The organism is Actinomycetospora sp. (assembly GCF_036497585.1).
Classification (GTDB): Bacteria; Actinomycetota; Actinomycetes; order Mycobacteriales; family Pseudonocardiaceae; genus Actinomycetospora.
Map to the genome: position 1 here is coordinate 1 of NZ_DASXJD010000224.1, position 57479 is coordinate 57479.

Annotated in this window: 52 protein-coding genes and 1 pseudogene (1 of these 53 running past the window's edge); 39 read left to right on the forward strand and 14 right to left on the reverse strand. The window is 74.6% G+C overall.

The annotated features are described in order from the left end of the window. Positions 1-83: 83 nt before the first annotated feature. The gene (locus tag VGH76_RS23135; RefSeq protein ID WP_331559087.1) at positions 84-944 is read right to left on the reverse strand and encodes an ABC transporter permease; all 861 of its coding nucleotides are present in this window, start codon (positions 942-944) and stop codon (positions 84-86) included. Further along, positions 941-3880, reverse strand: a pseudogene (locus VGH76_RS23140) (alpha/beta fold hydrolase). The gene VGH76_RS23135 and the pseudogene VGH76_RS23140 overlap by 4 nt, the downstream one beginning before the upstream one ends. A gap of 299 nt (positions 3881-4179) precedes the next feature. Here VGH76_RS23140 and VGH76_RS23145 point away from each other — a divergent pair. From VGH76_RS23145 to VGH76_RS23165, 5 genes are all read left to right on the forward strand, one after another. Next, positions 4180-5196 (forward strand): TerC/Alx family metal homeostasis membrane protein, encoded by a 1017-nt coding sequence (locus tag VGH76_RS23145; RefSeq protein WP_331559089.1) that lies wholly within the window; start codon positions 4180-4182, stop codon positions 5194-5196. Between the two features lie 106 nt (positions 5197-5302). Continuing rightward, positions 5303-6514, forward strand: a complete 1212-nt coding sequence (locus VGH76_RS23150; protein ID WP_331559090.1) for a hypothetical protein — start codon at positions 5303-5305, stop codon at positions 6512-6514. Beyond that, positions 6511-7575, forward strand: coding sequence for an ABC transporter ATP-binding protein (locus tag VGH76_RS23155; RefSeq protein ID WP_331559091.1), 1065 nt, complete (start codon positions 6511-6513; stop codon positions 7573-7575). The genes VGH76_RS23150 and VGH76_RS23155 overlap by 4 nt, the downstream gene beginning before the upstream one ends. Beyond that, positions 7572-8585, forward strand: a complete 1014-nt coding sequence (locus tag VGH76_RS23160; protein WP_331559092.1) for an ABC transporter permease — start codon at positions 7572-7574, stop codon at positions 8583-8585. Before VGH76_RS23155 ends, VGH76_RS23160 begins: the two co-directional genes overlap by 4 nt. Before the next feature lie 9 nt (positions 8586-8594). After that, positions 8595-9485, forward strand: coding sequence for a Dyp-type peroxidase (locus VGH76_RS23165; RefSeq protein ID WP_331559093.1), 891 nt, complete (start codon positions 8595-8597; stop codon positions 9483-9485). On the opposite strand, the gene VGH76_RS23170 is transcribed toward VGH76_RS23165, so the two are convergent. Together VGH76_RS23170 and VGH76_RS23175 are read right to left on the reverse strand one after the other, a co-directional pair. Further along, a complete protein-coding gene (locus VGH76_RS23170; RefSeq protein ID WP_331559094.1) occupies positions 9431-11188 on the reverse strand; it encodes a chloride channel protein in 1758 nt (585 codons plus the stop codon). The genes VGH76_RS23165 and VGH76_RS23170 overlap by 55 nt on opposite strands. Further along, on the reverse strand, positions 11185-11646 hold the full coding sequence (locus tag VGH76_RS23175) for a MarR family winged helix-turn-helix transcriptional regulator (RefSeq protein ID WP_331559095.1): 462 nt from the start codon (positions 11644-11646) through the stop codon (positions 11185-11187). The genes VGH76_RS23170 and VGH76_RS23175 overlap by 4 nt, the downstream gene beginning before the upstream one ends. 80 nt (positions 11647-11726) lie before the next feature. On the opposite strand from VGH76_RS23175, the gene VGH76_RS23180 reads away from it, so the two are divergent. Continuing rightward, the gene (locus tag VGH76_RS23180) at positions 11727-12176 is read left to right on the forward strand and encodes a hypothetical protein (RefSeq protein WP_331559096.1); all 450 of its coding nucleotides are present in this window, start codon (positions 11727-11729) and stop codon (positions 12174-12176) included. A 26-nt stretch (positions 12177-12202) separates the two neighbouring features. On the opposite strand, the gene VGH76_RS23185 is transcribed toward VGH76_RS23180, so the two are convergent. Beyond that, positions 12203-13066 carry an esterase/lipase family protein gene (locus VGH76_RS23185; RefSeq protein ID WP_331559097.1) on the reverse strand — a complete coding sequence of 288 codons (864 nt, stop codon included), beginning with the start codon at positions 13064-13066 and terminating at the stop codon, positions 12203-12205. Positions 13067-13115: 49 nt separating this feature from the next. Here VGH76_RS23185 and VGH76_RS23190 point away from each other — a divergent pair, with 49 nt between their 5' ends. Further along, positions 13116-13988 (forward strand): SCO6745 family protein, encoded by an 873-nt coding sequence (locus tag VGH76_RS23190; protein WP_331559098.1) that lies wholly within the window; start codon positions 13116-13118, stop codon positions 13986-13988. Positions 13989-14156: 168 nt separating this feature from the next. On the opposite strand, the gene VGH76_RS23195 is transcribed toward VGH76_RS23190, so the two are convergent. Then, complete coding sequence (locus VGH76_RS23195) at positions 14157-14399, reverse strand: hypothetical protein (protein WP_331559099.1); 243 nt, start codon at positions 14397-14399, stop codon at positions 14157-14159. A 36-nt stretch (positions 14400-14435) separates the two neighbouring features. Between VGH76_RS23195 and VGH76_RS23200 the strand changes: the two genes are divergently transcribed. After that, a complete protein-coding gene (locus VGH76_RS23200; RefSeq protein WP_331559100.1) occupies positions 14436-15419 on the forward strand; it encodes an FAD-binding oxidoreductase in 984 nt (327 codons plus the stop codon). A 98-nt stretch (positions 15420-15517) separates the two neighbouring features. Further along, positions 15518-17440 carry a translational GTPase TypA gene (gene typA, locus VGH76_RS23205; protein WP_331559101.1) on the forward strand — a complete coding sequence of 641 codons (1923 nt, stop codon included), beginning with the start codon at positions 15518-15520 and terminating at the stop codon, positions 17438-17440. Between the two features lie 4 nt (positions 17441-17444). Here the strand turns inward: typA and VGH76_RS23210 are convergent, their stop codons facing one another. Further along, a complete protein-coding gene (locus VGH76_RS23210; protein ID WP_331559102.1) occupies positions 17445-18029 on the reverse strand; it encodes a hypothetical protein in 585 nt (194 codons plus the stop codon). Continuing rightward, positions 18026-18934, reverse strand: a complete 909-nt coding sequence (locus VGH76_RS23215; protein WP_331559103.1) for a cation diffusion facilitator family transporter — start codon at positions 18932-18934, stop codon at positions 18026-18028. Before VGH76_RS23215 ends, VGH76_RS23210 begins: the two co-directional genes overlap by 4 nt. Positions 18935-19059: 125 nt before the next feature. Here VGH76_RS23215 and VGH76_RS23220 point away from each other — a divergent pair, with 125 nt between their 5' ends. Next, positions 19060-19767: a hypothetical protein gene (locus VGH76_RS23220; protein ID WP_331559104.1), complete on the forward strand. Its 708-nt coding sequence runs from the start codon at positions 19060-19062 to the stop codon at positions 19765-19767. Between the two features lie 70 nt (positions 19768-19837). Here the strand turns inward: VGH76_RS23220 and gndA are convergent, their stop codons facing one another. After that, positions 19838-21277 (reverse strand): NADP-dependent phosphogluconate dehydrogenase, encoded by a 1440-nt coding sequence (gene gndA / locus VGH76_RS23225; protein ID WP_331559105.1) that lies wholly within the window; start codon positions 21275-21277, stop codon positions 19838-19840. Positions 21278-21428: 151 nt separating this feature from the next. Here gndA and VGH76_RS23230 point away from each other — a divergent pair, with 151 nt between their 5' ends. Then, positions 21429-22283, forward strand: coding sequence for a GH12 family glycosyl hydrolase domain-containing protein (locus VGH76_RS23230; protein WP_331559106.1), 855 nt, complete (start codon positions 21429-21431; stop codon positions 22281-22283). Between the two features lie 59 nt (positions 22284-22342). On the opposite strand, the gene VGH76_RS23235 is transcribed toward VGH76_RS23230, so the two are convergent. Next, complete coding sequence (locus VGH76_RS23235) at positions 22343-22933, reverse strand: NAD(P)H-dependent oxidoreductase (RefSeq protein ID WP_331559107.1); 591 nt, start codon at positions 22931-22933, stop codon at positions 22343-22345. Between the two features lie 113 nt (positions 22934-23046). Here VGH76_RS23235 and hisD point away from each other — a divergent pair, with 113 nt between their 5' ends. Next, the gene (gene hisD / locus VGH76_RS23240; protein ID WP_331559221.1) at positions 23047-24390 is read left to right on the forward strand and encodes a histidinol dehydrogenase; all 1344 of its coding nucleotides are present in this window, start codon (positions 23047-23049) and stop codon (positions 24388-24390) included. Continuing rightward, positions 24387-25526 carry a histidinol-phosphate transaminase gene (locus VGH76_RS23245; protein WP_331559108.1) on the forward strand — a complete coding sequence of 380 codons (1140 nt, stop codon included), beginning with the start codon at positions 24387-24389 and terminating at the stop codon, positions 25524-25526. The genes hisD and VGH76_RS23245 overlap by 4 nt, the downstream gene beginning before the upstream one ends. On the opposite strand, the gene VGH76_RS23250 is transcribed toward VGH76_RS23245, so the two are convergent. Beyond that, entirely contained in the window at positions 25523-26101 is a 579-nt protein-coding gene (locus VGH76_RS23250; protein ID WP_331559109.1) for an XRE family transcriptional regulator, read from the reverse strand. The two genes, VGH76_RS23245 and VGH76_RS23250, sit on opposite strands and share 4 nt — an antisense overlap. A gap of 58 nt (positions 26102-26159) precedes the next feature. On the opposite strand from VGH76_RS23250, the gene VGH76_RS23255 reads away from it, so the two are divergent. From VGH76_RS23255 to VGH76_RS23310, 12 genes are all read left to right on the forward strand, one after another. After that, the gene (locus VGH76_RS23255; RefSeq protein ID WP_331559110.1) at positions 26160-27713 is read left to right on the forward strand and encodes a bifunctional NAD(P)/FAD-dependent oxidoreductase/class I SAM-dependent methyltransferase; all 1554 of its coding nucleotides are present in this window, start codon (positions 26160-26162) and stop codon (positions 27711-27713) included. Positions 27714-27776: 63 nt separating this feature from the next. Next, entirely contained in the window at positions 27777-28385 is a 609-nt protein-coding gene (gene hisB / locus VGH76_RS23260) for an imidazoleglycerol-phosphate dehydratase HisB (RefSeq protein ID WP_331559111.1), read from the forward strand. Continuing rightward, a complete protein-coding gene (locus VGH76_RS23265; protein ID WP_331559112.1) occupies positions 28382-28549 on the forward strand; it encodes a hypothetical protein in 168 nt (55 codons plus the stop codon). The genes hisB and VGH76_RS23265 overlap by 4 nt, the downstream gene beginning before the upstream one ends. Before the next feature lie 79 nt (positions 28550-28628). Then, positions 28629-29288, forward strand: a complete 660-nt coding sequence (locus VGH76_RS23270) for a class I SAM-dependent methyltransferase (RefSeq protein ID WP_331559113.1) — start codon at positions 28629-28631, stop codon at positions 29286-29288. Between the two features lie 42 nt (positions 29289-29330). Continuing rightward, positions 29331-29969: an imidazole glycerol phosphate synthase subunit HisH gene (gene hisH / locus VGH76_RS23275; protein ID WP_331559114.1), complete on the forward strand. Its 639-nt coding sequence runs from the start codon at positions 29331-29333 to the stop codon at positions 29967-29969. Between the two features lie 98 nt (positions 29970-30067). Next, the gene (locus VGH76_RS23280) at positions 30068-30520 is read left to right on the forward strand and encodes a YciI family protein (protein ID WP_331559115.1); all 453 of its coding nucleotides are present in this window, start codon (positions 30068-30070) and stop codon (positions 30518-30520) included. A 29-nt stretch (positions 30521-30549) separates the two neighbouring features. Beyond that, a complete protein-coding gene (locus tag VGH76_RS23285; RefSeq protein ID WP_331559116.1) occupies positions 30550-30987 on the forward strand; it encodes a YciI family protein in 438 nt (145 codons plus the stop codon). An 8-nt stretch (positions 30988-30995) separates the two neighbouring features. Further along, positions 30996-32276, forward strand: coding sequence for an RNA polymerase sigma factor (locus VGH76_RS23290; RefSeq protein WP_331559117.1), 1281 nt, complete (start codon positions 30996-30998; stop codon positions 32274-32276). 189 nt (positions 32277-32465) lie between these two features. After that, positions 32466-33197: a bifunctional 1-(5-phosphoribosyl)-5-((5-phosphoribosylamino)methylideneamino)imidazole-4-carboxamide isomerase/phosphoribosylanthranilate isomerase PriA gene (gene priA / locus VGH76_RS23295; RefSeq protein ID WP_331559118.1), complete on the forward strand. Its 732-nt coding sequence runs from the start codon at positions 32466-32468 to the stop codon at positions 33195-33197. Between the two features lie 58 nt (positions 33198-33255). Continuing rightward, entirely contained in the window at positions 33256-34029 is a 774-nt protein-coding gene (hisF, locus tag VGH76_RS23300) for an imidazole glycerol phosphate synthase subunit HisF (RefSeq protein ID WP_331559119.1), read from the forward strand. Continuing rightward, a complete protein-coding gene (gene hisI, locus VGH76_RS23305) occupies positions 34026-34391 on the forward strand; it encodes a phosphoribosyl-AMP cyclohydrolase (protein ID WP_331559120.1) in 366 nt (121 codons plus the stop codon). Before hisF ends, hisI begins: the two co-directional genes overlap by 4 nt. 100 nt (positions 34392-34491) lie before the next feature. Beyond that, positions 34492-34698, forward strand: coding sequence for a DUF4177 domain-containing protein (locus VGH76_RS23310; RefSeq protein WP_331559121.1), 207 nt, complete (start codon positions 34492-34494; stop codon positions 34696-34698). Positions 34699-34737: 39 nt separating this feature from the next. Here the strand turns inward: VGH76_RS23310 and VGH76_RS23315 are convergent, their stop codons facing one another. After that, the gene (locus VGH76_RS23315; RefSeq protein WP_331559123.1) at positions 34738-35670 is read right to left on the reverse strand and encodes a LysR family transcriptional regulator; all 933 of its coding nucleotides are present in this window, start codon (positions 35668-35670) and stop codon (positions 34738-34740) included. 74 nt (positions 35671-35744) lie between these two features. On the opposite strand from VGH76_RS23315, the gene VGH76_RS23320 reads away from it, so the two are divergent. From VGH76_RS23320 to VGH76_RS23360, 9 genes are all read left to right on the forward strand, one after another. Beyond that, positions 35745-36707 carry a DMT family transporter gene (locus VGH76_RS23320; protein ID WP_331559125.1) on the forward strand — a complete coding sequence of 321 codons (963 nt, stop codon included), beginning with the start codon at positions 35745-35747 and terminating at the stop codon, positions 36705-36707. A gap of 38 nt (positions 36708-36745) precedes the next feature. Beyond that, positions 36746-38347 carry an anthranilate synthase component I gene (locus VGH76_RS23325; RefSeq protein WP_331559126.1) on the forward strand — a complete coding sequence of 534 codons (1602 nt, stop codon included), beginning with the start codon at positions 36746-36748 and terminating at the stop codon, positions 38345-38347. Beyond that, a complete protein-coding gene (locus tag VGH76_RS23330; protein WP_331559127.1) occupies positions 38344-39027 on the forward strand; it encodes a Trp biosynthesis-associated membrane protein in 684 nt (227 codons plus the stop codon). Before VGH76_RS23325 ends, VGH76_RS23330 begins: the two co-directional genes overlap by 4 nt. Before the next feature lie 93 nt (positions 39028-39120). Next, complete coding sequence (gene trpC / locus VGH76_RS23335) at positions 39121-39930, forward strand: indole-3-glycerol phosphate synthase TrpC (RefSeq protein ID WP_331559128.1); 810 nt, start codon at positions 39121-39123, stop codon at positions 39928-39930. A 28-nt stretch (positions 39931-39958) separates the two neighbouring features. Then, complete coding sequence (gene trpB, locus VGH76_RS23340; protein WP_331559129.1) at positions 39959-41266, forward strand: tryptophan synthase subunit beta; 1308 nt, start codon at positions 39959-39961, stop codon at positions 41264-41266. Beyond that, positions 41263-42093: a tryptophan synthase subunit alpha gene (gene trpA, locus VGH76_RS23345; protein WP_331559130.1), complete on the forward strand. Its 831-nt coding sequence runs from the start codon at positions 41263-41265 to the stop codon at positions 42091-42093. Before trpB ends, trpA begins: the two co-directional genes overlap by 4 nt. Before the next feature lie 251 nt (positions 42094-42344). Then, on the forward strand, positions 42345-43460 hold the full coding sequence (lgt, locus tag VGH76_RS23350; protein ID WP_331559222.1) for a prolipoprotein diacylglyceryl transferase: 1116 nt from the start codon (positions 42345-42347) through the stop codon (positions 43458-43460). 290 nt (positions 43461-43750) lie between these two features. Beyond that, positions 43751-48361: a glutamate synthase large subunit gene (gene gltB, locus VGH76_RS23355; RefSeq protein ID WP_331559131.1), complete on the forward strand. Its 4611-nt coding sequence runs from the start codon at positions 43751-43753 to the stop codon at positions 48359-48361. Beyond that, positions 48354-49889, forward strand: coding sequence for a glutamate synthase subunit beta (locus VGH76_RS23360; RefSeq protein WP_331559132.1), 1536 nt, complete (start codon positions 48354-48356; stop codon positions 49887-49889). The genes gltB and VGH76_RS23360 overlap by 8 nt, the downstream gene beginning before the upstream one ends. Positions 49890-49905: 16 nt before the next feature. Here VGH76_RS23360 and VGH76_RS23365 read toward each other — a convergent pair whose 3' ends face one another. Continuing rightward, positions 49906-50703, reverse strand: coding sequence for a peptidylprolyl isomerase (locus VGH76_RS23365; protein WP_331559133.1), 798 nt, complete (start codon positions 50701-50703; stop codon positions 49906-49908). 125 nt (positions 50704-50828) lie between these two features. Between VGH76_RS23365 and VGH76_RS23370 the strand changes: the two genes are divergently transcribed. Beyond that, positions 50829-51521, forward strand: coding sequence for an MBL fold metallo-hydrolase (locus VGH76_RS23370; RefSeq protein ID WP_331559134.1), 693 nt, complete (start codon positions 50829-50831; stop codon positions 51519-51521). 9 nt (positions 51522-51530) lie between these two features. Further along, the gene (gene hisS / locus VGH76_RS23375; RefSeq protein WP_331559136.1) at positions 51531-52799 is read left to right on the forward strand and encodes a histidine--tRNA ligase; all 1269 of its coding nucleotides are present in this window, start codon (positions 51531-51533) and stop codon (positions 52797-52799) included. Position 52800: 1 nt separating this feature from the next. Here hisS and VGH76_RS23380 read toward each other — a convergent pair whose 3' ends face one another. Then, a complete protein-coding gene (locus VGH76_RS23380; protein ID WP_331559137.1) occupies positions 52801-53673 on the reverse strand; it encodes a hypothetical protein in 873 nt (290 codons plus the stop codon). A gap of 252 nt (positions 53674-53925) precedes the next feature. Here VGH76_RS23380 and surE point away from each other — a divergent pair, with 252 nt between their 5' ends. The 3 genes from surE to VGH76_RS23395 all read left to right on the forward strand — a co-directional run. Further along, positions 53926-54822, forward strand: coding sequence for a 5'/3'-nucleotidase SurE (gene surE / locus VGH76_RS23385; RefSeq protein ID WP_331559139.1), 897 nt, complete (start codon positions 53926-53928; stop codon positions 54820-54822). A gap of 15 nt (positions 54823-54837) precedes the next feature. After that, entirely contained in the window at positions 54838-56469 is a 1632-nt protein-coding gene (locus VGH76_RS23390) for an NAD-dependent malic enzyme (RefSeq protein WP_331559140.1), read from the forward strand. A gap of 63 nt (positions 56470-56532) precedes the next feature. Beyond that, positions 56533-57479 carry the 5' portion of an ethanolamine ammonia-lyase subunit EutB gene (locus VGH76_RS23395; RefSeq protein WP_331559141.1) on the forward strand. It continues 451 nt past the right edge of the window, so 947 of the gene's 1398 nt are visible here — the first part of the coding sequence; its start codon is at positions 56533-56535; its stop codon lies off the right edge, out of view.

Consider the following 57479-nt stretch of genomic DNA (forward strand, 5'->3'; position numbering starts at 1 on the left):
GCGCCCGAGTGGCCGATGCACGGCTACCGTCGGCCGCCGCCTGACCCTTGCCCACATGCCAAAGCTCTAGCGACCAAGGATCGCTAGGACGTGATGTCCTTCCGCCGGAACCACCACACCGCCGTCGCCCCGAACGCCGTCGCCCACACCAGGCCCGCGAGGACCCCGCGGACGACGTCGGTCGCGTCCACGTCCGCTGTGAGCAGGTCCGACCAGGCGAACGCGTAGTGCGTGGGCAGCGCATCGCGGATCGAGCCGAGCGCGTCGATGGAGTCGAGGATCTGCGACAGGATCGAGATCAGCACCGCCCCGCCGACCGCCCCGAGCGGCGCGTCCGTCGACACCGAGAGCAGCGTCGAGACGCCCGCGACCCACGCCAGGTACAGCGCCAGGTACACCACGCAGAGCAGCAGCCGCAGCACCGCGGTGCCGTACGGCAGCGTCTCCCCGCTCGGCGAGTTGTACGGCCCGTCGCCGTAGACCAGCGTCCCCAGCGCGAGCGAGACCAGCGGGAGCACGACGAGCGCCGCCACCGACAGGATCCCGGCGACGACCACCTTCTGGCGCAGCAGCCGCACCCGCGGCACCGGGATCGCGAGCAGGTAGCGCAGCGAGGACCACGACGCCTCGCTCGCCACGGTGTCGCCGAAGAACAGCGCCACGAGCACCACGAACAGGAAGCTCGCCGAGGAGAACAGCGCGAACGCGGTGAAGTTCGGGCCCGAGGTCTGCGCCAGGTCGGTGAGCGACACCCCGGCCTGCCCCGGCGGCGACGACCGCCCCACCGAGAACGCGATCCAGAGGATGAACGGCAGCACGACGGCGAGCCCGAGCGTCACCTGGGTACGCCGTCGCCGCAGCTGGCGCAGCAGCTCGACCCGCACCGGCAGCGTCGAGCCCGCCGACGACGGCCGCGGCCCCAACCGGTGCTCCTGCAGACTCACGACGGGCCCCCTTCCTCCCCGATCAGCGCCAGGAACGCGTCCTCTAGCCGGCGCCGCGGCCCGACCCCGACGACGTCGATCCCGGCGTCCACCAGCGTCCGCACCACCGCCGCGTGCTCGGTCGGTCCGGCCTCGCGGCCCACGTCGACCACGACGACGTCGTCGCGCTCCCGGTCCGCCTCGGCCGCGTGCTCGCCGGCCGCGACGATCGCGACCGCGCGGTCCCGCTCGCTCGCCGGCACCGTGATCGCGAGCTGCCCGCCCGCGACCAGCTCGGCGACCTCCCCGGTGGCCACCACCTCGCCGCGGTGCATGACGACGACGTGGCTGCACGTCTGCTCGACCTCCGCGAGCAGGTGACTGGACACCAGCACCGTCCGACGGCGACCACCCTCCGGGCTCTCGCCGGCGTACCGGCGCAGCACGTCGCGCATCGCGTGGATCTGCGGCGGGTCGAGCCCGTTGGTGGGCTCGTCGAGCACGAGCAGGTCGGGCAGCCCGAGCATCGCCTGGGCGATCGCGAGGCGCTGCCGCATGCCATGTGAGTACGTCTTGACGACCCGGTCGATCGCCGTCCCCAGCCCGGCGATCTCCAGGGCCTAGTCCAAGCGGGCCTCGGGCAGCGGCCGCCCGGTCGCGGCCCAGTAGAGCTCCAGGTTCGAGCGCCCCGACAGGTGCGGCAGGAACCCAGGTCCCTCCACGAACGACCCGACCCGCTCCAGCACCGGAGCCCCCGGCACCACCCGCACCCCGAACACCCGCAGCTCACCGGCGGTCGGGCGCACCAGGCCCATGAGCATCCGCAGCGTCGTCGTCTTCCCCGCACCGTTCGGGCCGAGCAGCCCGAGGACCTGCCCCCGCTCCACGCGGAACCCGACGTCGCGCACCGCCACGAACCCGTTCCGATAGGTCTTCCCGAGGTCGGACACCACCAGCGGGACGTCGACGAGGTCCGCGTCGACGGCGAGGTCGCCGCCGGGTTCGAGGTCCCGACGACGACGGTGGGCGGCCACCACCCGCCCGACGAGCACCGCGACCACCACGCCGACCAGCAGCAGACCGATCGCGACGACGGGTCCGAGCGGCACGCTCGTCCCGCCGGTCTCGGTGCCCGTGACCTCGGGGACGGAGAGGACCGCGGGCACCGAGCGGTCCAGGTCGACGCGGTAGACGGCCGGGTCGGGCGGGGAGGCGAAGCCCTGGTCGGTGGTCGCGAGCGCCACCTCGAGCCGGTGGCCGGCCTGCACGGTGGCGACGACGCCGGGCAGCGTCACCGTCACCGGGACGGCGGACCCGTCGGCGGGCAGCACGGGCAGGCGCACCGGCGCGACGGCCGAGCCCAGCAGCACGCGGGTCGGCGGCGCACCGTTCTGGCCCGGCGCGACGTCGTAGACCTTGCCGAACAGGACCGGCGAGGTCGCGGGGCTCGTGACGCCGGGTCGCGCCGCGGCCGGGGGTGCCGCGACCGTCACCCGCACCTGCGGGGAGCCCGAGACGACGGTGCGCGCGGCCAGCGGGTCGGTGGTGAACGTGGCGGCCTGACCGGGCAGGTCGGAAGCGAGACGGCCGAGCAGGGCCGACGTTCCGCCGGCCGAGCCCGACGACCCGGAGCCGCCGGAACCCCCGGAACCGGATGCCCCGCTCGTCGTGCCGCCGGCCAGCGCCGTCAGCCCCGGGATGCTCGAGATCGACCCCGGCACCCCGCCGGCCGGGGAGACGACGGTCTGCGCGCCGCCGGCGAGCGCCAGCGACTCCCGCGGCCCGGGGGCGGCACCGGGCAGCCCCGGGTAGGCGGGCACCGTCACCAGCCGCTGGGTGGGTGTCGCGCGGCTGCGCACCCCGGAGGGCAGCACGTAGGTGAACGCGGTCGGCGGGGCTGACCCGACGCCTTGCAGGTAGTGGTCGAGCCACCCGGAGATGCGCGCGTTCGTGCGCTGGTCCGGGGACCCGCCGTCGTGCCCGCCGTTGAACCACGCGACGGCGACGGTGCCGCCCCCGGCGGCGATCTGGCGGGCCGTCGCGTCGGCCTGGTCGAGTCCGAAGAGGGTGTCGTTCTCGCCCTGCACCAGCAGCGTCGGGGCGGTGATCCGGGAGGCGACCGAGGCGGGAGAGACGCGGGCGAGGTAGGCGGCGAGCGCCGGCGGCTCGCGCCCGGTGCGCACCGCCTCGACGTAGCCCGCGCACACCTCGGGGGCGAAGCGGCCGCACACGTCCGGAGCCGCCGGCCCGGACGACCCCGGCGAGCGCTGCCCGATCCCGAAGAACAGCGACGCCCACGACCGCTTGAACACGCCGTCGGCCCCATCGGCTCCCGGCGCGGGCGTCCCGGAGGTCACCGGCGCCGCGGACCCGTCGTTCGGGAAGAGCGCCTGGCCGAGGTCGTTCCAGGTGATGAGCGGGACGGTCGCGTCGACGCGGTGGTCGTAGGCCGCGAGCAACAGCGAGAGCGCCCCGCCGTAGGACCCGCCCGTGACGCCGACCCGCGGGTCGCCGGGCCCGTCGAGGCGGACCTCGGGGCGGGTGGCGAGCCAGTCGACGAGCTGCGAGGCGTCGGCGACCTCGTGGTTCGGGTCGTCGAGCGCGATCTGCCCGGTGCTCGCCCCGAACCCCGTGGCCGACCACGCCAGCACCACGTACCCGCGGGCGGCCAGCGAGCGGGCCTCGTCGGCCACCGAGTCCTTGGTCTGCCCGAAGCCGTGAGCGAGCAGCACCGCGGGGGCCGGCGTGCGGGCCGGCAGGTAGAGGGTCGCGTCGAGGGACTGCGGCTGGGTGCGGCCCGGTCCGTCGCGCACCGCGATCCTCAGCGCCTGCTCGCGGGTCCCCGGCGACGTCGCGCCCTGCGCGGTCGCCGCCGGAGCGACCGGCACCCCGAGCGCCAGCAGTAGCGTCACGAGGACCGGCACCACGGCGGCCGCGAGGGCACGGGGGCGCGTCACCCGCGAAACCCTAGGTCGGCGCGGTGTGCTCGGCGTGCGGAGCACCGTGGTGGCCACGCTGGGCGTGGGATGTGACACCCGGAGTGAACCCCTGTGCGCGCTGTGCCATGCTCCGTGACGGAGGGGAGTATCCCCAGACGGCCTGCGGGCGCCTCGTCAGCACGACAGCGGAAAGATGTCCGGGGCGTCCAGACGCCGCCGACCCGAGCCCGGGTCGGGGCGCCGGGAGAGACCTCCGGTGTGGAAGAGAGCCACCCACCGGAGGAGAAGTGCGTCTCGTGCTCCCCACAGCGCCCCCCGTGCCCCCGCCCCTACCCGGCCCCCCGCCCGCGCTCCCGACGTCCGGCGGTGAGCCGCTCTGGGTGTGGGTCCTCACCCTCGTCGGCCTGCTCGCGATCTTCGCGGTCGATCTCTGGACGGGGCGGCGCCCCCGAGAGGTCACGATGCGCGACGCGTGGCGCGGGGTGGCGATCTACGTCGGGCTCGCGGTGCTCTTCGCGGCGGGGCTGATGGTGCTCGACGGGCGGCACGCGGCGACCGCGTTCATCGCGGGCTACGTCACCGAGTACTCGCTCTCGGTCGACAACCTCTTCGTCTTCCTGCTGATCATGACGGCGTTCGCGGTGCCGCGGGCGTCCCAGCACCGGGTGCTGCTGGTCGGCATCCTCGTGGCGCTCGTGATGCGCGGCGGGTTCATCCTCGCCGGCGCCGCGGTGGTGGCCCGCTTCTCCTGGGTGTTCTACGTCTTCGGCGCGTTCCTGCTGCTGACCGCGTGGCGCGTCCTGCGCGGCGACGACGACGCCGAGTACCGCGAGAACGTCCTGGTCCGGGCCGTGCGGCGGGTGCTGCCGGTGACCGACGACTTCCGCGGGGAGCGGCTCACCGTCGTCGAGCACGGGCGGCGGATGGTGACCCCGATGCTCATGGTGATGCTCGCGCTCGGGCTCACCGACCTGTTCTTCGCGCTCGACTCCATCCCCGCGATCCTCGGGCTCACCAAGGACGCCTACATCGTGTTCACCGCGAACGCCTTCGCCCTGCTGGGCCTGCGCCAGCTGTACTTCCTGCTCGACGGGCTGCTCTCCCGGCTGGTCTACCTGCAGTACGGCCTGGCGGTGATCCTGGGCTTCATCGGCGTGAAGCTCGTCCTCGAGGCCCTGCACACGAACACGGTGCCGTTCGTCAACGCCGGCCGGTCGGTGCCCGTCCCGCTCATCGGCATCGAGCTCTCCCTCGGGGTCATCGTCGGTGTGCTCGTCGTCACCGCCGTCGCGAGCCTGCTGCGCACACGTCTGCGGGGCGGCGCTCCCGTCTGAGTCCGCGCTGCCACACGGCGCGCTCACGGCGGTCCCGCGCCCGCGCTGGCACCCTCGTCGGGGGAGGTCCCGGGCAGGCGGGCCGAGCAGCACGAACGGAGCGCGGGTGGCAGCAGTCCTCGACCGGCCCCCGTCGGCCCCGCCCGAGGGGCGGGCGTCGATCACCGCCGTGCGCCGGCGCCGGTGGGCGGTCGCCGCGGCCGTGCTGGTGCTGGTGATCGCGATCCCCGCGATCGTCTCCGCACTGCCCGCCGACCCCGCGCCCGCCCTCACCCCGGCGCAGCTGCGCGACCGCGTCACCGCCTCCGCCGACGTCCCCTGGAGCGGTTACGCCGAGGCCTCCGGCGGGCTGAACCTGCCCGACGTCGCCCAGTTCTCCGACGTCACGACGCTGCTCTCGGGCACCTCGCGCCTGCGGGTCTGGTACGCGGCCCCGAACACCAGCCGGGTCGACCAGCTCTACCCGACCGGGGAGCGCAGCCGCTACGCCACCCCGACCGGCCAGGCGGTGTGGGACTACGGCGCCCAGCTGCTCACCTACGTGCGCCGCGACCCGACGGTGCGCCTGCCCCGCCCCGACGACCTGCCGCCGCCGCAGCTGGCCCGTCGGCTGCTCTCCGGGGCCGCGCCGACCGACGCGCTGACCCCGCTGCCCGCGCGCCGGCTCGCCGGGGTCGACGCCGCCGGGTTCCGGGAGACCGTCGCCAACCCGCGGACCAGCGTCGGCGCCCTGGACGTGTGGGCCGACCCGCAGAGCGGGCTGCCCGTGGCCGTCGAGGTCCGCACCAAGGACGCGGCCGGGCGCCTGGCCGCCGGACCCGTCGTCGTCAGCACGATGCAGGAGCTGGACCAGCAGACCCCGGACCCGTCGCTGTTCGTACCGCACGCCGGGCCAGGGGCGGGGGTCACCCGCAGCCCGACCTCCGACCTGTTCGGCATCCTCGGCCGCGGCAGTCCCGCCAGCGTCCCGGACCGGGTCGACGGCATCGACCGGGAACCGCCGGAGCGCCGTTTCTCCGCGATCGGGCAGTACGGAACCTCGCTGGCCCAGCTCGTCGTGGTGCCGCTGCCGCCGGACCTCGCGACCTCCCTGCTCTCCAACATCGGCCGCGCCGGCTCGGCGGGCCGGACGGTCCCCGTGCAGGCCCCGCCGGCGGGCTTCGGCCGGGCCACCAGCGCCCAGGCCGGGGCCCTGGTGTCCCCGCTGCTGCAGCTCGCCGTCCTCCGCGTCGGCGGCCGGGCCTGGGCGGTCGGCGGGCTCGTCCCCGACACCGTGCTCGACCGCGCCGTCACCGACCTCGCCGGGAGGGCCACGTGAGCGCCAACCGCGAGGCCGCGGCCGACGCGGGCACCGAGTCCGGTGTCGTCCAGCCGCTGCCCGCCCAGCGCGGCCCCCGCCGGGTCGCCGGACCGGTCGGCGCCCCCGCGACCGAGACCCCGCTGGTCATCGAGACCCACGGGCTGACCAAGCGGTTCGGGTCGCGGACCGCCGTCGACGACGTCGACCTGCACGTCGCGCGCGGCGACCGCTACGGCTTCCTCGGCCCCAACGGCTCGGGCAAGACGACGCTGGTGCGGATGCTGCTCGGGCTCGTCTTCGCCACCCGCGGCGAGATCCGCGTGCTCGGCCACGAGGTGCCCCGTGAGGTCCACGAGGTGCTGCCCGCGATCGGCGCGATGGTCGAGGGCCCGGCCGCGTACGGCCACGTCTCCGGGCGGGCCAACCTCGACCTGCTCGACGCCTCCGGCCCCGGCGGGCGCTCCGGGCGGCGGACGCGGGTGGGGGAGGCCCTCGAGCGGGTCGGGCTCGGCGGCATCGACCGCCGCCCGGTGCGCACCTACTCGCTGGGGATGCGCCAGCGGCTCGGCCTCGCGGGGGCGCTGCTCACCCGGCCGGAGCTGCTCGTCCTCGACGAGCCCACCAACGGCCTCGACCCGCACGGCATCCGCGAGATCCGCGAGCTGCTCGTCGAGCTGAACGAGGCCGGCACGACGGTCTTCCTCTCCAGTCACCTGCTCACCGAGATCGAGGCGTTCTGCACCCGGGTCGGGGTGGTCGACCACGGCCGGCTGGTGCTCGAGGAGCCGCTGGAGGCCGTGCGCCGCGCGACCGGCCGGATCGTCGTCACCACCCCCGACGTCGACCGTGCCCTCGCGGTGCTCGGGCGGGCCGTCGTGGACCGCACCGACGACGGCGGGCTCGTCGTCGTCCCCGCCGACGGGGACGGCCCCCGCGGGCTGGCCCGCCACCTCGTCACCCACGACGTCCGGCTCGACGCGCTGGAGCCCGAGCGGGTGAGCCTGGAGGACGTCGTCGTCGAGCTGACCGGGCCGGGCAACGACAGCGCGGCGGCCGGGAAGACCGGGAGCCGCCGGTGATCGCCGTCGAGCTCCGCAAGCTCTTCGGGCGCCCGCGCACCTGGGTGACGATCGGGCTGCTCTGCCTGCTGCCCGCGGTCGTCGCGGGGTTCCTCGCGTCCACCCGGATCGCGCCGCCGCCCGGACAGGGCGCGGCGTTCCTGTCCGCGGTGCTGCAGTCCGGGTCGCTCTACCCGGCGGCGGCGCTGGCGCTGGTGCTGCCGATCTTCCTGCCGGTCGCGGTCGCCGTGGTCGGGGGGGACGCGGTGGCGGGCGAGTCGACGGCCGGGACGCTGCGCTACCTGCTCGTGCGCCCGGTGCGCCGGACCGCGCTGCTGGGCGCCAAGCTCGTCTCGGTGATCGTCTTCGTGGTGGTCACGGTAGCGGCGGTGGCGGGCTCGTCGTACGTCGTCGGGGTGGCGCTGTTCGGGGCGGGCGACCCGGTGGCGGTGGTCAACGCCATCCCGCAGGTCGCCGGCCCCGGCGGGGGAGGCGGCGGCGACCAGGGCTCGTCGGGGTCGTCCGCGAACGGCCCCGCCGCGGCCGCGCCGGCGGCCCCGGGGGCGTCACCGCCCGCGGCCGGCACCCCCGGCACGGGCTCGACGACCACCAGCGACCCCACCGAGGCCCGCGACCGCGCCCAGGACTCGGTCTCCTCGCTGTCGGGGGCCCCGCTCTCGCCCGGCGACCTCGCGCTGCGGTTGCTCGGCGCGATGGGCTACATCACGATCTCGATGCTCGGCGTCGGTGCGATCGCGCTGTTCCTCTCGACGGTGACCGCGTCCTCGCTGGGCGCGACGCTCGGGGCGCTGGCCGCCCTGATCACCTCGCAGGTGCTGGTCACCCTCGACGCCGCCGCCTCGGTGACGCCGTACCTGCCGACGCGCTACTGGCTCGCGTGGATCGACTTCTTCCGCGACCCGATCTTCCTGCGCGACATCCGCTCCGGAGTGCTCGTGCAGCTCGCCTACGTCGTCGTGCTCATGGTCGCGGCCTGGGCGAACTTCACGACGAAGGACGTCGGCACCTAGGCTGCCGCGGTGGCCGTCGCGCAGTCCGGCATCCTCGCCCTCGGCACCTCATCGCACGCCTACCTCGAGTTCGACCGGGTCGCGGGTGCCACCGACGCCGCGCTCGTCGGTGCCGTCGCCGCGCTCGCGGCCACGGTGAAGACGACCGGCGCCACCGGCATCGTCGTCGGGGTACGCCCCGAGCTGTGGGCCGCCGTGGTGCCCGACCAGGCCCCCGAGGTGCACGGCTACGACGACGCCGTCGTCGGGCCGGACGGCTTCACGATGCCCGCCACCCAGCACGACCTCGGGCTCTGGGTGACCGGCGGCGGCCGCTCGATCGTCTTCGACGCCAGCACCCACGCCGTGTCCGCCCTCGCGGGCGTCGCCACCCTCGCCGACGAGACCGTCGGCTGGTCGCACCACCACGACCGCGACCTCACCGGCTTCGAGGACGGCACCGAGAACCCGCCCGCGGCCCAGGCCGTCTCCGTGGTCACCGTCCCGGACGGGCAGCCGGGCGCCGGCGGCTCGGTGCTGCTGCTGCAGAAGTGGGTGCACGACAGCGCGCAGTGGTACGCGCTGGACCGCGAGACGCAGGAGAACGTCATCGGGCGGACCAAGCCCGACAGCATCGAGCTCGACCCCAAGCCCGACGACGCCCATGCGGCCCGCACCGACCAGGACACCTACGGCCACGTCTTCCGGCGCAACACCGCCTGGGGCGACACCGCCTCGCACGGGACGATGTTCGTCGGGTTCTGCGCCGAGCAGGGGCCGCTGGCGGAGATGCTCGACGCGATGGCCGGCAAGGACGGTCCCCGCGACGCCCTGACCCGCTACACCCGGGCGCTCACCGGCTCCTACTACGTCGTGCCGCCCGCGGACGCTCTCGCCCGGCTCGCGCCCGCCGCCGACTGACGCCGGTCGAGGAGATCCTCGACGCTGACGACGCCGAGCGGCCGGCCGTCCTCGACGACCGGAGCCGCGGTGACGCCGGCCGCGGCGAGCCGGTCGCGCACCACGACGAGGGTGTCGTCGGGCCCGACGACGACGGGGTCCGCGTGCACGTGCTCGGCCCAGCCGGCGGGGTCCCGCCGCAGCGCGCCGCGACCGACCACACCGACCAGCACCCCGTCGTCGAGCACCGGGAAGAGGCGCTGGGCGACCCGCGCCGCCGTCGGTCCGGGCAGCTCCGGGAGGGGTTCACCGACGTGGACGACGACGGGCGCGGGATCCATCACCTCGTCGACGAACGCCGTCTCCAGCGGGTCGACGCCGTACTCCCGCGACAGGTGCCCGCCCCGGCGCGCGATCTTCTCGGTGAGCACCGAGCGCCCGAGGAGCAGCACCGACACCCCGTACGCGGCGGCCGACGCGATCAGCAACGGCAGCAGCGCCGGCCAGGCGTGGGTGAGCTCGAGGGTGAACACCACCCCGGTGAGCGGGGAGCGCATCACGCCGCCGACGGTCGCGGCGAGCCCGACGACCGCCCAGAACCCCGGCCCCGCGCTCGGCAGGACGAAGCCCTCGAGCGCGCCGAGCGCCGCGCCGATCATGAACGTCGGCGCGAGCACCCCGCCCGAGGTGCCCGAGCCCAGCGACACCCCCCAGATCAGGCTCTTCACGACGAGGATCCCGACGACGAGCGAGAGCGCCGAGCGGCCGGTGAGCAGGTCGCCGATGACGTCGTAGCCGACCCCCAGCGCCCGCGGCACCACCAGCCCGCCGAGCCCGATGACCAGCCCGCCGATCGCCGGCCACCACATCCAGTGGAGCCGCCCGCCGAGACGACCGAAGGCGTCCTCGGAGGCGTACACGAGCGCCGTGACGGCGACCGCGAGCAGACCGCCCAGCGCGCCGGCGAGCAGGCACAGCACGTCGGCGGTGGGCCCGACGTGCCAGGACGACACGTCGACCCCGAACAGCGGGCCCGTCCCGAGGATCGGCCCCCGGAGCAGGGTCGCGACGACGGCGGCGGTCACCACCGGCAGGAAGCTGCGTGGGCGCCACTCGAAGAGCAGCAGCTCCACGGCGAGCAGCACCGAGGCGAGCGGGGCGTTGAACGTGGCCGCCATCCCCGCCGCCGAGCCGGCGACCATCAGCGCCCGGCGCTCGTCGTCGGTGACGTGCAGCCGCTGCGCGAGCACCGAGCCCAGCGCGCCGCCGGTCATGATGATCGGGCCCTCGGCGCCGAACGGGCCGCCGGTGCCGATGCTGACCGCGGCCGACGTCGGCTTGAGGACGGCGACCTTCGGCTCGACGACGGCGCGCCGGAACAGGATCGCCTCGATGGCCTCGGGCATGCCGTGCCCGCGGATCTTCTCGGAGCCGTACCGGGCCATGACCCCGACGACGAGCCCGCCGGCCACCGGGGCGCCCAGCACCACCCACCACGGCGCGCCGAGGGTGCCGGGGTTGACCGTGTCGGTGGAGAGCGTCCCGGCGAAGACGAGGTGGGTGATCAGCCCGATGAGGCGCAGCAGGACCCAGGCCGCGCCCGCGCCGAGCGCGCCGACGGGGACCGCCCAGGCGACGATCACGAGCACGCGCGGGGTGAGGGTGAAGTCGCCCAGCGGGCTCGGCCGGCGGCGGGGAGCAGGCGTGGCCGCGGTGATGCTCACAGGGCGGTCAGCTCCACGGGGCCGGCGCCGAAGTCGGAGCCGGCCGCCTCGCGCAGGGCGTGCAGGGCGGCGATGAGGGTCGGTCGCTCGTCCGGTGGGACCCGCCCGACGACCTCCCGCAGCGCCTCGCGGCGTCGTCGGAGCACGGTGCGGACCACCTCGGTGCCGGCGGCGGTCGGCTCCAGCACGACCACGCTGCGGTTGGCCGGGTCCCGACGCCGGGCGAGGTGCCCGGAGGCCTCGAGCTGGTCGCCGAGCCGGGTGACCGAGGAGGCGGCCGTGCCCAGCCGTGCGGCCACGACGCCTCCCGGGGAGGGCCCAAGCTCGTCGAGCACGAGGAGCAACCGGAAGGCCGGGAGCGACACCTGTCCGCCCAGCCCCTCCATCGCGTGGCTGGCGACGCCCACCAGGACCCGCGTCGCCGTCATGAGCGCCTCGACCGCGTCGTCGTCGTTCATCACCTCGATCCTTGCGGCGAGCAAGGGTTGCAGTCTGCAAGACGTGGCCCGGGCCACGGAGATCGCGCGATACTCGACGGGTGGACACCGGGGGACCACCGCCGAGGCAGGCGCTGGTCGGGGCGGCGATCGCGGGGCTCTTCGCCGGGCTGTGGGTGGTGTGGGGAGGCGGCGGGCTCGACGGGGGCGGTCGGGTGGTCCTCTCCGTGGTCGGCATCCTGCTGGGACTCGCCGTCGCGGCGGCCGCCGTAGTGCTGGCGACACGGGCCCGGTCCGGAGACGGACAGGGCGGCTCGATGTTCGCGAGCCGGGCCTACCGACTGATCGTCGTGGCCGAGGTCGTGGCGCTCGTCGTCGGGAACGTGCTGCTGGGCCGGACCGGCCATCCGCAGTACGTCATCGCGTGGACGGCGTTCGTCGTCGGCGTGCACTTCCTCGCGTTCGGCCGCGCGTTCGACCGCGTCTTCACCGTGATCGGCGCGGGGGCCCGCACGGTGGGCTCCGCCTTATGCGTGCGTTTCCGTGCCTGAACACGGAAACGCACGCACAAGCGAAGCTAAGAGGTCCCGGTGAGCACCGGCCGCCCGACGCCCTCGGCCTGCAGCTTCGAGCAGTCGCCCGGCACCGGGACCGGGAGCGGCTTCGTCCCCAGCGCGCGCAGGGCGAGCCCGTCGGTGAGACCCGCCGTCGGGAGCTGGCCGTGGTTGATCAGGATGCCGCCGCAGACCGACTGGAGCCGGATCGAGCGCACGCCGGGCAGCGCGGCGGAGTCGGGCGGGGTGACGACGTCGTCCTGGTCGGTCCAGAGCGACAGCCACGGGATGTCCGGGCGTGGGCCGGCGTCGAGCCGGGTGAGCAGGGCGCTGCCCGGCGCGAGCTGCTGGCAGGCCCGGGGGCACGCACCGGGCACCAGCGCCCCACCGGCCGCGGCGATGTCGGCGCCCTGCAGCGGCGAGCCCATCGTGACCAGCCGCCGGATCGCCGGGGCGGTCGTCCCGGTCTGCAGGTACAGCCAGGACGCGACCCCGCCCGCGGAGTACCCGACGAGGTCGACGCTGCGGGCGCCGTCGTGGCGGATGAGGTCGCGCACGGTGTGGTCGATGGCGGCCGCCTGCCCGGAGAAGTCCCCGGTCCCGCCGTCGGGGAGGGAGACGACGACGGCGGGGCGCCCGATCACCCGCAGCCGCAGCGCGAGCGCCTGCAGCGCCGCGGTGTTCCCGCCGAAGCCGGGGACGAGGACGACGGGGCCCATGACGGCGGGGTCGGCCTTCGGGGGCACCGCGTACTCGCGGCCCACCGAGACCGCCACGAGCGCCGCGACCGCCAGCACGACCGCGGTCACGACGAGCACGAAGAGCCGACGGCGGGGGGCGAGGCCGCCGAGCGGGGCGCGGTCGGGCCAGGCGAGCCGGCGGGTCACACCCCCAGTGTGCCCGCCGCGGGCTCGGGGAGGCGTTAGCGTGCGCGGCGTGGAGCCCGCTGTTGTGTCCCGCCTCGCCCGCCGCCTCGAGCCCCTGCACTCGATGATCTACTTCGCGCCCGAGGTGGGATCCGAGCTCGGCGAGCTCGGGATCACCCACCCCCGCGCGCAGTACTTCGCGCAGCGCTCGGCGGCGATGGGGGCGGTCGGGCCGGGCGTCGTCGCGGCCACCTACTACAACTTCAACCCCGGGCTGATCGCCCGCTTCGTGCCCGGGGTGTGGGCCACGGCGTCACCCGCCGACGTGCTCAACGCGCGGCTGCGCGCCGCCGACGGGGCGCTGCGCCGGCTGTTGGGGAGCGCGGTGTCGTCCCGGGAGTGCGAGCGCACCTCGGTCCTGGCCCGCCGGGCGACCGAGGCGTGCCGGCCCGAGGACCGGGCGCTCTACGCCGCCCACGCCGACCTGCCCTGGCCCGACGAGCCGCACCTGGCGCTCTGGCACGCGGCCACGCTGCTGCGCGAGTACCGCGGGGACGCTCACCTGCACGCGCTGCTCGGCGCCGGGCTCACCGGGCTCGAGGCCCTGGTCCTGCACACGGCGACCGGGCGCGGGTTCCTCGTCGAGTTCGCCCAGGCGACCAGGGGCTGGTCGGCCGAGCAGTGGGGCGAGGCTTCGGCCGCGCTCCGCGAGCGGGGGCTCGTGACCGGGGACGGCGGGCTCACCGAGGAGGGCGCGGCCTTCCGGGAGGGCATCGAGACCGAGACCTCGCGCCTCTCGACGGCGCCCTACGCCTCGCTGGGCGACGACACGGACGAGCTCGCGGAGCTGGTCGCGGGCCTGACCCGCACGATCCTCGCGGCGGGCGCCTTCCCGGACGGCGTGTTCGCGTCGGGGTCGACTCGGACGCCGGCCTCGCGCTGAGCTCCCGCGGCGACGGTGCTCGTCGCGCAGAGGTCGCGCGTCCGTAGGCCGTTGATCATGGAAGCGTGCACATGCGATTGACGCCGGGGAGTCACTGCACAGTCGAACGGATCTCCGTGCGGCGTGCAGTGACTCCCTGATCACCCGGCGCCAGGCCCACCCACTCGCTCACCGGAGGCGCTGCGCCTCGTCGGAGGACCCCACCTCCCCGCGCGACCCGGCTCGCTTGGCGAGCCAGATGCCGCCGCCGATCACGAGAGCGCCCGCGATCAGCCAGCCGAGGGCGCCGAGCAGCCAGTGCACGAGCGGGAGCACGATCCCGCCCAGCACCACGAGCGCACCGATACCGACCAGGACCCACACCACGATCTTCATGACGTCGAGCCTGCTCGCGCTGCCGGCCCCCGACATCGGGGTGCACCCTGAACTCCGACTCAGGGAGGGTCCATGAAGGTCACCGTCGTCGGCGCCGGGATCGTCGGGCTCGCGGCGGCGGACGCCCTCGTCCGCCGCGGCCACACCGTCACGGTCCTCGAGGCCGATCGGCCGATGGGCGCCCGCAGCGTGGGGTCCTCCCGCGTGTTCCGGCTCGCGCACGCCGACCCCGCCCTGGTGGAGGCGGCGAGCCGGGCCCGCAGCCTCTGGGAGCGGTGGTCGCAGCGCGCCGGCCGACCGCTCGTGGGGACCGAGGGCACCGTCGTGTCCGGGCCCCGCGCTCCGCAGTGGGCCGAGGCGATGGCCGCCGCGGGGGCCGAGCACACCCTCGGCGACCCCCCGGCCGCGCTGCTCGGGAAGGCGGACGGCCCGGTGCTCGTCGACCCGGGCGGCGGCGCCCTCGACCTCGCCGGTGCGGGCCGCATGCTCACCGAGGCCCTGCGGTCGCACCTGCGCCCGGGCCGCGTCGTCGACCTCGACGAGATGATCGGCGACGCCGTCGTCGTGGCGGCCGGCGCCGGCACCGCCGAGCTCGTCGCGCCCCTCGGGGTCGACGTCCCGCACCGGCTCTGCCACCACGTGCGCTTCTCGTTCCGGTTGCGCACCACCGCCGCGTCGACGCCGCCGACCCACCTCGACGGCACCCCCGGCCCCGACCTCGCGTCGACCTACCAGCACCGCACCCCCGAGGGGGCCTGGGCGATCGGCGGCCACCTGCCCGACGAGCTCACCACCACCGACCACCCGTTCGACGAGGTCCGGCGCCGGTCCCACGACGCCGTCACCGCCCACGTCGCCCAGAGGCTGCCCGAGCTGGACCCGGAGCCGGTCGGGGAGCTGGCGTGCACCGCGATGGCGGGCGGCGGCAGCCAGCAGAAGGATCCGGGGAGCGTGCACACCGCCCGCGTCGGGAACGTGTACGTGCTGTGGGGCGAGAACCTCGCGAAGTTCGCACCGCTGCTCGGTGAACAGCTGGCCGACGCCGTGGAGATGTGAGCGGTCGAACGCGAGGCGGGGGACGCCTCCGGCACGGGGCGCGGATCACGGTCGGTAACCTGGAGGGGACCACTCCCTCGGCAGGAAGCACCCTCCACGTGACCACGACCGCACCCGAGCGGCCCGGGTCCGCCGATCGCACCCTGCGCACGGACCTGCGCAACATCGCGATCGTCGCCCACGTCGACCACGGCAAGACCACCCTCGTCGACGCCATGCTCCGTCAGTCGGGAGCCTTCTCCGCGCGCACCGAGCCCGTCGACCGGGTCATGGACTCCGGCGACCTCGAGCGCGAGAAGGGCATCACGATCCTCGCGAAGAACACGGCCGTGCGCCGCGGGGACGTCACCTTCAACATCATCGACACCCCCGGCCACGCCGACTTCGGGGGCGAGGTGGAGCGCGGGCTGTCGATGGTCGACGGTGTCGTCCTGCTCGTCGACGCGTCCGAGGGCCCGCTGCCGCAGACCCGGTTCGTGCTGCGCAAGGCGCTCGCCGCGCGCCTGCCGGTGATCCTCGCGGTCAACAAGACCGACCGGGCCGACGCCCGTTGCGCCGAGGTCGTCGACGAGTCGCTCGACCTGCTGCTCGAGCTCGCCACCGACCTCGAGATGGACGACGACGTCGTGACGCAGTTGCTCGAGCTGCCGGTCGTCTACGCCTCGGCGCGGGCCGGCAAGGCCTCGCTGGAGCGCCCCGCCGACGGCACCGTGCCCGACTCGGACAACCTCGACCCGCTGTTCGAGCTGCTGCTCTCCGAGGTCCCGGCCCCGGCCGACGACCCGGACGGCCCGCTGCAGGCCCACGTCACGAACCTGGACGCGTCGGCCTACCTCGGCCGCATCGCGCTGTGCCGGGTGCGCTCCGGGCGGATCCGGCGCGGCCAGCAGGTCGGGTGGTGCCGCGAGGACGGCAGCGTCACCCGCGTCAAGGTCACCGAGCTGCTGCGCACCGAGGGCCTCGAGCGGGTCTCGGCCGACCACGCCGACGCCGGCGACATCGTCGCCGTCGCGGGGATCGCCGAGGTCACCATCGGCGACACCCTCGCCGACCCCGACGACCCGCAGCCGCTCCCGCGGATCACCGTCGACGAGCCCGCGATCTCGATGACGATCGGGATCAACACCTCGCCCCTCGCGGGCCGGGACCCGAAGCCGGGCACCAAGCTCACCGCGCGGCTGCTCAAGAACCGGCTCGACGCCGAGCTGGTCGGCAACGTGTCGATGCGCGTGCTGCCCACCGAGCGCCCGGACACCTGGGAGGTCCAGGGCCGCGGCGAGCTGGCGCTGGCCGTCCTCGTCGAGACGATGCGCCGCGAGGGCTTCGAGCTCACCGTCGGCAAGCCCGAGGTGGTCACGAGGACGGTCGACGGCAAGCTCCACGAGCCGTTCGAGCGGCTCTCGGTCGACGTGCCCGAGGAGTACCTCGGGGCGGTGACCCAGCTCCTCGCCGCCCGCAAGGGCGAGATGCTGGAGATGAGCCACTCCGCGTCGTCGACCCACGTGCGCATGGAGTACCGGGTGCCTTCGCGGGGGCTCATCGGCTTCCGCACCGAGTTCCTCACCGAGACCCGCGGCACCGGGATCGCCAATCAGCTCTTCGACGGCTACGGGCCGTGGGTCGGGGAGCTGCGGGCGCGCCTGTCCGGGTCGCTGATCGCCGACCGCGACGGGGCGGTGACCGGCCACGCCGTCGGGCTGCTGGCCGACCGCGGGGACCTGTTCGTCGGGCCGACCACCACCGTCTACACGGGCATGGTCATCGGGGAGAACTCCCGCACGGAGGACATGGAGGTCAACATCGTCCGCGAGAAGAAGCTGACCAACATGCGCCAGTCCAGCCAGGACGTCCTCGAGCGGCTCACCCCGCCGCGGATCCTGTCCCTGGAGCAGGCCCTCGAGTTCTGCTCCGAGGACGAGTGCGTCGAGGTCACCCCGGGCGCGGTGCGCATCCGCAAGGTCGAGCTCGACTCGCACCTGCGCAACCGGCAGCGCATCCGGGCCAAGCAGGGCCGCGCCTGACGGTTCAGGGCCGCGGCCGGACCTCCACCGGCATCGTCGCCAGCACGTCCAGCGCCCGCATCTCCCGCTTGGCGGGGGAGCGGGCGAAGAACAGCAGGTCGAGCGGGTACCACAACCCGATCCAGGCGATGACGAGGAAGACGCCGTTGCCGAGGACGTCCTGCAGGAACTGCGGGACGTCGGGGTCGAGGAAGTTCGTCGAGAGCACCAGCCCGACGACGAACAACGCCACGCCCCCGCGCAGCGACCACAGGCCCTGCCGCCACAGCGACCGGCTCTCCCGCTCGACGCGCTCGGTGCGGGCGGCGCACCAGCGCCGCAGCCCCGTCTCCAGGCGGGCGGGGACGCCGTCGTCGCTCAGCGCGGCGAGCGGCAGCGTCAGCACCACGCGGCGCGGCCGGCGGATGCGGGGGCGGCCGAGGAGCTCGCCGAGCAGCTCGTCGACCCCCGGCATCCCGCGCACCTTCTCGCCCTGGGGCGCCTGCAGCGGGGCGAGCGGGTCGACCGCGAGGAGCTCCTCGGGTGCCCCGAGGTGCACCACGATCTCCTCGCGGGGACCGGTCGTGGTTGCGGTGTCGGTCGTGCTCATCGGGCCCACCTCGGATCGGTCGTGAAGGCGACGACGACGGAGCGCTCGTGCCCCAGCGCCGCGAGTCGCTCGTGCAGGTCGGCACGGACCTCGTCGCAGTCGGCGACGGTGTGCACCGTCGAGCCGTCGTCGACGAGGAAGTCGACCTCGACGTCGACCCGCGAGCCGACCTGCGAGGCCCGCAGGAGCCCTTCGCGCATCCGATAGCAGTCCTTGACGGCGTCGACGGCGGCCTGCAGCGCGCTGAGCGTCTCCTCGGGCGGCGACATCGCCAGCAGCTCCCGCATCCCGCGCGCGACCAGCCCGGCGGGCACCCGCAGGAAGAGCAGCGACACGAGCACGACCATGCCGGGGTCGACGTAGGCGGCGAGGTCGGCGCGCCCGGTCGCGACCAGCACCGCGGCGATGACGAAGCCGACGAGGACCCCGACCGAGAGCAGCGTGTCGCCCTGCCACTCGGCGGTCTCGGCGCGGACCAGTCCGCCCGTCCCGCGGCGCAGGACGAGGGTGACGACGACGCCGCCCGCCGTCGCGACCACCGCGTAGGCGAGCGCCCAGCCGGTGGCGACCTGCCGGCCGCCGGCGAGCAGGTCGGTGATCCCGCCGACGACGGCGTAGACCGACAGCGCCCCGAGGGCGAGGGCCTTGACGACGACGACGATGGGCTCCCACTCCTCGCGGCCCCAGGGGTGGGCGTCGTCGGGCCCGCGGCGGGACACCCGCAGCGCGGCCACCGCGAGCAGCGAGAGCCCGATCGAGGCGAACGAGTACAGGCCGTCGAAGACGATCATCGACGAGCCCGAGAACACCCCCCACACGCAGGAGATCACGGCGAACGCGGCGGAGGCCCACACCGAGACGAGCAGCAGCCGGTGATCACGCCGCGTGTCCTGGGTGTTCGGCACACCGGTGATCGTGGCGCTTCGTCGGGCGCAGGTCGAGAGCGATCAATCCGTGACCCGGCCCGACCTCGCGCTGCGGGCCCGCGTCGGTCACTGTTGGTGGTCGACGACGAGGAAGGACACCTCGGATGGACGTGAGCGTCGACCTGGGCCTGGACGACACGCGGATCACCGCGGCGTGGATGCTCGGGTCGTTCCTCGTGGTCTTCCTCGTGACGCGTGGGATCACCCGGCTGATCCGCTCCGGGAAGGGGCCGTTCAGGGACACCTCGATCGGCGGCGTGCACGTCCACCACCTCGTGCACGGCATCGTGCTCATGCTGGTCGCGGGCGCCGGCGAGTTCCTCTACCGGCCCGAGGGGGCGTGGCAGGTCGTCCTCGCCGTCGCCTTCGGCGCCGGGGCGGCGCTGACCCTCGACGAGTTCGCGCTGTGGCTGCACCTCGAGGACGTCTACTGGTCCGACCGGGGCCGGCTCTCCGTCGACGCGGTGCTCGTGGTGGCCGCGGTCGGCGCGCTGCTCGTGCTGGGCGCGAACCCGTTCGGCGCCGCGAGCGAGGACAACGCCCCCATGGTGATCGCCGCAGCGGTGATCACGTTGGCGTTCGCGGCGGTGTGCGCCTTCAAGGGCAAGCCGATCTTCGCGGTGCTCGGCGTGGTCCTCCTGCCGTTCGCGATGGTGGGGGCGATCCGGCTCGCCAAGCCGGGCTCGCCGTGGGCCAAGCGGCGCTACCGGGAAGGGTCGAGCAAGGACGTGCGCGCGCGGGCGCGGTTCCCCGAGGGTCGGCGGACCCGGTGGGACGCCGTGGTGGACGCGGTGGGTGGGGTGCCCCGATAGGTGGCCTCCGGCCCTGTGAGCACTTTCCGGGGCTATGACCCCGGAAAGTGCTCACGAGCGCGCAGCGCACCTACGCTTCCGACTCCGCCCGGTCCGCCGTCGCCCACGCGGTGTGGAAGGTGCCGGCCTTGTCGGTGCGCCGGTAGGTGTGCGCGCCGAAGAAGTCGCGCTGCCCCTGGACCAGGGCGGCGGGCAGACGCTCGGCGCGGATCCCGTCGTAGTAGGACAGCGCCGAGGAGAAGCCCGGCGTCGGGATTCCCAGCTGCGCCGACGACGCGACGACCCGCCGCCACGAGTCCTGCGCCCCACCGATGGCCTCGGAGAACGTCGGGTCGGTCAGCAGCGTCGTCAGGCCCGGCTCGCGCTGGTAGGCCGTGGTGATCTCGTTGAGGAACTTGGCGCGGATGATACAGCCGCCCCGCCAGATCTTCGCGACCTGGCCGAGGTCGATCGACCAGTCGTACTCGGTCGCGCCGGCCTGGATCTCGTTGAACCCCTGCGCGTAGGCGACGATCTTCGACGCGTAGAGCGCCTGCTCGATGTCCTCGACGAAGCCCTCGGCGGCCGCGCCCTCGAGCCTGGCGCGCGATACCCCGGGCAGGCCGCGGGCGGCGTCGCGCAGCGTGCGGTTGCCCGAGAGCGAGCGGGCGAAGGTCGCCTCGGCGATGCCCGTGACGGGGACGCCGAGGTCGAGCGCCGCCTGGACGGTCCAGCGGCCGGTGCCCTTCTGCTCGGCCTCGTCGGCCACGACGTCGACGAACGGCTTGCCCGTGGCGGCGTCGTTGTGGGCGAGCACCTGCGAGGTGATCTCGATGAGGTAGGAGTCCAGGCGGCCCTGGTTCCACGTCGTGAAGACGTCGGCGATGCCCGCCGGGTCCATGCCGAGCCCGGAGCGCAGCAGGTCGTAGGCCTCGGCGATGAGCTGCATGTCGGCGTACTCGATGCCGTTGTGGACCATCTTGACGAAGTGGCCCGCGCCGTCGGCGCCGATGTGGGTGCAGCACGGGGCGCCGTCGACGTGGGCCGAGATGTCCTCGAGCAGCGGGCCGAGGGATGCGTAGGCCTCGTCGGGGCCGCCGGGCATGATCGAGGGCCCGTTGAGGGCGCCCTCCTCGCCGCCCGAGACGCCCATGCCGACGAAGTTGAGCCCCTGGTCGCGCAGTGCCTTCTCCCGACGACGGGTGTCGGCGAAGTGGGCGTTGCCGGCGTCGATGATCACGTCACCCTGCTCGAGGAGCGGGGTGAACTCGTCGATGACGGCGTCGGTGGCCTTCCCGGCCGGGACCATCAGCACGATGCGCCGTGGACGCTCCAGCGAGCGCACGAACTCCTCGGCGGAATAGCCGGGCACGAACGTGCCCTCGTCGGAGAACTGGTCGACGAGGTCCTTCGTGCGCTTCTCCGACCGGTTGTGCAGCGCGACGGCGTGGCCGTGGCGCGCGAGGTTGCGTGCGAGGTTCCGACCCATCGTCGCGAGGCCGCTGACGCCGATCTCCGCTGTCTGACTCACGCGCACAGCATGCCCGACATCGGAGGGAGCACACGCTCGACGGAGTGACTTTCCGCCGGGCGCGGTAACGACTCCGTGACCCCCCACGAGAAGGGACCGAACCGCCGCGGCGCTCCGCCCCGGCGCAGGTCACGGGGGGAACGACGAGATCATGACGGACCAGACACGTGTCGTCGGGGGACGGGCCGCGGTGCGGCGGGCGGCCGCTCGCGCGACCCGCCGCGCGCGCTACCTGATCGCGGCCGGACTGGCGGCGACGGTCACACTGGGCACGGTGCTGGTGGGGAACGCGGTGGGCTCGGCGGCGACGGCTCCGGCCGCGGCGCCCGCGCAGATCTGCGACCAGTTCGGGTCGGCGCCCGTCGCGGGCGGCAAGTACCTCGTGCAGAACGACCGCTGGGGCGCCACCACGACGCAGTGCATCACGCCGTTCGACACCGGCTTCTCGGTCGACGTCGCCCAGCACGTGAACAACAAGGGCCCGGCCGCCTACCCGTCGATCCTGCGCGGCTGCAACTACGGCTACTGCACGGCCGCCTCGCCGTTCCCGGCCCAGGTCTCCTCGCTCGGCACCGTCCGGTCGTCCTGGTCGACGAAGGGCCCGACGGCGGGCGGCACCCAGCAGTACAACACCGCCTACGACATCTGGTTCGACCCGACGAAGACCAACACCGGCCGCAACACCGGCGCCGAGATGATGATCTGGCTCAACCGCACCTCGTGGGTCCAGCCCATCGGCAAGCCCTACTACGACGTGAACATCGGCGGGACCACCTGGACGGTCTGGTACGGCAAGACCGACCTCCCCGTCATCTCCTACGTCCGCAAGACCGCGACGACGTCGGTGAGCAACCTGCCGATCGAGCTCTTCACGCGGGACGCGATGCTGCGTGGCGTCGTCAAGTCCAGCTGGTACCTGACGAGCGTGCAGGCCGGGTTCGAGCCGTGGACGGGCGGCACCGGGCTGCGCACCAACTCGTTCTCGGTGACGCGGAACGGCGCTTAGGGCTACGCCCTCGTGCGTGCGTTTCCGTGTTCAGACACGGAAACGCACGCACACGCGCGTCAGCGCGAACCGCGCAGACCGAGGATCTCCAGCCACGAGGCGAGCCCGTCGAGCGCGGCCTTCGCGCCGGCCTCGGTCTCCGGAGCCGGATCGAACGTCCGTGCCTCGCCCTCGCCGGAGACGCGCTGGCCCGCGAAGGGGATCGGCACGGTGCCGGCGACCACCATCTGGAGCGCCACCAGCACCGGGAGCAGCGCCTCGGCGGCCCGGGCGCCCGCGGCGACGCCGCCGTAGCCGATCAGCGTCACCGGCTTGCGCGCCCACTCGGCGTTCAGGTGGTCGAGGGCGTTCTTCAGGGCGGCGTTGTAGCTGTGGTTGTACTCGGGGTGGACGATCGCGAAGGCGTCCGCGCGGGCGATCGTCGCGCTGAAGGCCTTCGTCGAGTCCAGCGAGTAGCGGCCGAACCGCGGGTGCTCCGGCTCCGCGAACATCGGCAGGTCGACCTCGGCGAGGTCGACGATCTCGACGTCGAAGGCCTCGTACTCGCGGGTGTACTCGCTGAACCACCGCGCGATCGGCTCGCCGACCCGTCCCGGTCGCGTGCTCGCGACGATGATCTGCAGCAGCGGGCGGCGTGCGGGCTCCGTCATGGGTTCCTCGGATCGCAGAGAACGGTTGTTGCCACAACCATCGTGCCCCCGCTCGGCGCCCTGCGCTGTCGGGGGGCCCGTTTAGGCTGGTTCCCGTGGCCGAGACGACACCCCTGCTCACGCGATCCGACCTGCGCGGCGGCGTCCCCGGACCCGCCGCGCTGCGCGCGATGCTGCCGCGCGCGGAGATGGACGTCGACGCGGTCGTCGAGAAGGTCCGGCCGATCCTCGACGCGGTGCGCGACCGCGGGGTCGAGGCGGTCCTGGAGTACGGCGAGCGCTTCGACGGCGTGCGCTCGGAGTCGGTCCGGGTGCCCACGACGGCGCTGCGCGAGGCCCTCGACGGCGTCGACCCCCAGGTGCGCGCCGCGCTGGAGACCGCGATCGAGCGCGCCCGCGCCGTGCACGCCGACCAGCGGCGCACCGACACCACCACGCAGGTGGTCCCGGGCGGCACCGTCACCGAGCGGTGGGTCCCGGTGTCCCGCGTCGGGCTGTACGCACCGGGCGGGCTGGCCGTCTACCCGTCCAGCGTGGTCATGAACGTGGTCCCGGCGCAGGCCGCCGGGGTCGAGGGGCTCGTCGTGTGCTCGCCCCCGCAGCGGGAGTTCGGCGGGCGGCCGCACCCGCTGGTCCTCGCGGCGGCCGCCTTGCTGGACGTCGACGAGGTGTGGGCCGTCGGCGGGGCACAGGCCGTCGCGCTGCTGGCGTACGGCGGCGTGGACACGGACGGCGCCGAGCTCGAGCCGGTCGACATGGTCACCGGCCCCGGCAACGTCTACGTCACCGCGGCCAAGCGCAGCCTGCGCGGGCGCATCGGCATCGACTCCGAGGCCGGCACCACCGAGATCGCCGTCCTCGCGGACGCCACGGCCGACCCGGTGCACGTCGCGGCCGACCTCGTCAGCCAGGCCGAACACGACCCGGCGGCCGCCTCGGTGCTGGTGACGACGAGCCCCGGGCTCGCCGACGCGGTCGACGCCGAACTGACCACCCAGGTCGGCACGACGAAGCACGACGAGCGGATCCGCACCGCGCTCGCGGGCCCGCAGTCCGGGACGATCCTGGTGGCCGACCTCGACGCCGGGGTGCGGGTGGTCGACGCCTACGCCGCCGAGCACCTGGAGATCCAGACGGCGGACGCGGCCGCGGTGGCGGCGCGGGTCCGCAACGCCGGCGCGATCTTCGTCGGGCCGCACAGCCCGGTGTCGCTCGGCGACTACTGCGCCGGGTCCAACCACGTGCTGCCCACGGGCGGGTGCGCCCGGCACTCCAGCGGGCTGTCGGTGCAGACGTTCCTGCGCGGCATCCACGTCGTCGACTACTCGGCCGACGCGCTGCGCGAGGTGGCCGACCGCGTCGTCGCGCTCGCCGAGGCCGAGGACCTGCCGGCGCACGGTCAGGCGGTCGCTGCCCGGTTCGGCACCCGGCGCACCTACCCGGGGACCGGCGCATGAGCGACGCCGCCGCCGGGCCGGCCCGGGCGTCGATCGGCGCGGGCGTCGCCCTCGACGACCTGCCGCTGCGCGACGACCTCCGCGGCCGCAGCCCCTACGGCGCGCCCCAGCTGCGGGTCCCGGTCGCGCTCAACACCAACGAGAACCCGTTCCCGCCGCCGCCCGCGCTGGTCGACGACGTCGCCGCCGCCACCCGCGAGGCCGCCGCGACGCTGCACCGCTACCCGGACCGCGACCACGTCGCGCTGCGCACGGCGCTGGCCGACTACCTCACCCGCGCCACCGGGGTGCCGCTCGCGGCGGAGAACCTGTGGGCGGCCAACGGGTCCAACGAGGTGCTCCAGCAGCTCCTGCAGGCCTTCGGCGGGCCCGGTCGGCTCGCGCTGGGCTTCGAGCCGAGCTACTCGATGCACCCGATCCTCGCCGCGGGCACCCGCACCGACTGGGTGCCGGCGCCCCGGCGCGACGACTTCTCGCTGGACGCCGCCGCCGCGGTCGACGTCGTCCGGGAGCGCCGCCCCGACGTCCTCTTCGTCACCACCCCGAACAACCCGACCGGCCAGTCGATCGAGCTCGCCGAGCTGGCCGCGATCGCCGACGCCGCACCGGGGCTCGTCGTCGTCGACGAGGCCTACGTGGAGTTCTCGTCGGGCCCCTCCGCGTGCGAGCTGCTCGAGACCCACGGCCACAAGCTGGTCGTGAGCCGCACGATGTCGAAGGCGTTCGCGTTCGCCGGCGGCCGGCTGGGCTACCTGGCGGCCGCGCCCGCCGTCGTCGACGCCCTCATGCTCGTGCGGCTGCCCTACCACCTCTCAGCGCTGACCCAGGCGGCCGCGCTGGCCGCGCTGCGCCACGCCGACGAGACGCTGGCCCTGGTCGACACGCTGTCCAAGGAGCGGGACCGCATCGCCGCGGCGCTCGACGGGATGGGCTACGCCGTCGTCCCGAGCACGGCGAACTTCCTGCTCTACGGCGGGTTCCCGGAGAGGTTCGCCGACGCGCACGCGGTGTGGCAGGCCTACCTCGACGAGGGCGTGCTCGTCCGCGACGTCGGGATCCCGGGGCACCTGCGGGCCACCGTCGGGACCCCCGAGGAGAACGACCGGTTCCTCGCGGTGTCGGCCGCGCTGCGCTAGGAGCCGGAGCGGGTCCGCACGTGGGCCCGCTCGCCCTGCGGGCCGAAGAGGTTGAGGATCTCGGCGGGCTCGTGGAAGGGATTGGTGACCGCGTGGGGCAGGTGGGTGTCGAACTCCACCACCTCGCCGGGCAGCAGGACGGTCTCCTGGTCGCCGAGGCGCAGCCGGACCTTCCCGGAGAGCACGTACATCCACTCGTAGCCCTCGTGGGTCTGCGGCTCGACCTCCCGCTGCGGGTAGCCGGCCGGCAGGATCTGTTTGAACGCCTGCACCCCGCCCGGGCGGCGGGTGAGCGGCACGAACGTGGCGCCGCCGCGGACGAACGACGGCATCCGGACCCGCGGGTCGCCGGTGGGCGGGGCGTCGACGAGCTCGTCGAGCGCGACCTGGAAGGCCCGGGCGAGGGGGAGCAGCAGCTCCAGGGTCGGCTTGCGTCCGCCCGACTCGAGCCGCGACAGCGTCGACAGCGAGATGCCGGTCGATTCCGCGAGGTCGGTGAGGGTGAGGGAGCGGGCGGTGCGCAGAGCCCGGAGCCGGGGGCCGACGCCGTCGAGCACCGTCGCGAAGTCGTCCATCTTGCTGTTGTAGCAAAGAACTTTGCCAGATGCGACGGCCGGGGCGCAGGCTCGCGGCATGAGCGAGCAGACGTGGGACGTGGTGGTGGTCGGTGGCGGCGCGGGCGGGCTGGCGACGGCCCTGACCCTGGCACGGTCCCGACGACGGGTGCTGGTGGTCGACGCCGGGGAGCCGCGGAACGCGCCGGCGGACGGGGTGCACAACTACCTCGGGCGCGAAGGCACCCCGCCGGCCGAGCTGACCGCGACCGGGCGGGCCGAGGTGGAGGGGTACGGCGGGGTGGTGCGGGCCGGCCGGGTCGTGACGGCCTCGCGGGCCGACGAGGGCGGCTTCGTGCTGGGGCTGGACGACGGCGCGGAGGTGCGCACCCGGCGCGTGGTCCTCGCGACCGGGGTGACCGACGAGCTCCCCGACGTCGCGGGCCTGCGGGAGCGCTGGGGCCGTGACGTCCTGCACTGCCCGTATTGCCACGGCTGGGAGGTGCGGGACCAGCGGGTCGGGGTGCTCGCGACGAGCCCGATGGCGCTGCACCACGTCGGGCTGATGCGCCAGCTCACCGACGACGTCGTGCTCCTGCTCAACGGTGCGTTCGTCCCCGAGCGCCCCGCCGCCGACGAGCTGGGCGCCCGCGGCGTCGAGGTCGTGGGGGGCGCGGTGGCGGCGGTCGAGGTGGCCGACGACGCGCTGCGCGGGGTCCGACTGGCCGACGGCACCGTGATCGCGCTCGACGCCCTGTTGGTGCCCACCGTGGTCCGCGCCCGCGCCGAGGTGGCGACGATCCTCGGCGTCATCCCGACCGAGCAGCGGATGGGGGAGACGCTGCTCGGGGAGGTGATCGAGGTCGACGCGCGCGGCGAGACCGCGGTTCCGGGCGTCTGGGCCGTCGGGAACGCGACCGACGTGTCGGGCACCGTGATCGCCTCGGCCGCGGCCGGGACGAAGACCGCGGCCCAGCTCAACGCCGACCTGGTCGCCGAGGACGGCCGCCTCGCCGTCATGGCCCGTCGCGACGGCAGCCCGGCGTTCTGGGAGCGCTTCTACGCCGAGCGCGACCAGGTGTGGAGCGGGCGCGCCAACACGGTCCTCGCCGCCACCGCGGCCGACCTCGACCCGGGCACCGCGCTCGACCTCGGCGCCGGAGAGGGCGGCGACGCGTTCTTGCTCGCGGGCCGGGGCTGGAAGGTGACCGCGGTCGACGTCGCGCAGACCGCGTGCGACCGCATCGCCCAGCGGGCCGGCGATCTCCCGGTGACCACCGAGCGCCACGACCTCACCGAGACCTTCCCCGAGGGGAGCTTCGACCTCGTCAGCGCGCAGTACCTGCACTCGCCGAGCCCCGACTTCCCCCGGACGACGATCCTGCGCCGCGCCGCGGAGGCGGTCGCGCCGGGCGGGACGCTCCTCGTCGTCGGGCACGGCCGGCTGGCGCCGTGGTCGTGGGACCCGTCGTTGCGGATGCCGACGGCCGACGAGGTGCTGGCCTCGCTGGCCCTCGACGACGCCGTCTGGGAGGTCGTGCGCTCCGCGTCCCCCGAGCGCACCGCCACCGGCCCCGACGGCCAGGAGGCGACGATCACCGACGAGATCCTTGAGGTGCGCAAGCGCATGTGAGCACTTTCCCGGGCCATAGCACCAGAAAGTGCTCACATGCCGGAGGCACCTACGATGACCACCATGAGCCGGGCCGGACGCGTGGAGCGCGTGACCAAGGAGTCGAGCGTCCTCGTCGAGATCGACCTCGACGGGAGCGGGCAGACCGAGGTCGCCACCGGGGTCCCGTTCTTCGACCACATGCTCACCGCGCTCGGCAAGCACTCCTCGTTCGACCTCGTCGTCCGGGCCAGCGGGGACGTCGAGATCGACGCCCACCACACCGTCGAGGACGTCGCGATCGTGCTCGGCCAGACGCTGCGCCAGGCCCTCGGCGACAAGTCGGGCATCCGGCGCTTCGGCGACGCCTGGATCCCGATGGACGAGGCCCTGGCGCAGGCCGTCGTCGACGTCTCCGGGCGGCCCTACTGCGTGCACACCGGGGAGCCGGAGAGCATGGCCGGCTTCGTCGTCGGCGGGAACTACCCGACGGTGCTCAACCGGCACGTCTTCGAGTCGATCGCATTCCACGCCGGCATCGCCCTGCACGTGCGCGTGACCGGCGGCCGCGACCCGCACCACATCACCGAGGCCGAGTACAAGGCGCTCGCGCGGGCGCTGCGCGCCGCCACCGAGACCGACGCGCGGCTCGCGGGTGGCACCGCGTCGACCAAGGGCGTCCTCGAGTCGTGAGCGGGACCGAGCTCCTCGCGCTCGGGCTGCTGCTGGTCGCCGGGTTCCTCATCGGCGGGGTGATCTCCTTCGGGCGCGCCCGGCGCTGGATCCCGGCGGTGCTGCTCGCCCTGCTCGCCGCCCTGGCCGTCGCGGCGGCGGTCCTGCGGCTGCTCCCCACCTGACCGGCCAGGGCCGTCCGGTGGCCACGATTGAGCCGGGCCCGGCGGGGAACCACGGTGGCGACCGGCCTCGGGAGTGGTGGTGACGGAGCAACAGGGCGTGGCGACGACGTGGACGGCGCGGGCACGTGCCCTCACCTGCGCCGCCGAGGCCCGCGCGCTCTACGACGCCTGGGCCCCGACCTACGACGCCGACCTCACCGGGCCGGGCGGGGAGGACTACCCGCTGCCCGGGATCGTCGCCGACGTCGTGGCCCGGCTCGCCGACCCCACCACCGACGTCCTCGACGCCGCCTGCGGCACCGGACTCGTCGGGGCGGCGCTCGCCCGGCACGGATTCACCTCGATCGACGGCCTCGACGTCTCGCCGCGGATGCTGACCCGGGCCCGCGCCCGCGGCGCCTACCACGATCTGGGACCGGCGGACCTCTCCCAGCGCCTGCCCGGCGCCGGCGACAAGTTCGGGGTCGTGACCTGCGTGAACGCCTTCGAACCCGGGCACCTGCCGCGCTCGGCGCTCGTCGAGTTCGCGCGGGTGGTCCACCGCGGCGGGCACCTCGTCCTGACCGTCGGTGCGCAGCGCCGCCCCGAGACCGAGCGGCACCTCGAGCATCTCGCCCGACGGGAGGTGGTGCGGGTGACCGAGATCTCCGAGGAGCCGCTGCACCCCTCGACGGGGGAGTGCCACGCCGTCGTCGTCCTCGAGGTCGTCGCGTCCTCGCAGGTGCGCGGGCCGCGCTGACACCCGGCCGCGGCGCGGACCGGGCTCGGTAGCGTGGGTGGTATGCCGGGAACCCCTTCGGTCGTCGTGCTCGACTACGGCTCGGGCAACCTGCGCTCCGCCGAGCGCGCGCTCGAGCGCGCCGGCGCGAAGGTCGAGGTCACCGCCGACTCGCGCGCCGCCCGCGAGGCCGACGGGCTCGTGGTGCCCGGCGTCGGCGCCTTCGCAGCCTGCGCCGCGGGCCTGCGGGCCGTCGGCGGCGAGCGGATCGTCGAGCAGCGCCTCGCCGGCGGGCGGCCGGTGCTCGGGATCTGCGTGGGGATGCAGGTCCTCTTCGAGCGCGGCGTCGAGTTCGGGGAGGAGGCCGACGGCGCGGGCCAGTGGCCCGGCACCGTCGAGAAGCTGCAGGCCGACGTGCTCCCGCACATGGGCTGGAACACCGTGCGGGCCCCGGCCGACTCGGTGCTCTTCGCCGGCCTGCCCGACGACGAGCGCTTCTACTTCGTGCACTCCTTCGCCGCGCGCCGCTGGGAACTGGACCGCGGCCGGCCGTTCCTCCCGGCCAAGGTCACCTACGCCCACCACGGCGAGGACTTCGTGGCGGCCGTCGAGGACGGGCCGCTCGCGGCCACCCAGTTCCATCCCGAGAAGTCGGGGGAGGCCGGGCGGCGCCTGCTGGTCAACTGGCTCGAGAGCCTCTAGAGAATTTTCCCCACGCCGGTGTCGAAGGCCGCCGACCCCGTTCGACGCGCTGGTGACGGCCGGGGACGAGCCCCGGCCCCGAGACTCGGGAGGGTCCGATGCGTTACATGATGATCATGCAGGCCCCGGAGACGATGAACGTCGGCGCGGCCGACGGTCCGCCGCCGGAGGAGGTCTTCGAGGCGATGGGCCGCTACAACACCGCCCTCGTCGAGGCCGGCGTGCTGCTCGCCGCCGAGGGGCTGGCACCGTCGTCGGAGGGGTTCGAGGTCACCCACGACGGCGAGACGCCGACGGTCACCGACGGTCCGTTCGCCGAGGCCCGCGAGCTGGTCGCGGGGTTCTGGATCCTCGACGTGGCCACGCGCGCCGAGGCCGAGCAGTGGGCGCGCCGCTGCCCGATCGGCCCCGGGGTGCGGTTGGAGGTGCGGCGGGTCCCCGACATGCGCGAGTTCGAGGGGATCGCGCCGGCGGAGGTGCTCGACGCCGAGGCCGCGCTGCGGGCCCGGGTCGCCGAGCGTGCAGCGCAGTACGAGCAGGCCGGGTCCTGAGGCCGGCCCGACGAGGGGGAGACGCGATCATGGCGCGGTACATGCTGGTCCTGAAGTACGACGAGGCCACGGCGTTGGCGACGCCGCCCGACCCGGCGATGTTCGAGGAGATGGGCCGCTTCAACACGGCGATGGTCGACGCCGGGGTGCTGCTCGCGGGCGAGGGCCTCGCCCCCAGCTCGCAGGGCGCCGTCCTCACCTTCGGCGAGGGGGAGGGCGACGGGCCCACCGTGAGTGACGGCCCGTTCACCGAGGCCCGCGAGCTCATCGGCGGGTTCTGGATCCTCCAGGTCGACTCGCTGGACGAGGCCGTCTCCTGGGCGCGCCGCGCGCCGTTCCGGCAGGGGGAGCGCATCGAGGTGCGGCGGGTCACCGAGGCCGAGGACTTCGAGGGCATCGCGCCGGAGGGCGTGCTCGAGCAGGAGGCGCAGCTCCGGGAGCGCGCCGCGCAGCAGCACGGCGGCTGACCCGGGAGATGACCGCCGCCTACGTCGTCCTCGACGCGGTGTGGCGGGCCGAGTCGGCGCGGATCGTGGCCGGCGTCGCGCGGGTGGTGCGCGACGTCGGCCGCGCCGAGGAGCTCGCCCACGACGCGCTGGTGGCGGCGCTCGAGCAGTGGCCGGCCGACGGGGTCCCGGACAACCCGGGGGCCTGGCTGGCCGCCACCGCCCGGCGTCGGGCGATCGACCTGGTCCGGCGGGAGCAGACGTTCGCGCGCAAGGCCGAGCAGGTCGGGCACATGGAGGGCTCCGTGTCGTCGCCCGATACCGCGGACGTGGTGGCCGACCCGGTCCGGGCGGTCGGCGACGACGTCCTCGCGCTGCTGTTCGCCACCTGCCATCCGGTGCTCGCGCGGGAGTCCCGGGTGGCCCTGACGCTGCGGCTCTTCGGGGGCCTCACCACCGACGAGATCGCCCGCGCCCTGCTGGTCGCCTCCACCACGGTCGGCCAGCGGATCTCGCGGGCCAAGAAGCGGCTCTCCGCGGCGAACGTCGACCTCGATATCCCGGCGGGGGCGGAGCTCGAGGGCCGGCTGGGCGCGGTGCTCGAGGTCGTCTACCTGGTCTTCAACGAGGGCTACGCGGCGACCACCGGCGCCGACTGGGTCCGTGCCGACCTCTGCGACGAGGCCATGCGCCTCGGCCGGCGGCTGGTGGCGCTGCTGCCGGAGCGCCCCGAGGTCCACGGCCTTCTCGCACTGATGGAGCTGCAGGCCTCCCGGCTGCGGGCGCGGGTGGGTCCCGACGGCGAGCCGGTGCTGCTCGCCGAGCAGGACCGCGGGCGGTGGGATCACCTGCTCGTGGGCCGCGGGCTCGCCGGACTGGCGCGCGCGGAGGCGGAGACCGGCACCCGTCGTCGGGACCACTACACCCTGCAGGCCGGGATCGCCGCCTGCCACGCGCGGGCCGGCTCGGTCGAGGACACCGACTGGGCGGCGATGGCCGCGCTCTACGCCGAGCTCGCCGTCGTCACCCCGTCGCCGGTCGTGGAGCTGAACCGCGCCGTCGTCGTCGGGCGGGCCGAGGGGCCCGAGGCGGCGCTGGCGCTCGTCGACGCGCTGCGCGACGAGCCGGCCCTCGCCCGCTACCACCTGCTCCCGGCGGTGCGGGCCGACCTGCTCACCCGGCTCGGGCGGCGCGACGAGGCGGCCGTCGAGCTGGAGCGGGCGGCCGGCCTGGCGTCCAACGAGGCCGAGCGGGCGCTGCTGCGCCGCCGGCTGGAGGACCTGCGGGAGGCCGCCCTCGGTCGGGGGTGAGCCGGCCCGCGCTTCCCACCCCGCCCCCGACGGCAGCAACGGCACGTTCCTGGCGTCCGACGCGAGGACGGCGCCGGTCACCCACGGGTGCGGCGCCGACCCATCCCGACACCGATGGCAGCAACGGCACGTTCCTGGCGTCCGACGCGAGGACGGCGCCGGTCACCCAGCCATCTAGGGTGACCATCCGTGAGCTTCGACCTGCTGCCCGCCGTGGACGTCGTCGACGGCCAGGCCGTCCGCCTGGTCCAGGGCGAGGCCGGGACCGAGACCGGCTACGGCGACCCGCTGGACGCCGCCCGCGCCTGGGTCGACGACGGCGCCGAGTGGATCCACCTCGTCGACCTCGATGCGGCGTTCCGGCGCGGCTCGAACGCGGCGCTGCTGGCCTCGCTCGTCGACAGCGTCCCGATCAAGGTCGAGCTCTCCGGCGGCATCCGCGACGACGACTCGCTGCGCCGCGCCCTGGACACCGGGTGCGCCCGGGTGAACATCGGCACCGCGGCGCTCGAGGACCCGGTGTGGTGCGCGAAGTCGATCGCGGAGTTCGGTGACCGGGTGGCCGTGGGCCTCGACGTCAAGATCCGCGACGGCGAGCACCGGCTCGCGGCGCGCGGCTGGGTCTCCGACGGCGGCGACCTGTGGGAGGTCCTCGCCCGGCTCGACGCCGAGGGCTGCGCCCGCTACGTCGTGACCGACGTCGGCCGCGACGGCACCCTGACCGGCCCGAACACCGACCTGCTCGCCGCGGTGTGCGAGCGGACCGAGGCACCCGTCGTCGCGAGCGGCGGCGTCGCGACCCTGGACGACGTGCGGGCCCTCGCCGCGCTCGCCCCGGCCGGGGTGGAGGGCGCGATCATCGGCAAGGCGCTCTACGCGGGGGCGTTCACCCTGCCCGAAGCGCTGCGCGCATGTGCGTGAATGTGGTCGTCGGGACGACCACATCCGCTCACATGGCCGCAGGCCTAGGCTGATCGCCATGGGTGTGGCCGTCCGCGTGATCCCCTGCCTGGACGTCGACGCCGGCCGGGTGGTCAAGGGCGTCAACTTCGTCGACCTGCGCGACGCGGGCGACCCCGTGGAGATGGCCCGGCTCTACGACGCCGAGGGGGCCGACGAGCTCACCTTCCTCGACGTCAGCGCGTCCTCCGGCGAGCGCGAGACCACCTACGACGTCGTCCGGCGCACCGCCGAGCAGGTGTTCATCCCGCTGACCGTCGGCGGCGGCGTGCGAACCAACGACGACATCAACAAGCTGCTGCGTGCCGGCGCGGACAAGGTCGGGATCAACACCGCGGCCATCGCGCGCCCGGAGTTCCTCTCCGAGTCCAGCCGCCGGTTCGGCTCGCAGTGCATCGTGCTCTCGGTGGACGCGCGGCGGGTGCCCGCCGACCAGCAGCCCACGCCGTCCGGGTTCGAGGTGACCACCCACGGCGGCCGGCGCGGCACCGGCATCGACGCGCTGGAGTGGGCGCAGCGCGGCGCCGAGCTCGGCGTCGGGGAGATCCTGCTCAACTCGATGGACGCCGACGGCACGAAGAACGGCTTCGACCTGGAGATGCTCCGCCAGGTCCGGGCGCTCGTCGACGTCCCGGTGATCGCCAGCGGGGGCGCGGGGGCCGTCGAGCACTTCGCCCCGGCCGTCGAGGCGGGGGCCGACGCGGTGCTCGCCGCGTCCGTGTTCCACTTCGGGATCATGCGGATCGGCGAGGTCAAGGACGCGCTGCGCGAGTCGGGGGTGGAGGTCCGGTGACCACCGTCCCCGTCCTGGACCCGGCCGTCGCCGCCCGGCTCAAGCGCACCCCCGACGGCCTGGTCTGCGCGGTGGTGCAGCAGTACGACACCCGCGAGGTCCTCATGGTCGCGTGGATGTCCGACGAGGCCCTCGCCCGCACGCTCGCCACCCGCGAGGCCACCTACTGGTCGCGCTCGCGGCAGGAGCTCTGGATCAAGGGCGCCACCAGCGGCGACACCCAGGCCATCCGCGAGGTCCGGCTGGACTGCGACGGCGACACCCTGCTGGTGCTGGTCGACCAGCAGGGCGCCGCCTGTCACACCGGGGACCACACCTGCTTCGACGGCGACGTGCTGATCACCGCGGACGGGGCGCCGTGAGCCGGACCGCCACGAGGCGTGGTCGGCGGACGAACCCGGACGCCGCCTCACCACCGGGTTCCGGCACCGTCGGGGGCAGGAACCGGGACGAGGAGGTCGCATGGCGTCGTACGAGTACAAGGTGGTCGAGCTCCGCGAGGGCCTGATGGGCGGGAAGATGTCCGGCAACAAGCTGGAGAAGGTCCTCAACGAGCACGCGGGGCAGGGCTGGCAGCTCAAGGCCATCACCGGGGTCGAGGTGAAGGGCCGCATCGGTCCCGGTGGCGTGGACGGCGTGCTCGTCACGTTCGAGCGACCTCGTGGCTGAGCAGCACGGGACCCGCTACACCGCTGCCCCGACCGGCGGCTACGGGGTCCCGGGGGCGTGACGTGGCGGGTTCCGGGCGTCGGCCGTGGCCCGGAGGGCCCGCACCGCGGCCCGCACGGCCGGGGTCTCGCGGTCGGTGCGCCACACCGCGTCGACGGTGCGCGAGAGCACCGGGTCGGTGGCCACCATCCGCACCCCGGCCGGGATCGCGGGGCGGGCGAGCCGGGGGATCGTCGCCGCGAGCCCGGCGCCCGCCACCAGCTCCAGGTGGATCGCGAAGCCGCAGACCAGGCAGGTGACGCGGGGCTCGACGCCCTCGCGCCGGAGGCGCTCCACCAGCCAGTCGTGGGCCCGGGTGCTGCTGGTGTCGGCGACCCAGGTGAGGTCGGCACCGACCAGGTCGGACAGCGCCACCGAGCCCGACGCCGCCAACGGGTGCTCGCGGGGGAGCGCGAGGTCCAGGATGTCGTCGCAGAGCCGGGTGCGGCTCGTCCTGGCGGGCACCGGGGCCGGGAGGCCGTCCCAGTTCTCGACGACGGCGAGGTCCAGGTCCCCGTTGACCAGCGCGGGGAGGGTCTGCTCGGCCTCGCCGTCGGAGAGCAGGACCACGAGGTCCGGGTGCGCCGCCCGCAGCCGGGCGAGGCTCGCCGGCGCCAGCGCGTGCACTGTCGTCGGGATGGCCCCGATCCGCAGCGGGCCCACGACGTCGTCGTCGAGCCGGTCGAGGTCGCGGCGCGCGGTGGCGAGGCGGTCGAGGACGGCCGCGGCGTGCTCGGCGAGCACGAGCCCAGCCGGGGTCAGCCGGATGCCGCGCCCCGCGGGCTCGGTGAGCGCCGCGCCGGCCTCGCGCTCGAGCGCGGCGAGCTGCTGCGAGACGGCCGACGGCGTGAGGTGCAGGCTCGCGGCCGCCTTCCCGACGGTGCGGTGGCTGGCGACGGCGTGCAGCGCCTGGAGGCGCCCGGTCCCGAACACATCAGAGAAGCTAACCGTTCGCGGCGAGAAAGTGTCGCTGGTCCTGAACGATCAGCGGTCGCACGCTGGAGGGCGTGACGACGTCCGCCTCGACCGCCACGCCGACCACCACCCGTCGCGGCCCCGTCGACCCCAGGCTGCTGGCGGTCGCGGGCAGCCTGTGCATCGCACTGTCGCCGATCCTCATCGCGCTCTCGGGCACCTCGCCGGGCACCGCGACCGTGTTCCGCTGCCTGCTCGGGCTCCCCGTGCTCGTCCCGATGGGTCTGCTGGAACGGCGTCGTCGACGGCGGGTGCGCGCGATGGTGGGCGACGAGGTGCCCCGCGGCCGGCCCTGGTTGATCGTGGCGGGCGGCATCCTGCTCGGGCTGGACATGACGCTGTGGACCGGCGCCATCCACGCCGTCGGGGCCGGGGTCTCGACGGTGCTGGTCAACGTCCAGGTCGTGATCCTGCCGCTGCTGGCGTTCCTCGTGATCGGCGAGCGGGTGCGGCCCTCGTTCCTCCTGGCCGTGCCGGTGATGCTCGGGGGCGTCGCGCTCGCCGGGGGGCTCGCGGACGGGGGCGCGGGCGCCGCCCACCCGGTGCTCGGGACCGTGCTCGCCCTCCTCGCCGCCGTCGCCTACGCGGGGTACCTGCTGCTCTTGCGGCTCGGCTCGGCGCCGGGGGAGAAGGCCGGGCCGGTCGCGCTCGCGACGGCGGCGGCCGCGGTCAGCTCGTTCGTGCTCGGCACGCTGTGGGAGGGCGTCGACCTCACCCCCGGCTGGGAGGCGCTCGGCTGGCTCGCGCTGCTCGCCCTGATCGGCCAGTGCATGGGATGGGTGCTCATCGCCGGCGGCATGGCGCGGCTCCCGTCCTCGACCGGCGCGTCGATCCTGCTGCTCCAGCCGGTCGGCGCGGTGCTGCTCGGGATGCTCGTGCTCGGCCAGTTCCCGTCCGCGTGGCAGCTGGTGGGCTGCGTCGTCGTCATCGTGGCCGTGGCGTTCGCGGCCCGGCGGCGGGCCGAGCCCTCGCCGGAGGAGGCCGTGGCCTCCTGAGAGGCCGCCGGACCAGACTGTCGGTGGGAGCGTCCACAATGGGCGGCGTGTCCGTGACCGACCAGCCGATCAGCCTCGGGACGGTGTTCCCCGACCGCGCGCGCTTCCACGAGCTCGCCGTGCACCACCGCGTCATCCCGGTGGTGCGCCGGCTCCTGGCCGACGACGAGACGCCGCTGGGGATCTACCGCAAGCTCGCGGGCCGCCGGACCGGGACGTTCCTGCTCGAGTCGGCCGCCCACGGCGAGTCCTGGTCCCGGTTCTCCTTCATCGGGGCGCACAGCGCGGCGGCGCTCACCGAGCGCGGCGGACGGGCGCACTGGACGGGCACCCCGCCGGTCGGCCTGCCGGGCACCGGGGACGACGCCACGGCCGACCCGCTGGTCGCGCTGCGCGAGACGCTGGAACGGCTGCGCACCGAGCCGCTGCCGGGCCTGCCGCCGCTCACCGGCGGGCTCGTCGGGTACGTGGGGTACGACGCGGTGCGGCGCCTCGAGCGCCTGCCCGAGCACGCGGAGGACGACCTCGCGATCCCCGAACTGGTCATGCTGCTGGCCACCGACCTCGCGGTGCTCGACCACCACGAGGGCACCGTCACGCTCATCGCGAACGCCGTGAACTGGGACGACAGCCCGGAGCGGGCCGACGCGGCGTACGACGACGCGCTGGCCCGGCTCGACCGGATGACCGGCGAGCTCGGCGCCCCCGCCGCCTCCACCGTCGCCTCGTACGACCCGCTGGCCGGGCGCTCGCCCGACGTCCGGCGCCGCTTCGACCGGGACCGCTACCTCGCGGCGGTGGAGGCCGCTAAGGAGCGGATCCGCGCGGGCGACGCGTTCCAGGTGGTCGTCAGCCAGCGCTTCGAGTCCGAGACCGCGGCCGACGCCCTCGACGTCTACCGCGTGCTGCGGGCCACCAATCCCAGCCCCTACATGTACCTGCTGCGCCTCGCCGACGCCGAGGACCAGCCCTTCGAGATCGTCGGCTCCTCGCCCGAGGCCCTCGTGACGGTCCGCGACGGCGTGGCCACCACGCACCCCATCGCCGGGACCCGCTGGCGGGGCGCCGACGCCGAGGAGGACGTCCTGCTCGAGAAGGACCTCCTGGCCGACGAGAAGGAGCGCGCCGAGCACCTCATGCTCGTCGACCTCGGGCGCAACGACCTCGGGCGGGTCTGCGCCCCGGGGACGGTGAAGGTGCACCGCTTCTTCGACATCGAGCGCTACAGCCACGTCATGCACCTCGTCTCGACGGTGTCCGGGCGGCTCGCCGAGGGCCGCACCGCCTTCGACGCCGTCACGGCCTGCTTCCCCGCGGGCACGCTCTCCGGCGCGCCGAAGCCCAAGGCGATGGAGATCATCGAGGAGCTGGAACCGACTCGGCGGGGGCTCTACGGCGGGATCGTCGGCTACCTCGACTTCGCCGGGGACGCCGACACCGCGATCGCCATCCGCACCGGCCTGCTGCGCGACGGCGTCGCCCACGTACAGGCGGGCGGCGGGATCGTCGCCGACTCCGACCCGGTCGCGGAGGACACCGAGGCATCCAACAAGGCCCGGGCGGTGCTCGCCGCCGTCGCGACCGCGGGCACCCTCGCGCCGCCGGAGTCGGTCGCTGACCCGGAGCGGGGGGTGCCGTGAGCGGGCCGGCCCCGCGCCGCCCCGGGCCGCGGCTGCTGGGCCTCGCCGTCGTCGGGCTCGTGCTCGCCGCGGTGGCGCTCTGGGGCGCCTCCCGCGGCACGTGGCTGACCGCGACCTGGGACGTGCCGCTGCGCGGCCGGGTCGTGACGACGGTGGTCGGCGCCGACGCCGAGCCCGTGCTCGTGCCGTGGGCGCTGCTCGCGCTCGCCGCGATCGGCGGGCTGTTCGCGACGTCGGGCTGGGGCCGGCGCGCGGTCGGCGTCGTGGTGGGGGTGGCCGGGCTGTGGGCGCTGCTGCGGGCGGTGTCCGGACTCGCCGCGCCCGCCCCGTCGCAGCTGCCCGCGCCGGCCCGGCAGGCGGGCCGCGCGCTCGGGGTCCAGGTCACGGTGGCGTGGCCCCTGCTGGCCGCGCTGGGCGGCGTGCTCCTGCTGGGCGTCGGCGTGCTCGTCGCGGCACGGGGGTCGGTCATGCCCCGGCTCGGCGCGCGCTACGACGCCCCCGGCGGACGGCCGAGCACCCGCCCCGCCGACGACGAGCGCAGCCTCTGGGAGGCTCTCGACGCCGGGGAGGATCCGACTGCCTCACCGGCCCGGGACGAGCCCCGGGGAGCCGGTGGTCCGGGCCCGTACGGTCCCCCGCCGGGGAGGGCACCGGACCGGGCCGAGGGGGGCCGGGGTTAACATGGAGCGAACTCGGCCCACGGGACCGGGCCGGGTTCCGGGGGCCCGGTGAGCACGACCGACGATCGCCCGAGGAACGGGGGCAGCAGCCGCGTGAGCGTCCTGGAAAAGATCCTCGAGGGGGTCCGTGCCGACCTCGCCGACCGCGAGGCCGCCGTCCCGTTCGATCAGGTCAAGGCCGCCGCGGCCGCGGTGCCGCCCCCCAAGGACGCGCTCGCCGCGCTGCAGGGGCAGGGCATCGGCGTCATCGCGGAGGTCAAGCGGGCCTCGCCGTCGCGGGGCCACATGGTCGACATCCCCGACCCGGCGAAGCTCGCCCGCCAGTACGTCGAGGGCGGCGCGCGGGTGATCAGCGTCCTCACCGAGCAGCGGCTCTTCGAGGGGTCGCTGACCGACCTCGACGAGGTCCGCGCCGCGGTCGACATCCCCGTGCTGCGCAAGGACTTCGTCGTCGGGACCTACCAGGTGCACGAGGCCCGGGCCCACGGCGCGGACCTCGTGCTGCTGATGTGCTCCGTGCTCGAGCAGAACGCCCTCGACGCGCTGGTCGACCGCGTGCACTCCCTCGGCATGACCGCCCTCGTCGAGATCCACGACGAGGTCGAGGCCGACATGGCGCTGCAGGCCGGCGCGAAGCTCATCGGCATCAACGCCCGCGACCTGCGCACCCTCGAGGTCGACCGCACCGTCTTCAGCCGGCTCGCCCCGGGCCTGCCCGGCGAGGTGCTGCGCGTGGCCGAGTCCGGCGTGCGCGGGCCGGGCGACCTCATGACGTACGCGGGCCTCGGCGCCGACGCGGTGCTCGTCGGGGAGTCGATGGCCACCGCCGAGGACCCCCGCGCCGCGGTGCGCCAGCTGGTGACGGCGGGCTCGCACCCGGCGTGCCCGAAGCCCTCCCGCTGACCGCCCGGCACCCGAGAAGGACCCGCGCATGAGGACCACCCCCAGCGGCCTGCCCCCCGCGAGCGCGGGCCTGGCCGAGCACGGGCACGACCCCGACGCCGCCGGCCACTTCGGCCGGTACGGCGGCCGGTTCATGCCCGAAGCGCTCATCGCCGCCGTCGACGAGGTGGCAGCGGAGTACGACAAGGCCCGCCACGACCCGGAGTTCCTCGCCGAGCTCGACCGGCTGCAGCGCGACTACGCGGGTCGGCCCAGCCCCGTCACCGACGCCCGGCGGCTCTCCGAGCACGCGGGCGGGGCGCGCGTCCTGCTCAAGCGCGAGGACCTCAACCACACCGGCTCCCACAAGATCAACAACGTGCTGGGCCAGGCGCTGCTCACCCAGCGCATGGGCAAGACCCGGGTGATCGCCGAGACCGGCGCGGGCCAGCACGGCGTCGCAACGGCCACCGCCGCGGCACTGCTCGGCCTGGACTGCGTGGTCTACATGGGCGAGGTCGACACCGAGCGGCAGGCCCTCAACGTCGCGCGGATGCGGCTGCTCGGCGCCGAGGTCGTCCCGGTCACCACCGGCTCGCGCACCCTCAAGGACGCGCTCAACGAGGCCTACCGCGACTGGGTCGCGAGCGTCGAGCACACCCACTACGTCCTGGGCACCGCCGCCGGCCCGCACCCGTTCCCGATGATGGTGCGCGACTTCCACCGCGTGATCGGGCTGGAGGCGCGGGCCCAGGTGCTCGAGCAGTACGGCCGGCTGCCCGACGCGATCCTCGCCTGCGTGGGCGGCGGGTCCAACGCCATCGGGATCTTCCACCCGTTCCTCGACGACGCCGCGGTCCGGCTCATCGGGTGCGAGGCCGCGGGCGACGGCGTCGAGACCGGCCGGCACGCCGCCTCGATCACCGGCGGCAGCGTCGGCGCCCTGCACGGCGCGCTCACCTACCTGCTGCAGGACGAGGACGGTCAGACCATCGAGTCGCACTCGATCTCGGCGGGCCTCGACTACCCGGGCGTCGGGCCGGAGCACTCCTTCCTGCGCGACCTCGGACGCGCGGAGTACATCCCGGTCACCGACGCCGAGGCGATGGACGCGTTCCGCCTGCTGTGCCGGACCGAGGGGATCATCCCGGCGATCGAGTCGGCGCACGCCATCGCGGGCGCGGTGCGGATCGGCCGGGAGCTGGGGCCGGACGCGACGCTCCTGGTCAACCTCTCGGGCCGCGGCGACAAGGACGTCGACACCGCGGCGCGCTGGTTCGACGTCGTCGACCCGGCGTCGCTGCCGACCGAGGAGCCGGCCTCGCCCGACGCGGCCGCGGGGAAGCGGGAGCTGTGACGATCAGCGACGCGGCACCGACCGGGAACACCGGCCTCACCGTGCTGGACGAGATCTTCACGACGGCGCGGGCGGAGTCCCGCGCCGCCCTGATCGGCTACCTGCCGGCCGGCTACCCGACGGTGGCCGGGTCCACCGGGCTGCTCACCCAGGTCCTCGACGCCGGGGCGGACCTCGTCGAGGTCGGCCTGCCCTACTCCGACCCGGTGCTCGACGGCCCGGTGATCCAGCACGCGGTCGACACCGCGCTGCGCGGCGGCGTGCGGGTGCGCGACACCCTCTCCGTGGTCGAGACCCTCGCGGCCCGCGGCGGGCGCGCGGTCGTCATGACCTACTGGAACCCGGTGCTGCGCTACGGACCCGAGGCGTTCGCGCGCGACCTCGCGGCGGCGGGCGGGCTCGGCGTCATCACGCCCGACCTCGTGCCCGACGAGGAGGACGGCTGGCTCGCCGCGACCACCGCGCACGCCCTCGCCCCGATCTTCCTGGTGGCGCCGTCGTCCACCGAGCAGCGCATCGCTGCCACCGCCGCCGCGACCCGCGGGTTCCTCTACGCCGCGTCCACCATGGGCGTCACGGGGGCGCGGGACGCGGTCTCGGACACCGCGCGGACCCTCGTGGACCGGGTGCGCCGCCACACCGACCTGCCGGTCGGGGTCGGCCTCGGTGTGCGGTCGGGCTCGCAGGCCGGCGAGGTCGCCTCGTTCGCGGACGGGGTGATCGTCGGCTCCGCCCTGGTCTCGGCCGCCGAGCACGGGCGGGCCGCGGTCGCGCGGCTGACCAGCGAGCTCGCCGCCGGGGTACGCGGGAACCACACCGGCCGCTGAGGTCGCCCCCCCGCCGGGATCGGCGGGCCCGACGACGGGTGAGTGGCGCCGTCCGCTCGTTGGATGCCAGGAACGTGCCGTTGCTGGCCCGGAGGCCTCGGCCCGACGACGGGTGAGTGGCGCGGTCCGCTCGTTGGATGCCAGGAACGTGCCGTTGCTGCCACGGGACGCACGACGGGGCACGGAGGCCGCCCCCCGGCTCACCATGGCCGTCGGGGGTCACCGATAGCCTCGCAGGCGTGCTCGCAGCGATGCTCCCGGCGACGATCCCCAGCCCGCCCCAGGGCGTGTGGCACGTCGGCCCGATCCCGCTGCGCGCCTACGCCCTGTGCATCATCGCCGGGATCGTCGTCGCGGTTTGGCTGACCGACCGGCGGTTCGTCGCCCGCGGGGGCGCGCCCGGCTTCGTCGTCGACGTCGCGGTGTGGGCGGTGCCGTTCGGCCTGGTCGGGGGGCGGCTCTACCACCTCGCGACCGACTGGCGGACCTACTTCGGCCCCGGGGGAGACCCGGTCGCCGCGCTCTACGTCTGGAACGGCGGGCTCGGGATCTGGGGCGCGATCGCGCTCGGCGCCGTCGGCGCCTGGATCGCCTGCCGCCGGCGCGGGGTCCCGCTCACGGCCTTCGCCGACGCCGCCGCGCCCGGCATCGTGCTCGCCCAGGGGATCGGGCGGCTCGGCAACTGGTTCAACCAGGAGCTCTACGGCGCCGCGACCACGCTGCCGTGGGGCCTGGAGATCTACCGGCGGGTCGACCCGGTCACCGGCGCCCCCGACAACCTCGGCGGGGTCGCGCTCGACCGCACGCCCGTCGAGATCGTCCAGCCCACGTTCCTCTACGAGCTCGTCTGGGACGTCCTCGTCGCGATCCTCGTCGTCGTGCTCGACCGGCGCCTGCGGCTTTCCCGCGGGCGGGCGTTCGCGCTCTACGTCGCGGGCTACACCGCCGGGCGCTTCGTCATCGAATTGCTCCGTACCGACCCCGCCACCCGGGTGTTCGGGGACGTGCGGATCAACGTCGTCGTCTCCGGGGTCGTCTTCGTCGCGGCCGTGGTCTACCTGCTCGTCGTGCGCGGACCCCGGGAGGATCTCTCGGCGTCGATGGGCCCGGAACCGGGTTCGGTGCCCGAAGGGCCGGGTACGTCGGGTGGCGTGACCACCGACGACCGGCACGCCGGGCCCGAGACCGACGACCGACGAGGACCCGACGATGCCGCCTCGGCGCGGGAGAAGCGACGCGAGGCGGCCGGCTCGGACCGCGAGGTCGGCCACGGGGCCGACGAACCCTCCGGCGTCGACACCGAGCCCGAGGGCACCATGCACCAGGAGGGCGCCCGGGCCGAGCCGCCCTCGGCCGCCCGCGGGTAGCCACCGCACCCGTCCGGGCGGGGGACCAGGTCACGTTCCGCGTCCGGGCCGCAGGCCTCCCGGCGGGCTAGACTCGATCGACGGTGCGGGACGTCGGGGTCCCGTGACTCCCGCCGGCTGCCGGGTCACCGCACGACCCACCCGTCCTCGGCGCTTCCAGGGCCATCGTCGTCCCCGGTTCCTCCGTCGAGACCGGCGCAGCCACGCCGCTCCGCCGTCTCCCACCACCGGCTCGCGACGACCGTGGCGGATCCGCTCCGCTCCGCTCCCTCTCCGAGGAGGCGCCCACCGTGCTGTTCTCCACCAACCCGGGCCCGCAGGGGCTGTACGACCCGGCGTACGAGCACGACGCGTGCGGTGTCGGCGCCGTCGCGGACACGCAGGGCCGCCGCAGCCACGCAATCGTCGCCGACGCCCTCCAGGTCCTGCACAACCTCGACCACCGGGGGGCCGCCGGCAGCGAGCCCACCAGCGGCGACGGCGCGGGCATCCTGGTGCAGCTCCCCGACGGGCTGCTGCGCGCCACCGTCGACGTCGCCCTGCCCGAGCCCGGGCCCAGCGAGGACGGCGGCGCCCCGGTGCACCACTACGCCGCCGGCGTGGTGTTCCTGCCCGCGGACGACGACGGGTACGCGAAGGCGGTCTCGCTCCTCGAGCGCATCACCGCCGAGGAGGGCCTCGAGGTCCTGTGCTGGCGCGACGTGCCGACCGACCCCGAGGGCGCTGACGTCGGCTCCGTCGCCCGGTCGGCCATGCCCCGCTTCTCCCAGGTGCTGGTCGCGCACCCGGAGCGGACGCTGGGCGGCCTCGAGCTCGACCGCATCGCCTACCTGGTGCGCAAGCGGGCCGAGCGGGAGTCCGGCGAGCAGGGCTGCGGGCTCTACGTCGCCTCGCTGTCGAGCCGCACCATGACCTACAAGGGCATGCTGACCACCGACCAGCTGCCGCTGTTCTTCCCCGACCTGCGCGACGAGCGCCTCACCTCGGCCATCGCCGTCGTGCACAGCCGGTTCTCGACGAACACCTTCCCGAGCTGGCCGCTGGCGCACCCCTACCGCACGATGGCGCACAACGGCGAGATCAACACCATCCGCGGCAACCGCAACCGCATGCGGGCCCGCGAGGCGCTGCTCGGCACCGACCTCTTCCCCGGCGACCTCCAGCGCGCCATGCCGGTGTGCCCCGAGGAGGTCTCGGACTCCGCGAGCTTCGACGAGGTGCTCGAGCTGCTCTCGCTCGGCGGGCGCACCCTGCCGCACGCGGTGATGATGATGATGCCCGAGGCGTGGGAGAACCACGCCGAGATGCCCACCGACCAGCGCGAGTTCTACCAGTTCCACGCGAGCCTCATGGAGCCCTGGGACGGGCCGGCGGCGGTGGTGTTCACCGACGGCACCCTGCTGGGCGCCACTCTCGACCGCAACGGCCTGCGGCCCTGCCGCTGGTGGCACCTCGCCGACGACCGGGTCGTGCTGGCCAGCGAGTCCGGGGTGCTCGACGTCGAGCCCGAGCAGGTCGTGGCCAAGGGCCGCCTGCGGCCGGGACGGATGTTCCTCGTCGACACCCGTGCCGGGGCGCTCGTCGACGACGACGCCTACAAGTCCGAGCTGGCCGCCGAGCAGCCCTACGGCAAGTGGCTGCACGCGGGGCTGGTGCGCCTCGACGACCTGCCCGAGCGCGAGCACGTGGTGCACACCCACGAGTCGGTCGTGCGCCGCCAGCAGACCTTCGGCTACACCGAGGAGGAGATGCGCATCCTCCTCGCGCCGATGGCGACCACCGGTGCCGAGCCGCTGGGCTCGATGGGCACCGACACGCCGACCGCGGCGCTCTCCCGGCGCTCCCGGCTGCTCTACGACTACTTCGTCCAGCTGTTCGCGCAGGTCACCAACCCCCCGCTGGACTCGATCCGCGAGGCGCTGGTCACCTGCATGGAGCGCCCTATCGGCGCGGAGCAGAACCTGTTCCACCCCGGCCCGGCGTCGTGTCGCCAGGTCGTCCTGCCCAACCCGGTGATCGACAACGACGAGCTCGCGAAGCTCATCCACGTCAACGACGACGGCGACATGCCGGGCTTCGCGGCGGCGGTCCTCTCGGGGCTCTTCGAGGTCGACGGCGGCGAGCGCGCCCTCGCCGACGCCCTCGACCGGGTGCGGCGCGAGGCGAGCGAGGCGATCGCCGACGGGAAGCGCATCCTCGTGCTCTCCGACCGCGACTCCGACCCGCGGCACGCCCCGATCCCGGCGCTGCTGCTGGTCTCCGCGGTGCACCACCACCTGGTCGCCACCCGGGAGCGGACGCAGATCGCGCTCGTCGTCGAGTCCGGCGACGCCCGCGAGGTCCACCACATGGCGCTGCTGCTCTCGTTCGGGGCGGCCGCGATCAACCCCTACCTGGCGTTCGAGTCGATCGAGGACATGATCACCTCGGGGCAGCTCGAGCATCTCGAGGTCGAGCAGGCCATCGGCAACTACGTCCGGGCCGCGGTCAAGGGCGTGCTCAAGGTGATGTCCAAGATGGGCATCTCCACGGTGTCCGGGTGCACCGCGGCGCAGGTCTTCGAGGCCGTCGGGCTCTCCCAGGAGTTCGTCGACGAGTACTTCACCGGCACCGCCTCGAAGCTCGGGGGCGGCGGGCTCGACGTCGTCGCCGAGGAGGCGGCCATCCGGCACCGGACGGCCTACCCGCCCAACCCGAGCGAGCGGGCCCACCGCGGCCTCGACGTCGGCGGGGAGTACGCCTACCGGCGCGAGGGCGAGCAGCACCTGTTCACCCCCGAGACCGTCTTCCTGCTGCAGCACTCGACGCGGACGAAGCAGCGCGACGTCTTCCGCCGCTACACCGCCGAGTGCGACCGCATCGCCGCCGAGGGCGGGCAGCTGCGCGGGCTGCTGCGGTTCCGCTACGAGGACCGCACGCCGATCGACCTCGACGAGGTCGAGCCGGCGAGCGAGATCGTCAAGCGGTTCGCCACCGGCGCGATGAGCTACGGCTCGATCTCCGGCGAGGCCCACACCGACCTCGCGATCGCCATGAACAACATCGGCGGCAAGTCCAACACCGGCGAGGGCGGCGAGGACCCGGTCCGGCTCTACGACCCCTCGAAGCGCTCCGCGATCAAGCAGGTCGCCTCGGGCCGGTTCGGCGTGACCAGCGAGTACCTGGTCAACGCCGAGGACCTGCAGATCAAGATGGCGCAGGGCGCCAAGCCCGGCGAGGGCGGGCAGCTCGCTGGCAAGAAGGTCTACCCGTGGATCGCCGAGGTCCGGCACTCGACGCCCGGCGTCGGGCTGATCTCACCGCCGCCGCACCACGACATCTACTCCATCGAGGACCTCAAGCAGCTCATCCACGACCTCAAGAACGCCAACGACCGGGCCCGGATCCACGTCAAGCTGGTCAGCTCGGTCGGCGTCGGGACGGTGGCCGCGGGGGTCAGCAAGGCCCACGCCGACGTCGTGCTCATCTCCGGGTGGGACGGCGGCACCGGGGCGGCCCCGCTCACGAGCCTCAAGCACGCGGGCGCGCCGTGGGAGGTCGGGCTGGCCGACACCCAGCAGACCCTCATGCTCAACGGGCTGCGGGACCGCATCTCGGTGCAGGTCGACGGCGGCATGAAGACCGGCCGCGACGTCATCGTCGGGATGCTGCTCGGCGCCGAGGAGTACGGCTTCTCGACGGCGCCGCTGGTGGTCAACGGCTGCATCATGATGCGGGTCTGCCACCTCGACACGTGCCCGGTCGGGGTCGCCACCCAGAACCCCGAGCTGCGCAAGCGCTACACCGGCAAGCCCGAGTTCGTGGAGAACTTCTTCTGGTTCATCGCCGAGGAGGTCCGCGAGTACCTGGCCGAGCTCGGCTTCCGCACCGTCGACGAGGCGATCGGGCGCACCGAGCTCATCGACGCCGGGCAGGCGGCCGACAACTGGAAGGCCAAGGGCATCGATCTGGCCCCGCTGTTCACCGTGCCCGACGTGCCCGAGGGCGCCTCGACCGACCGCCGCCGGACGAGGTCGCAGGACCACGGGCTGGACAAGGCCCTGGACCGCACCCTCATCCAGCTCGCCGAGGGCGCGCTCGACGACGCGATGCCGGTGCGCCTCGAGATGCCGGTGCGCAACGTCAACCGCACCGTCGGGACGCTGCTCGGCTCCGAGGTGACCCGGCGCTACGGCAAGGAGGGGCTCGCCGACGACACCATCCACGTCGCGCTGACCGGCTCGGCCGGGCAGTCGTTCGGGGCGTTCCTCCCGCCCGGGGTCACCCTCGACCTCGTCGGCGACGCCAACGACTACCTCGCCAAGGGCCTCTCCGGCGGCCGCGTGATCGTGCGGCCGCCCGAGGAGGCCCCGTTCACCGGCACTGCCGACGAGCTGGGGCACGACGAGACGCACACCATCGCCGGCAACGTCATCGCCTACGGCGCCACGGGCGGCGAGGTGTTCCTGCGCGGCCAGGTGGGGGAGCGGTTCTGCGTGCGCAACTCCGGCGCGCTGGCCGTCGTCGAGGGCGTCGGCGACCACGCCTGCGAGTACATGACCGGCGGCCGCGTGGTGGTGCTCGGCGCGACCGGGCGCAACCTGGGCGCCGGGATGTCCGGCGGCATCGCGTTCGTCCACGACCTCCCCGAGATCCGGGTGAACACCGAGATGGTGGATCTGCTCGAGGTGGGAGACGAGGACAGCGAAGACGGAGTCTGGTTGCGCCATGTGATTGAACGCCACCTGGAGCACACCGGGTCCCCGAAGGCGGCCCGCCTGCTCGACGACTGGGACACCCAGGTCGGCCACTTCACCAAGGTCATGCCGACGGACTTCCAACGGGTCCTCGACGCGACCCAGCGCGCCCAGACCGAGGGACGTGACGTCAACGAGGTCATCATGGAGGTGGCGGGTGGCTGACCCCCGCGGGTTCCTCACCTACGAGCGCGAGGACAACCCCAAGCGCCCCATCGAGGTCCGTCGGACCGACTGGCACGAGATCTACGCGCCGGTCACCGACCCCGACGTCGAGGCGGAGACCCGCCGTCAGGCCGCGCGCTGCATGGACTGCGGCATCCCGTTCTGCCACTCCGGGTCCGCGGGCTGCCCGCTCGGCAACCTCATCCCGGAGTGGAACGACTTCGTGCGCCTCGGCGAGTGGGGGCGCGCCTCGGAGCGGCTGCACGCGACGAACAACTTCCCGGAGTTCACCGGCGCGCTCTGCCCCGCGCCGTGCCAGGAGGCGTGCGTCCTCTCGATCACCAGCCAGCCCGGGTCGGTGGCGATCAAGCGGGTCGAGTGGTCGATCGCCGAGATCGCCTGGCGTGACGGGCACGTGGCGCCGCAGCCGGCGACGGAGGCCTCCGGCAAGCGGGTCGCCGTCGTCGGGTCCGGGCCGGCCGGCCTCGCGGCCGCGCAGCAGCTGACGCGCGCGGGCCACGAGGTGACGGTCTACGAGCGCGACGACCGCCTGGGCGGGCTGATGCGCTACGGCATCCCCGAGTTCAAGTTCGAGAAGTGGGAGCTCGACCGCCGGCTGGAGCAGATGCGCGCGGAGGGCACCCGCTTCGTCGTGAACTGCGAGGTCGGCGGCGAGGGGGCGGCGGCGCTGCCCGTCGAGCGGCTGCGCGCCGAGTACGACGCGGTGGTGCTCGCGGTCGGCTCGCTGGCCGGGCGGGACGACCGGACGATCGAGGGACGCGACCTCGAGGGCATCCACCTGGCCATGGAGTACCTCACCCCCGCCAACCACGAGTGCGAGGGCGACGGCCCGTCACCGATCAACGCGCGCGGGAAGAACGTCGTCGTCATCGGCGGCGGGGACACCGGCGCGGACTGCTACGGCACCGCGACCCGGCAGGGCGCGATCGGGGTCCACCAGCTCGACCAGTACCCGGCGCCGCCGGTCATCCGCGACCCGGCGACGTCGCCCTGGCCGGCGTGGCCCTACGTCTTCCGGACGCCGCCGGCGCTGGAGGAGGGCGGCGAGCGGCTGTTCGCGACCGCGGTGCGCCGCTTCGTCGGCGACGAGCGCGGCCACGTCCGGTCGGTGGAGCTCGCGACGGTCGAGGTGCGCAAGGGCGCGGACGGCTCGCGCGAGGTCGTGCCCACCTCCGAGGAGGTCCACGAGGTCCCCGCCGACCTGGTGCTGTTCTCCATCGGGTTCACCGGGCCGGACGACATGGCCCTGATCCCCGGGCTGGGGATCGAGCGGACCAAGAAGAACACGATCGGCTGCGGGTCGGACTGGCAGACTGACGCGCCCGGCGTGTTCGTCTGCGGCGACGCCCACCGGGGCGCCTCGCTCATCGTCTGGGCGATCGCCGAGGGCCGCTCCGCCGCGGCCGCCGTCGACACCTACCTGTCGCCGGACGCCCGCACCGACCTGCCCGCGCCGGTGCACCCGGGGGCGCTGCCGCTGAGCTCCGCGGGGGCCTCGGCGTCCTGATCAGCGCCCGGCCCGATCAGCCCTGGACCTGGGCCTGGGTGATCTGGACCGGGAGCTTCGGCTTGCCGTCGCCGTCGCCGTTGGAGTTGTCGCTCCCGGCGGCGGCGACCTTGTCGAGCACCGCCAGGCCCGCGGTGCTGATCCGCCCCACCACCGTGTACTGCAGCGGCAGTGCGGAATCGGCATAGACGAGGAAGAACTGGCTGCCGGTGGTGTCCGGCTGCGAGGTCTTCGCCATCGCGACCAGCCCCCGGCTGTAGTCCGAGGCACCCTGCCCCTGCGGCGACGGGGCGAGGTTCGTCGGCGGCTCCTCGGCGTAGCGGAAGCCGGGTCCCCCGGACCCGGAGCCGGTGGGGTCGCCGCACTGCAGCACCTTGAGGCCCTCGCCGGTCGTGAGCCGGTGACAGGGGGTGCCGTTGTAGAAGCCCTGCTGCGCGAGCGAGGTCACCGCGTTCACCGCGCACGGCGCCTGGGCCCGGTCGAGCGTCAGCGGGATCGGGCCCTGGGAGGTCTGCAGGGTGACGTTCACCGTGCCTGTGCGGGCCGGGTTCGCGTCGGGGCTCTGCACCGGGCGGGAGGCCTGGCCGTCGGGGACGTACTGGCAGGCGCCCGACGCCGCGGCGGGCGCGGCCTCGGACGTCGACGGCCGCGTCGCGAGGTAGATCCCGACGGCGGCCGCGATCACGACGACGACGGCGACGACCGCGCCGATCGTGAGCCGCTGCCGACGACGACGGGCGCGCTCGGCCCGCCGCTCGATCTGCCGTTCCAGCTTGCGCTTGGCCGCCTTCCGGCGCTGCTCGTTCGTCGGCACGGCGGCATCCTAGGAAGTCAACCCGGGGTGAGTTCGGGCAGGTCGCGGGGCACGCGACGCGGCCCCGTCCGCGCCGGCGCCGACCACTAGGGTGGACCGGAGTCGTACCGAGGAGGACTGAGGACGTGCTGGTCGCCGGGTTCCCGGCCGGGAGTTTCCAGACCAACTGCTTCGTGGTCGCACCCGAGGAGGGCGGCCCGTGCGTCGTCGTCGACCCCGGGCAGGACGCCGAGGAGCCGCTGCGCAAGGTCCTGGCCCAGCGGAAGCTGACACCGGTCGCGGTGCTGCTGACCCACGGCCACCTCGACCACATGTGGTCGGTGACCCCGGTGTGCGACGGTGACGACATCCCCGCCTGGATCCACCCCGAGGACCGGTTCATGCTCGCCGATCCCCTCTCCGGCGTCGGCGCGATGGGCGCGCAGCTCGCCGCGATGTACCCGGGGCTGGAGTTCCGGGAGCCGAGGCAGGTCGAGACCCTCGCCGACGGCGCGACCCTCGAGCTCGCCGGGCTGAGCTTCACCGTCGACCACACCCCCGGCCACACCCGGGGGTCGGTCGTCTTCCGCAGCACCACCGACGACGGGGCGCCGTTCGTGCTCGCGGGGGACACCCTCTTCCAGGGCGGCATCGGGCGCACCGACCTCCCCGGCGGCTCGCTCGAGGAGATGATGACGAGCCTGCGCACCAAGCTCCTCTCGCTGCCCGACGAGACGGCGGTGCTCCCCGGCCACGGGCAGCCGACCACGGTCGGCGACGAGCGCCACACCAACCCGTTCCTGCAGGGCACGGCCACCGCGCCCGGCCGGAACCTGTAGAGGACGACGATGGCCGAGATCCCCAGTGGCGGCTTCACCGCCCCCAAGGGCATCCCCGAGTACGTCGGTCCCGAGTTCACCGCCGTGCGCGACACCCTCGTGCGCGAGGCCGACCGCGCCGGCTACGTCCACCTCGAGCTCCCGGTCTTCGAGGACACCGCGCTCTACGCCCGCGGGGTCGGCGAGTCGACCGACGTCGTCTCCAAGGAGATGTACACCTTCGCCGACCGCGGCGGCCGCACCGTCACCCTGCGGCCCGAGGGCACCGCGGGCGTCGTCCGCAGCGTCATCGAGCACGGCATGGATCGCGGCACGCTCCCGGTCAAGCTCCGCTACGCCGGGCCGTTCTTCCGCTACGAGCGCCCGCAGGCCGGCCGCTACCGCCAGCTGCAGCAGGTCGGCGTCGAGGCCATCGGGGTGGACGACCCGGCGCTCGACGCCGAGGTCCTCGCCGTCGCCGACGCCGGGTTCCGCGCCCTCGGCCTCACCGGCTACCGCCTCGAGATCACCAGCCTGGGCGACGCGACGACGCGGCCCGAGTACCGGGCGGCGCTGCAGGCGTTCCTCGAGAAGCTCGACCTCGACGAGGACACCCGCGAGCGCGCCCGGATCAACCCGCTGCGGGTGCTCGACGACAAGCGCCCCGAGGTCCGCGAGCAGCTCGCGGGCGCGCCGCTCATGGTCGACCACCTCTCGGACTCCGCGGCGGCGCACCACCGCAAGGTCCTCGGCTACCTCGACGACCTCGGCGTCGCCTACACCGAGAACCCGTGGATGGTCCGGGGCCTGGACTACTACACGAAGACGACGTTCGAGTTCGTCCACCCCGGGCTCGGCTCGCAGTCCGGGATCGGCGGCGGGGGCCGCTACGACGGCCTCATGGCCGAGCTCGGCGGGCCGGCACTGTCCGGGGTCGGCTTCGGGCTCGGGGTCGACCGCACCCTCATGGCGTGCCACGCCGAGGGCCTCGAGGTCGCGCCGGCGCGCCGCGTGGAGGTGTTCGGGGTGCCGCTGGGGGAGGCCGCGCGGGACCGGCTCGTCGGGATCGTCGGCGCCCTGCGCCGCGGCGGCATCCGCGCCGACCTCGCTTACGGCGGGCGCGGGCTCAAGGGCGCGATGAAGGCGGCCGACCGGTCGGGCGCGCGGTACGCGCTGGTGCTGGGCGAGCGCGACCTCGACGGCGGCGTGATCCAGCTGAAGGACCTCGCGGACGGTTCGCAGACCGAGGTGGCGCTCGACGGTGCCGTCGCGGCGGTGGACCGGGCCCTGGGAGCCTGAGCTACCGGCCCCGCGCGTAGGGCGAGGGCACCTGGATCGGCGTGGTGCGGTCGTCGGCCGGGGACGCCGCGGAGGTCACCCGCACCGGCACCCGCGACGGCGACCGGCCGTTCGACCGCTCGACCGCCTCGCGCGCCGCCCGCTCCGTGGCCGCCTGCAGCGTGCGGGCCATGACCCGCCGCGCGAGCAGCACGCACAGGTGGCAGAGCGCGACGTAGGCCAGGAACTTCACCACGTCCTCGGCGTGCCCCAGGAACGTCGCGAGCGGCGGGATGCGGTCCTCGAAGAAGTCCTCGGCCTCGTCGCCGACGAGCGACCCGCCGAGCAGCGCCAGCCCCGTCAGGAACGTCAGGCCCAGCCGCTCGCGGCGCAGCGGGCGGAACGCCCACGCGACCAGCGCGATCCCGATGACGGCGTAGACCGCGAGCCCGGCGGTCTCCGGGATGCCCATGCCCGGGAGCACGGCGTCGTGGACCATCATCATGTCGTCGAACCCCAGCCAGACGCACAGGATTGCCACCGCGAGCCCGGCGGTCTGCGCGGGTGACGTGGCGCCCTCGTCGGCGGTGAAGCGCGACCAGGCGCGGGACACCACGAGCGAGCCGATCGCGATCCCGGCGCACACCATGAGCGCGCTCGAGAACATGATCGTGAAGAGGCCGGAGTACTCGGAGTCCTCGGGGAAGCGGTCCTGCAGCACGATCGTCAGGTCGTGACCGGTGCCGCCGTAGACCGCGAGCGCGAGGCAGAGCAGCACCGCGGCCGGCAGCACCGAGCGCACGAGCATCCGGCCCGCCTCGGCCAGGTCGCTGCGCTCGGCCGGCACCGGACCCGCGGGGTGCGCGCCCCGTGGCGTCGGCGAGGGATCGGGCATCGCACGCCTCCGTTCGCGGTCGTGGGAGCAGGCCCCGTCAGCGCTGAACGGGGCAGGTCATCCGTGCAACGACGAAGTGAACGGGAGGGTGATGAGGACATCACGAACGGGCGACGACAGGTCGTGTCCGGACGGTTCTCCGCTCGCGGCGTGTCGGCGGACGGCGGGTCCCGCCCGGCGACCGCGGCCTCCTAGGATTCGCGCCGCGACCCGGCCGGACGAGCCGTCGGGCGTCGACCCGATCGGGAGACCATGAGCCGACCCGGGCCCAGCGGCCGCGCGGCACCCGTGGTCGCGACCGTCGCGGTCGTCGTCGCCGTGGTCATGGCGGGGTGCGCGGATCCCGCGCCACCCGCCCTCGGGCCGACCCTGCCGGCCGCGGCCGCCCTGCCCGCCGCGGCCACGACCACCACGACCCCGCCACCGACGACCCCGGCGCAGCCGCCACCCCGGCTGCGCGTCCTGCTCAGCGACGACGACGGGTACGACGCCGGCGGCATCCGCGCGGTGCGGGCGGCCCTGACCCGGGCCGGCCACGAGGTCGTCGAGGTCGCCCCGGAGGACAACCGCAGCGGGGCGGGCGCCGACACCAGCGGCGAGGACGACCTCCAGGGGACCGACGACCCGGGCGTGCGCACCGTGGCCGGCACGCCCGCCGACGCCGTCCTGGCGGGTCTGTCCGCGCTGCGCGCCGCCGGCACCCCGCCCGACCTCGTCGTCTCCGGGACCAACCTGGGCCGCAACACCGGGGGCGGGATCACCGAGTCGGGCACCGTCGGCGCGGCCGTGACCGCGGCGCACGCCGGGGTCCCCGCGATCGCGGTGTCCACCGACCGCGCCCGCGACGAGGCCGACTGCGGGCCGACCGCGGCCTTCGTCGCCCGCCTCGTCGGGACGCTGGCCACGACCAGGCCGCCGCTGCCGTCCGGCCTGGTGCTCAACGTCAACCACCCGAGGTCCCGGGCCTCGGGGATCGCGTGGCTGCCGACGGCGGCGATCCGCCTCGACGGCGACCGGATGCACCTCGACGGCGATTCCGACGGTTCCGACGGCGGGCTGGGTCGCGGCCGGGCCACGCTCGCGGAGCTGCACGTCGACGGGAGCACCCCGGCCCCGATCCGCGACCGGCTCGCCGGGCTCGCTCCCTGAGGGCAGGCTGACGGCATGGAGCCGAGCCAGATCCTCAGCGATCCGCTGCGCACGAAGGGCACGGCCTTCACCGACGCCGAACGCCGGGACCTGGGCCTGCTCGGGCTGCTGCCCCAGGCGGTCACCAGCCTCGACGTCCAGGTGCGGCGCTCGTGGCGCGAGGTCGACCGCATGGCGACCGACCTCGACCGCTACGTCTACCTGCGCTCGCTGCAGGACCGCAACGAGCGCCTCTTCTACGCGGTGCTCGCCGCGGACGTCCCCACCGCGCTCCCGCTCGTCTACACCCCGACGGTCGCCGAGGGCTGCCGGCGTTTCTCCGAGATCTGGCGGCGTCCGCGCGGGCTCTACCTGTCCTACCCGGACCGCGCCGACCTGCGCCAGATGCTGCGCAACCGCCCCCAGGAGGAGGTCGACGTCATCGTCGTCACCGACGGGCAGCGCATCCTCGGCATCGGCGACCAGGGCGTCGGCGGGATGGGCATCCCGGTCGGCAAGCTCTCGCTCTACACCCTCATCGGCGGGATCGACCCGGCGCGCACGCTGCCGGTCCTGCTCGACGTCGGCACCGACAACGCCGACCTGCTCGACGACGACTTCTACCTCGGCTGGCGCCACCGCCGCATCGACGACGACGACTACTTCGACTTCGTCGAGGACTTCGTCGCGGCGGTGCAGGCCGAGCTGCCGGACGTGCTGCTCCAATGGGAGGACTTCGCCACGCCGCACGCCGCCCCGATCCTCGCCCGCTACCGCGACCGGCTGCTGACCTTCAACGACGACATCCAGGGCACCGCCGCGGTCGCCCTCGGCGCGCTCCAGGGGGCCACCGCCGTGGCCGGGACGCGGCTGCGCGACCAGCAGGTCGTCATGCTCGGCGCCGGCTCGGCCGGGATCGGGGTCATGGAGATGGTCCGCCAGGAGATGGTCGACGAGGGCGCGCCCGACGACGAGGCCCGCGCGCACTGCTGGGTGGTGGACGTCCGGGGACTGCTCACGAGCGACCGCGACGACCTCGCCGAGGACCAGCGGGCGTTCGCGCACGACCCGGCGGACGTCGCCGGCTGGGGCGTCGAGGGGTTGCCGGGCCTCGCCGACGTCGTCTCCCACCTCGACGTCGGGGTGCTGCTCGGGCTGTCCACCGCGCAGGGCGCGTTCACCGAGGAGATCGTGCGCACGATGGCCGCGAAGGTCGACCGGCCGATCGTCTTCCCGCTGTCCAACCCGACGTCCAACGCCGAGGCCCGCCCCGCCGACATCGACGAGTGGACCGACGGCCGGGCCCTCATCGCGACCGGGTCGCCGTTCGCGCCGCTGCACCGGGAGGAGGGCGCGGACATCCCCGTCGCGCAGTGCAACAACGTCTACGTCTTCCCGGCCGTCGGGCTCGCCGTGACCGCCGCGCGGGCCACCCGCGTCACCGACGCGATGATGCGCGCCGCCGCCCGCGCCCTCGGCGACGCCTCGCCGGCCCTGGGCGACCCCCGCGCGCCGCTGCTGCCGCCGTGGGCCGACGTCCGCGACGTCGCCGACGACATCGCGGTGGCCGTCGCGGTGCAGGCCGTGGCCGACGGCGTCGCCCCGCAGGTCACCGAGGACGAGCTGCGCTCGGCCGCCCAGAGCACCCGCTGGGAACCGGGGTACTGACGAGCCCGCCGCCGTGACCTCGCCGTCACCCACGGCCGGGCGGTCCACGTCAGGCTGGCGCTCATGAGCTGGACGGCGACCGTCGGCGGGCACTCCCACCGCTTCACCGACCTGCGAGACGTGCTCGCCAAGGCCTCGCCCCCGCGCTCCGGCGACGTCCTCGCCGGCTGCGCCGCGGGCTCCGCCGCGGAGCGGGTGGCGGCGCGGACGGTGCTGGCCGACCTGCCGCTGGCGCACTTCCTCGACGAGGCCGTCGTCGGCTACGAGGACGACGACGTCACCCGGCTGATCATGGACACCCACGACACCGAGGCGTTCGCGCCGGCGCGGTCGCTGACCGTCGGCGGGTTCCGGGACTGGCTGCTCTCCTGGGAGGCCGACACCGCGGCGCTCTCGGCGCTCGCCCCGGGCCTGACCCCGGAGATGGTCGCGGCGGTCTCGAAGCTGTGCCGGGTCGCCGACCTCGTCGCGATCGCCGCCAAGACCCGCGTCGTGACCGGCTTCCGGACCACCCTCGGGCTGCCCGGACGGCTCGCCACCCGCCTGCAGCCCAACCACCCCACCGACGACCCCGTGGGCATCACCGCGAGCCTCGTCGACGGGCTGCTGCACGGGGCCGGGGACGCCGTGGTCGGGATCAACCCCGCGACCGACCGGCCGTCGACGGTCCGCGCGCTGCTGGAGCTGGTGGACGACGCGCGGCAGCGCATCGACGCCCCGGTCCAGTCCTGCGTGCTCACCCACGTCACGACGACGCTGGAGCTGCTCGAGCAGGGCGCCCCGGTCGACCTGGTGTTCCAGTCGGTCGCCGGCACCCAGGCCGCCAACCGCGGCTTCGGGGTCACGCTCGACCAGCTCCGCGACGCCCGGGAGGCGGCGCTGGCGCTTCACCGGGGCACCGTCGGGAACCAGGTCACGTACTTCGAGACCGGGCAGGGGTCGGCGCTCTCCGCGGACGCCCACCACGGGGTCGGTGGACCGGTGGACCAGCAGACCCTCGAGGCGCGCGC

Bases quoted from the DNA above. Each gene is read 5' to 3' on its own strand.
- VGH76_RS23175 (WP_331559095.1), bottom strand. From the start codon at position 11,646: ATGAACGACGACGACGCGGTCGAGGCGCTCATGACGGCGACGCGGGTC.
- VGH76_RS23195 (WP_331559099.1), bottom strand. From the start codon at position 14,399: ATGTCGGGGGCCGGCAGCGCGAGCAGGCTCGACGTCATGAAGATCGTG.
- VGH76_RS23200 (WP_331559100.1), top strand. From the start codon at position 14,436: ATGAAGGTCACCGTCGTCGGCGCCGGGATCGTCGGGCTCGCGGCGGCG.
- VGH76_RS23210 (WP_331559102.1), bottom strand. From the start codon at position 18,029: ATGAGCACGACCGACACCGCAACCACGACCGGTCCCCGCGAGGAGATC.
- VGH76_RS23220 (WP_331559104.1), top strand. From the start codon at position 19,060: ATGGACGTGAGCGTCGACCTGGGCCTGGACGACACGCGGATCACCGCG.
- VGH76_RS23230 (WP_331559106.1), top strand. From the start codon at position 21,429: ATGACGGACCAGACACGTGTCGTCGGGGGACGGGCCGCGGTGCGGCGG.
- VGH76_RS23235 (WP_331559107.1), bottom strand. From the start codon at position 22,933: ATGACGGAGCCCGCACGCCGCCCGCTGCTGCAGATCATCGTCGCGAGC.
- VGH76_RS23245 (WP_331559108.1), top strand. From the start codon at position 24,387: ATGAGCGACGCCGCCGCCGGGCCGGCCCGGGCGTCGATCGGCGCGGGC.
- VGH76_RS23250 (WP_331559109.1), bottom strand. From the start codon at position 26,101: ATGGACGACTTCGCGACGGTGCTCGACGGCGTCGGCCCCCGGCTCCGG.
- VGH76_RS23255 (WP_331559110.1), top strand. From the start codon at position 26,160: ATGAGCGAGCAGACGTGGGACGTGGTGGTGGTCGGTGGCGGCGCGGGC.
- hisB (WP_331559111.1), top strand. From the start codon at position 27,777: ATGAGCCGGGCCGGACGCGTGGAGCGCGTGACCAAGGAGTCGAGCGTC.
- hisH (WP_331559114.1), top strand. From the start codon at position 29,331: ATGCCGGGAACCCCTTCGGTCGTCGTGCTCGACTACGGCTCGGGCAAC.
- VGH76_RS23280 (WP_331559115.1), top strand. From the start codon at position 30,068: ATGCGTTACATGATGATCATGCAGGCCCCGGAGACGATGAACGTCGGC.
- VGH76_RS23285 (WP_331559116.1), top strand. From the start codon at position 30,550: ATGGCGCGGTACATGCTGGTCCTGAAGTACGACGAGGCCACGGCGTTG.
- VGH76_RS23290 (WP_331559117.1), top strand. From the start codon at position 30,996: ATGACCGCCGCCTACGTCGTCCTCGACGCGGTGTGGCGGGCCGAGTCG.
- hisF (WP_331559119.1), top strand. From the start codon at position 33,256: ATGGGTGTGGCCGTCCGCGTGATCCCCTGCCTGGACGTCGACGCCGGC.
- VGH76_RS23310 (WP_331559121.1), top strand. From the start codon at position 34,492: ATGGCGTCGTACGAGTACAAGGTGGTCGAGCTCCGCGAGGGCCTGATG.
- VGH76_RS23325 (WP_331559126.1), top strand. From the start codon at position 36,746: ATGGGCGGCGTGTCCGTGACCGACCAGCCGATCAGCCTCGGGACGGTG.
- trpB (WP_331559129.1), top strand. From the start codon at position 39,959: ATGAGGACCACCCCCAGCGGCCTGCCCCCCGCGAGCGCGGGCCTGGCC.
- lgt (WP_331559222.1), top strand. From the start codon at position 42,345: ATGCTCCCGGCGACGATCCCCAGCCCGCCCCAGGGCGTGTGGCACGTC.
- hisS (WP_331559136.1), top strand. From the start codon at position 51,531: ATGGCCGAGATCCCCAGTGGCGGCTTCACCGCCCCCAAGGGCATCCCC.
- VGH76_RS23380 (WP_331559137.1), bottom strand. From the start codon at position 53,673: ATGCCCGATCCCTCGCCGACGCCACGGGGCGCGCACCCCGCGGGTCCG.
- surE (WP_331559139.1), top strand. From the start codon at position 53,926: ATGAGCCGACCCGGGCCCAGCGGCCGCGCGGCACCCGTGGTCGCGACC.
- VGH76_RS23390 (WP_331559140.1), top strand. From the start codon at position 54,838: ATGGAGCCGAGCCAGATCCTCAGCGATCCGCTGCGCACGAAGGGCACG.